The sequence below is a fragment of the Micromonospora tarapacensis genome (assembly GCF_019697375.1).
Lineage (GTDB): Bacteria > Actinomycetota > Actinomycetes > Mycobacteriales > Micromonosporaceae > Micromonospora > Micromonospora tarapacensis.
Window position 1 is genome coordinate 3,299,842 of record NZ_JAHCDI010000004.1, and the last position, 56,280, is coordinate 3,356,121.

Annotated in this window: 49 protein-coding genes, 5 tRNA genes and 6 pseudogenes (2 of these 60 cut by a window edge); 31 read left to right on the forward strand and 29 right to left on the reverse strand. The window is 72.3% G+C overall.

Annotation, left to right across the window (positions count from 1 at the left end; genetic code table 11):
- The 3 genes and pseudogenes from KIF24_RS20750 to KIF24_RS20760 all read left to right on the forward strand — a co-directional run.
- Positions 1-762, forward strand: a pseudogene (locus KIF24_RS20750) (helix-turn-helix domain-containing protein) (it extends 137 nt beyond the left edge of the window).
- A gap of 74 nt (positions 763-836) precedes the next feature.
- On the forward strand, positions 837-1,292 hold the full coding sequence (locus KIF24_RS20755; RefSeq protein WP_221085461.1) for an RrF2 family transcriptional regulator: 456 nt from the start codon (positions 837-839) through the stop codon (positions 1,290-1,292).
- A 123-nt stretch (positions 1,293-1,415) separates the two neighbouring features.
- Entirely contained in the window at positions 1,416-1,592 is a 177-nt protein-coding gene (locus tag KIF24_RS20760; protein ID WP_221085462.1) for a DUF4236 domain-containing protein, read from the forward strand.
- Positions 1,593-1,678: 86 nt separating this feature from the next.
- Here the strand turns inward: KIF24_RS20760 and KIF24_RS20765 are convergent, their stop codons facing one another.
- Together KIF24_RS20765 and KIF24_RS20770 are read right to left on the reverse strand one after the other, a co-directional pair.
- Positions 1,679-2,542 carry a hypothetical protein gene (locus KIF24_RS20765; RefSeq protein ID WP_221085463.1) on the reverse strand — a complete coding sequence of 288 codons (864 nt, stop codon included), beginning with the start codon at positions 2,540-2,542 and terminating at the stop codon, positions 1,679-1,681.
- Positions 2,543-2,636: 94 nt separating this feature from the next.
- Complete coding sequence (locus tag KIF24_RS20770) at positions 2,637-3,158, reverse strand: VOC family protein (RefSeq protein ID WP_221085464.1); 522 nt, start codon at positions 3,156-3,158, stop codon at positions 2,637-2,639.
- A 46-nt stretch (positions 3,159-3,204) separates the two neighbouring features.
- On the opposite strand from KIF24_RS20770, the gene KIF24_RS20775 reads away from it, so the two are divergent.
- From KIF24_RS20775 to KIF24_RS20785, 3 genes and pseudogenes are all read left to right on the forward strand, one after another.
- Positions 3,205-3,669, forward strand: a complete 465-nt coding sequence (locus KIF24_RS20775) for a MarR family winged helix-turn-helix transcriptional regulator (RefSeq protein WP_221085465.1) — start codon at positions 3,205-3,207, stop codon at positions 3,667-3,669.
- Positions 3,670-3,737: 68 nt separating this feature from the next.
- Positions 3,738-5,395 (forward strand): annotated as a pseudogene (locus tag KIF24_RS34115) (tetratricopeptide repeat protein).
- A 218-nt stretch (positions 5,396-5,613) separates the two neighbouring features.
- Positions 5,614-7,884 (forward strand): HelD family protein, encoded by a 2,271-nt coding sequence (locus KIF24_RS20785; RefSeq protein ID WP_230416725.1) that lies wholly within the window; start codon positions 5,614-5,616, stop codon positions 7,882-7,884.
- Between the two features lie 20 nt (positions 7,885-7,904).
- Here KIF24_RS20785 and KIF24_RS20790 read toward each other — a convergent pair whose 3' ends face one another.
- A complete protein-coding gene (locus KIF24_RS20790) occupies positions 7,905-8,306 on the reverse strand; it encodes a hypothetical protein (protein WP_221085467.1) in 402 nt (133 codons plus the stop codon).
- Between the two features lie 174 nt (positions 8,307-8,480).
- Here KIF24_RS20790 and KIF24_RS20795 point away from each other — a divergent pair, with 174 nt between their 5' ends.
- On the forward strand, positions 8,481-10,523 hold the full coding sequence (locus tag KIF24_RS20795; RefSeq protein WP_221085468.1) for a glycerophosphodiester phosphodiesterase family protein: 2,043 nt from the start codon (positions 8,481-8,483) through the stop codon (positions 10,521-10,523).
- A gap of 130 nt (positions 10,524-10,653) precedes the next feature.
- The gene (locus KIF24_RS20800) at positions 10,654-11,031 is read left to right on the forward strand and encodes a hypothetical protein (RefSeq protein ID WP_221085469.1); all 378 of its coding nucleotides are present in this window, start codon (positions 10,654-10,656) and stop codon (positions 11,029-11,031) included.
- A 68-nt stretch (positions 11,032-11,099) separates the two neighbouring features.
- Here the strand turns inward: KIF24_RS20800 and KIF24_RS20805 are convergent, their stop codons facing one another.
- From KIF24_RS20805 to KIF24_RS20815, 3 genes are all read right to left on the reverse strand, one after another.
- Positions 11,100-12,119, reverse strand: coding sequence for a sporulation protein (locus KIF24_RS20805; protein WP_221085470.1), 1,020 nt, complete (start codon positions 12,117-12,119; stop codon positions 11,100-11,102).
- A 147-nt stretch (positions 12,120-12,266) separates the two neighbouring features.
- A complete protein-coding gene (locus KIF24_RS20810) occupies positions 12,267-12,476 on the reverse strand; it encodes a DUF397 domain-containing protein (protein WP_221085471.1) in 210 nt (69 codons plus the stop codon).
- Complete coding sequence (locus tag KIF24_RS20815; RefSeq protein ID WP_221085472.1) at positions 12,476-13,336, reverse strand: helix-turn-helix domain-containing protein; 861 nt, start codon at positions 13,334-13,336, stop codon at positions 12,476-12,478. The genes KIF24_RS20810 and KIF24_RS20815 overlap by 1 nt, the downstream gene beginning before the upstream one ends.
- A 344-nt stretch (positions 13,337-13,680) precedes the next feature.
- On the opposite strand from KIF24_RS20815, the gene KIF24_RS20820 reads away from it, so the two are divergent.
- The 4 genes from KIF24_RS20820 to KIF24_RS20835 all read left to right on the forward strand — a co-directional run bounded on the left by KIF24_RS20820 (position 13,681) and on the right by KIF24_RS20835 (position 16,025).
- Positions 13,681-13,935 carry a DivIVA domain-containing protein gene (locus KIF24_RS20820; RefSeq protein WP_221085473.1) on the forward strand — a complete coding sequence of 85 codons (255 nt, stop codon included), beginning with the start codon at positions 13,681-13,683 and terminating at the stop codon, positions 13,933-13,935.
- A 104-nt stretch (positions 13,936-14,039) separates the two neighbouring features.
- Complete coding sequence (locus KIF24_RS20825) at positions 14,040-14,285, forward strand: hypothetical protein (RefSeq protein WP_221087466.1); 246 nt, start codon at positions 14,040-14,042, stop codon at positions 14,283-14,285.
- A 109-nt stretch (positions 14,286-14,394) separates the two neighbouring features.
- The gene (locus tag KIF24_RS20830) at positions 14,395-14,787 is read left to right on the forward strand and encodes a YciI family protein (RefSeq protein WP_230416729.1); all 393 of its coding nucleotides are present in this window, start codon (positions 14,395-14,397) and stop codon (positions 14,785-14,787) included.
- Positions 14,784-16,025 carry an RNA polymerase sigma factor gene (locus KIF24_RS20835; RefSeq protein WP_331461224.1) on the forward strand — a complete coding sequence of 414 codons (1,242 nt, stop codon included), beginning with the start codon at positions 14,784-14,786 and terminating at the stop codon, positions 16,023-16,025. Before KIF24_RS20830 ends, KIF24_RS20835 begins: the two co-directional genes overlap by 4 nt.
- A 322-nt stretch (positions 16,026-16,347) precedes the next feature.
- On the opposite strand, the gene KIF24_RS20840 is transcribed toward KIF24_RS20835, so the two are convergent.
- Complete coding sequence (locus KIF24_RS20840; RefSeq protein WP_221085475.1) at positions 16,348-17,706, reverse strand: cellulase family glycosylhydrolase; 1,359 nt, start codon at positions 17,704-17,706, stop codon at positions 16,348-16,350.
- A 359-nt stretch (positions 17,707-18,065) separates the two neighbouring features.
- Between KIF24_RS20840 and KIF24_RS20845 the strand changes: the two genes are divergently transcribed.
- A complete protein-coding gene (locus KIF24_RS20845; protein WP_221085476.1) occupies positions 18,066-19,028 on the forward strand; it encodes a TIGR03557 family F420-dependent LLM class oxidoreductase in 963 nt (320 codons plus the stop codon).
- 12 nt (positions 19,029-19,040) lie between these two features.
- Here the strand turns inward: KIF24_RS20845 and KIF24_RS33285 are convergent, their stop codons facing one another.
- The 4 genes from KIF24_RS33285 to KIF24_RS20860 form a co-directional block, all read right to left on the reverse strand.
- Positions 19,041-19,268: a hypothetical protein gene (locus KIF24_RS33285; RefSeq protein WP_230415801.1), complete on the reverse strand. Its 228-nt coding sequence runs from the start codon at positions 19,266-19,268 to the stop codon at positions 19,041-19,043.
- A gap of 20 nt (positions 19,269-19,288) precedes the next feature.
- Positions 19,289-19,729 carry a phosphatase PAP2 family protein gene (locus KIF24_RS33290; protein ID WP_331461225.1) on the reverse strand — a complete coding sequence of 147 codons (441 nt, stop codon included), beginning with the start codon at positions 19,727-19,729 and terminating at the stop codon, positions 19,289-19,291.
- Positions 19,720-20,778, reverse strand: a complete 1,059-nt coding sequence (locus KIF24_RS33295; protein WP_331461226.1) for a phosphatase PAP2 family protein — start codon at positions 20,776-20,778, stop codon at positions 19,720-19,722. Before KIF24_RS33295 ends, KIF24_RS33290 begins: the two co-directional genes overlap by 10 nt.
- Before the next feature lie 80 nt (positions 20,779-20,858).
- Entirely contained in the window at positions 20,859-21,896 is a 1,038-nt protein-coding gene (locus KIF24_RS20860) for a diacylglycerol/lipid kinase family protein (RefSeq protein WP_331461227.1), read from the reverse strand.
- A 231-nt stretch (positions 21,897-22,127) separates the two neighbouring features.
- Here KIF24_RS20860 and KIF24_RS20865 point away from each other — a divergent pair.
- The 3 genes and pseudogenes from KIF24_RS20865 to KIF24_RS20875 all read left to right on the forward strand — a co-directional run bounded on the left by KIF24_RS20865 (position 22,128) and on the right by KIF24_RS20875 (position 26,357).
- Positions 22,128-22,957: pseudogene (locus tag KIF24_RS20865) on the forward strand (universal stress protein).
- A gap of 117 nt (positions 22,958-23,074) precedes the next feature.
- On the forward strand, positions 23,075-25,468 hold the full coding sequence (locus KIF24_RS20870) for a phosphoketolase family protein (RefSeq protein ID WP_221085477.1): 2,394 nt from the start codon (positions 23,075-23,077) through the stop codon (positions 25,466-25,468).
- Between the two features lie 13 nt (positions 25,469-25,481).
- Positions 25,482-26,357 carry a universal stress protein gene (locus tag KIF24_RS20875; RefSeq protein WP_221085478.1) on the forward strand — a complete coding sequence of 292 codons (876 nt, stop codon included), beginning with the start codon at positions 25,482-25,484 and terminating at the stop codon, positions 26,355-26,357.
- Between the two features lie 75 nt (positions 26,358-26,432).
- On the opposite strand, the pseudogene KIF24_RS20880 reads toward KIF24_RS20875, so the two are convergent.
- Positions 26,433-26,962, reverse strand: a pseudogene (locus tag KIF24_RS20880) (P-type ATPase); the annotation flags it as partial.
- Between KIF24_RS20880 and KIF24_RS20885 the strand changes: the two are divergent.
- Both KIF24_RS20885 and KIF24_RS20890 read left to right on the forward strand, forming a co-directional pair.
- Positions 26,927-27,961 (forward strand): Acg family FMN-binding oxidoreductase, encoded by a 1,035-nt coding sequence (locus KIF24_RS20885; RefSeq protein ID WP_407939941.1) that lies wholly within the window; start codon positions 26,927-26,929, stop codon positions 27,959-27,961. The pseudogene KIF24_RS20880 and the gene KIF24_RS20885 overlap by 36 nt on opposite strands.
- Before the next feature lie 151 nt (positions 27,962-28,112).
- The gene (locus tag KIF24_RS20890; RefSeq protein WP_407940007.1) at positions 28,113-29,741 is read left to right on the forward strand and encodes a sensor histidine kinase; all 1,629 of its coding nucleotides are present in this window, start codon (positions 28,113-28,115) and stop codon (positions 29,739-29,741) included.
- 36 nt (positions 29,742-29,777) lie between these two features.
- Here the strand turns inward: KIF24_RS20890 and KIF24_RS20895 are convergent, their stop codons facing one another.
- On the reverse strand, positions 29,778-30,416 hold the full coding sequence (locus KIF24_RS20895; RefSeq protein WP_221085480.1) for a response regulator: 639 nt from the start codon (positions 30,414-30,416) through the stop codon (positions 29,778-29,780).
- Between the two features lie 267 nt (positions 30,417-30,683).
- Here KIF24_RS20895 and KIF24_RS20900 point away from each other — a divergent pair, with 267 nt between their 5' ends.
- A complete protein-coding gene (locus KIF24_RS20900; protein WP_221085481.1) occupies positions 30,684-31,658 on the forward strand; it encodes an Acg family FMN-binding oxidoreductase in 975 nt (324 codons plus the stop codon).
- Between the two features lie 108 nt (positions 31,659-31,766).
- Here KIF24_RS20900 and KIF24_RS20905 read toward each other — a convergent pair.
- The 4 genes and pseudogenes from KIF24_RS20905 to KIF24_RS20920 all read right to left on the reverse strand — a co-directional run.
- Positions 31,767-31,916, reverse strand: a pseudogene (locus tag KIF24_RS20905) (reductase); the annotation flags it as partial.
- A gap of 277 nt (positions 31,917-32,193) precedes the next feature.
- On the reverse strand, positions 32,194-33,210 hold the full coding sequence (locus KIF24_RS20910) for a LacI family DNA-binding transcriptional regulator (protein WP_221085482.1): 1,017 nt from the start codon (positions 33,208-33,210) through the stop codon (positions 32,194-32,196).
- Between the two features lie 145 nt (positions 33,211-33,355).
- On the reverse strand, positions 33,356-34,375 hold the full coding sequence (locus KIF24_RS20915; RefSeq protein WP_221085483.1) for a LacI family DNA-binding transcriptional regulator: 1,020 nt from the start codon (positions 34,373-34,375) through the stop codon (positions 33,356-33,358).
- A gap of 159 nt (positions 34,376-34,534) precedes the next feature.
- Positions 34,535-35,827, reverse strand: a complete 1,293-nt coding sequence (locus tag KIF24_RS20920) for an extracellular solute-binding protein (protein ID WP_221085484.1) — start codon at positions 35,825-35,827, stop codon at positions 34,535-34,537.
- A 258-nt stretch (positions 35,828-36,085) separates the two neighbouring features.
- Here KIF24_RS20920 and KIF24_RS20925 point away from each other — a divergent pair, with 258 nt between their 5' ends.
- From KIF24_RS20925 to KIF24_RS20935, 3 genes are all read left to right on the forward strand, one after another.
- A complete protein-coding gene (locus tag KIF24_RS20925; protein ID WP_221085485.1) occupies positions 36,086-37,708 on the forward strand; it encodes a glycoside hydrolase family 43 protein in 1,623 nt (540 codons plus the stop codon).
- 467 nt (positions 37,709-38,175) lie between these two features.
- Positions 38,176-39,369: an endo-1,4-beta-xylanase gene (locus tag KIF24_RS20930; protein WP_221085486.1), complete on the forward strand. Its 1,194-nt coding sequence runs from the start codon at positions 38,176-38,178 to the stop codon at positions 39,367-39,369.
- Between the two features lie 44 nt (positions 39,370-39,413).
- Positions 39,414-40,217, forward strand: a complete 804-nt coding sequence (locus tag KIF24_RS20935) for a polysaccharide deacetylase family protein (RefSeq protein ID WP_331461228.1) — start codon at positions 39,414-39,416, stop codon at positions 40,215-40,217.
- Between the two features lie 82 nt (positions 40,218-40,299).
- Here the strand turns inward: KIF24_RS20935 and KIF24_RS20940 are convergent, their stop codons facing one another.
- Positions 40,300-41,223: an SDR family NAD(P)-dependent oxidoreductase gene (locus tag KIF24_RS20940; RefSeq protein WP_331461229.1), complete on the reverse strand. Its 924-nt coding sequence runs from the start codon at positions 41,221-41,223 to the stop codon at positions 40,300-40,302.
- Between the two features lie 189 nt (positions 41,224-41,412).
- Here KIF24_RS20940 and KIF24_RS20945 point away from each other — a divergent pair, with 189 nt between their 5' ends.
- Positions 41,413-42,060, forward strand: coding sequence for a TetR/AcrR family transcriptional regulator (locus KIF24_RS20945; protein WP_221085487.1), 648 nt, complete (start codon positions 41,413-41,415; stop codon positions 42,058-42,060).
- A gap of 141 nt (positions 42,061-42,201) precedes the next feature.
- On the opposite strand, the gene KIF24_RS20950 is transcribed toward KIF24_RS20945, so the two are convergent.
- Positions 42,202-42,273 (reverse strand) — tRNA-Val (locus KIF24_RS20950).
- 33 nt (positions 42,274-42,306) lie between these two features.
- A tRNA-Gly gene (locus KIF24_RS20955) sits at positions 42,307-42,379 on the reverse strand.
- Positions 42,380-42,529: 150 nt separating this feature from the next.
- On the opposite strand from KIF24_RS20955, the gene KIF24_RS20960 reads away from it, so the two are divergent.
- Positions 42,530-42,772, forward strand: a complete 243-nt coding sequence (locus KIF24_RS20960) for a DUF6458 family protein (RefSeq protein ID WP_221085488.1) — start codon at positions 42,530-42,532, stop codon at positions 42,770-42,772.
- Between the two features lie 71 nt (positions 42,773-42,843).
- On the opposite strand, the gene KIF24_RS20965 is transcribed toward KIF24_RS20960, so the two are convergent.
- Together KIF24_RS20965 and KIF24_RS20970 are read right to left on the reverse strand one after the other, a co-directional pair.
- Positions 42,844-44,061 carry an FAD-dependent monooxygenase gene (locus tag KIF24_RS20965; protein WP_221085489.1) on the reverse strand — a complete coding sequence of 406 codons (1,218 nt, stop codon included), beginning with the start codon at positions 44,059-44,061 and terminating at the stop codon, positions 42,844-42,846.
- Positions 44,058-44,654 carry a PadR family transcriptional regulator gene (locus KIF24_RS20970; protein WP_221085490.1) on the reverse strand — a complete coding sequence of 199 codons (597 nt, stop codon included), beginning with the start codon at positions 44,652-44,654 and terminating at the stop codon, positions 44,058-44,060. The genes KIF24_RS20965 and KIF24_RS20970 overlap by 4 nt, the downstream gene beginning before the upstream one ends.
- 215 nt (positions 44,655-44,869) lie before the next feature.
- Between KIF24_RS20970 and KIF24_RS20975 the strand changes: the two genes are divergently transcribed.
- Positions 44,870-45,202 carry a nuclear transport factor 2 family protein gene (locus KIF24_RS20975; protein ID WP_221085491.1) on the forward strand — a complete coding sequence of 111 codons (333 nt, stop codon included), beginning with the start codon at positions 44,870-44,872 and terminating at the stop codon, positions 45,200-45,202.
- 67 nt (positions 45,203-45,269) lie between these two features.
- On the opposite strand, the gene KIF24_RS20980 is transcribed toward KIF24_RS20975, so the two are convergent.
- The 3 genes from KIF24_RS20980 to KIF24_RS20990 all read right to left on the reverse strand — a co-directional run bounded on the left by KIF24_RS20980 (position 45,270) and on the right by KIF24_RS20990 (position 45,531).
- Positions 45,270-45,341 (reverse strand) — tRNA-Val (locus KIF24_RS20980).
- A 12-nt stretch (positions 45,342-45,353) separates the two neighbouring features.
- Positions 45,354-45,424 (reverse strand) — tRNA-Cys (locus KIF24_RS20985).
- Between the two features lie 34 nt (positions 45,425-45,458).
- Positions 45,459-45,531 (reverse strand) — tRNA-Gly (locus KIF24_RS20990).
- Between the two features lie 291 nt (positions 45,532-45,822).
- Between KIF24_RS20990 and KIF24_RS20995 the strand changes: the two genes are divergently transcribed.
- Positions 45,823-46,425: a TetR/AcrR family transcriptional regulator gene (locus tag KIF24_RS20995; RefSeq protein WP_221085492.1), complete on the forward strand. Its 603-nt coding sequence runs from the start codon at positions 45,823-45,825 to the stop codon at positions 46,423-46,425.
- A gap of 59 nt (positions 46,426-46,484) precedes the next feature.
- Positions 46,485-47,060, forward strand: a complete 576-nt coding sequence (locus KIF24_RS21000) for a TIGR03086 family metal-binding protein (RefSeq protein ID WP_221085493.1) — start codon at positions 46,485-46,487, stop codon at positions 47,058-47,060.
- A 42-nt stretch (positions 47,061-47,102) separates the two neighbouring features.
- Here KIF24_RS21000 and KIF24_RS21005 read toward each other — a convergent pair whose 3' ends face one another.
- Entirely contained in the window at positions 47,103-48,017 is a 915-nt protein-coding gene (locus KIF24_RS21005) for a hypothetical protein (protein WP_331461230.1), read from the reverse strand.
- Positions 48,018-48,193: 176 nt separating this feature from the next.
- Between KIF24_RS21005 and KIF24_RS21010 the strand changes: the two genes are divergently transcribed.
- Both KIF24_RS21010 and KIF24_RS21015 read left to right on the forward strand, forming a co-directional pair.
- Positions 48,194-48,862, forward strand: coding sequence for a class I SAM-dependent methyltransferase (locus KIF24_RS21010; RefSeq protein WP_221085494.1), 669 nt, complete (start codon positions 48,194-48,196; stop codon positions 48,860-48,862).
- 9 nt (positions 48,863-48,871) lie between these two features.
- Complete coding sequence (locus KIF24_RS21015; protein ID WP_221085495.1) at positions 48,872-50,065, forward strand: cytochrome P450; 1,194 nt, start codon at positions 48,872-48,874, stop codon at positions 50,063-50,065.
- Between the two features lie 27 nt (positions 50,066-50,092).
- Here the strand turns inward: KIF24_RS21015 and bioD are convergent, their stop codons facing one another.
- Together bioD and KIF24_RS21025 are read right to left on the reverse strand one after the other, a co-directional pair.
- The gene (bioD, locus tag KIF24_RS21020; RefSeq protein ID WP_221085496.1) at positions 50,093-50,830 is read right to left on the reverse strand and encodes a dethiobiotin synthase; all 738 of its coding nucleotides are present in this window, start codon (positions 50,828-50,830) and stop codon (positions 50,093-50,095) included.
- Positions 50,818-51,953, reverse strand: a pseudogene (locus KIF24_RS21025) (8-amino-7-oxononanoate synthase). The gene bioD and the pseudogene KIF24_RS21025 overlap by 13 nt, the downstream one beginning before the upstream one ends.
- 178 nt (positions 51,954-52,131) lie before the next feature.
- On the opposite strand from KIF24_RS21025, the gene bioB reads away from it, so the two are divergent.
- Together bioB and bsaP are read left to right on the forward strand one after the other, a co-directional pair.
- Positions 52,132-53,127: a biotin synthase BioB gene (bioB, locus tag KIF24_RS21030; protein WP_221085497.1), complete on the forward strand. Its 996-nt coding sequence runs from the start codon at positions 52,132-52,134 to the stop codon at positions 53,125-53,127.
- Positions 53,124-53,324: a biotin synthase auxiliary protein BsaP gene (bsaP, locus tag KIF24_RS33300; protein ID WP_331461231.1), complete on the forward strand. Its 201-nt coding sequence runs from the start codon at positions 53,124-53,126 to the stop codon at positions 53,322-53,324. Before bioB ends, bsaP begins: the two co-directional genes overlap by 4 nt.
- A gap of 314 nt (positions 53,325-53,638) precedes the next feature.
- Here the strand turns inward: bsaP and KIF24_RS21035 are convergent, their stop codons facing one another.
- A protein-coding gene (locus KIF24_RS21035; RefSeq protein WP_221085498.1) for a glycoside hydrolase family 9 protein crosses the window boundary here: on the reverse strand, positions 53,639-56,280 show its 3' portion. The gene runs 25 nt beyond the window's last position; only the last 2,642 of its 2,667 coding nucleotides appear in the window; the start codon falls outside the window, past its right edge — the gene reads right to left on this strand; the stop codon is at positions 53,639-53,641.

Genomic DNA, 56,280 nt, shown 5'->3' on the forward strand with positions numbered 1-56,280 from the left:
CGTGTTGACGACGAGCGGTCACGGTTTCGCCGAGGTGGATTTCCGGACCCTGCCCTGCCGGCCCGGCACGCTGCTGCGGGTGCGCCCCGGGCAGGTGCTGCGCTGCGCGCTGCCGCAGCTGGACGCGACGGTGGTCCGCTGGCACCCGGAGGCGTTGCACGGGCTCGACGTCGACGCCGACGACGTGCCGGCCTGGGTTCAGCTCGCCGGCGAGGACGAGGACGCGGTCATCAACGAGGTGAGCCAGCTGACCGTGGACGCCGGCCGGCACCGGGACACCCCGGCGGCCCATAGCCTGCTGCGCCATCAGCTCACCGTGCTGCTGCTGCGGCTGAGCATGCTGACGTCCGGGACCGGGCGGGCGGCGCGCCCGGAGGAGGAGACCTTCCGGCGGCTGTGCCGGGAGGTGGAGCGGGGCTACCAACACACCCGCCGGGTCGAGGACTATGCCGACCGGTTGGGCTGCTCGGTGCGTACCCTCACCCGGGCCTGCCTGGCGGTCACCGGGCGCAGCGCCAAGCAGGTGGTGGACGAGCGCGTCGCGCTCCAGGCCTGCCGGTTGCTGGCCGCCACCGACGAGCCGATCGCCCGGATCGGCCGGCTGCTCGGTTTCACCGAGCCGACCAACTTCGGCCGGTTCGTCACCCGCGAGGTCGGGCTCAGTCCGGGGCGTTCCGGGCCGCCCGCGAGCAGCCCGCACCGGCGCCGGTGGTGCGTCCCCGCCCGCCCGTCGACGTGCGCACCGACGCGCACCGGGGCTGACGGGGCCCGATTGAGAGGCATGCTTCCCCCGTTGGGGGACGCCCGGGCCGGCGCACGTTGGGCATGATGGCAGGGTGCAGATCTCCGCGCGTGGCGACTACGCCGTACGGGCGACGCTGAGCCTCGCCGCCGCATACCCGTCGCTGCTGTCCACCCAGGCCATCGCCGCGGAGCAGGACATGCCGCGCAAGTTTCTCGAGGCGGTCCTGGCCGATCTGCGCCGGGCCGGCATCGTCCGGGCGCAGCGGGGCGCGGAGGGTGGCTACGCGCTGGCCAGGCCGCCCGGCGCGGTGACCATCGGGGCGGTGCTGCGGGCGGTCGATGGGCCGCTGGCCGGTGTGCGCGGCATGCGTCCGGAAGAGACGACCTACGAAGGGGTGGCCCAGCACCTGCCCGAGTTCTGGGTCGCGGTCCGCGCCGCGCTGCGGCGGGTGGTCGACGAGGTGAGCCTGGCGGACCTGGTCCGCGGCCGGCTGCCGGCCCACGTACGACGGTTGACCGCGCTGCCCGACGCCTGGGAGCCGCGCTGACGCCCACCGTCGGGCGGGCCTGCCGCCGGGTCCGGGAATCCACTGCGGACGGGCCTGGTTTGCCGGATCGTCGGGCTGGGCATCTTCGAGCCCGCAGGGGGACACGACGAAGGGAGGCCCGTGATGGGCCTGAGGATGCGCAAGCGCAAGAAGTTCGGTCCGCTGAGCCTGAATTTCACGCAGAACGGCTTCTCGTCCTGGAGCATCAAGATCGGTCGTTGGTCCTGGAACTCCCGGGCCAAGGCGCACCGGGTCGACCTGCCCGGCCCCCTGCACTGGACGCAGGACAAGTCCAGCTGACGCACCAGATCTTGGTACGGAACCGCCCCCGGAAGGGCCGTTCCGTACCAAGATCTGGTGCGGAGACAGGTCGGTGTCGTTGGTGGTCAGGCGGTTGACCGGGCGGGAGTGACAAGCACGTCGCCGCCGAGCCGCCCGCGCTCCGGCTCCCGGGTCACCGCGCCCGCGTCGAGCAGCGCGGTCAGCGCCCGCACCGCGTCCACGGCCCGGTACGCGGTGTCGGTCACCGCGTACCGGCGCAGCTCGGTGACCGTGCGCGGGCCGCGCCGCGCCAGCTCGTCGAGCAGGGCGCGGCCCAGCGGCGCCGGGTCCACCTCCTGAGTGGGCGACAGCGGTGCGCCCTGCGGGTCACGGCACCGCTGCCCGGTCGCCCAGAGGCTTTCCTTCATCGACTCCAGGCTGCGGTCCGAACCGGTGCCGAAGCCGATCCGCCGGCCGGCGTCGACCAGCTCGACGTCGGTCACCAGCGGGAACCCGGCATCAGCCAGGGCCAACCGCAGCGGTGTGCCCGCAGCGGCGACCACCAGCGCCTCGGCGGGCCGCCCGGTCGCCGCGGCGGTCAGCGCCACCGGGTCCACCGGGTCGGCGGCCTCCAGGTAGGACAGCACCGGTGCGCCCGCGGCGCCGGCCGCCCGCAGCGCCACCGGCAGCCGGCCGGGCGGGCCGGGCATCAGGTGCACCGCCACGTCGGCCGGTAGCCGCGCCTCGGCGGCACCGAGCCGGGACGGCAGCTCCTCGGTGCCGTCGGCGAGCACCAGGACGGTGAGCCGGCACCCGCGTAGCCGCGTGGCGTGCTCGCCGGCCAGCCGCAAAGTCTCCTCGGCGAGGTGGGCGTCGGCGCCGTCGTAGCCGAGGACGACGGTGGCCCGCCGGGCGCGGCGCAGCGCGTCGGGCACCCAGCTGTCCAGGTGGCGGAGGAACAGGTCGTGGCCCACGGCGTCGATCGGCATGCTGCCGTTCTACCGCACCGGACGCCCGCACCGGTGCGGTACCACCGGTGGCGCCGGGGACCGCTGGCGGCGCGAGGGCGGGCGCCGTGCCGGCTCAGGCCGGCACCGAGATCCCGACCCCGCCGCGGGTGTCGGCGCCGTAGCGGCGGATCTCGGCGGCCAGGTCCAGCCGGCCGATCCTGGTCCGGGCGGCGAGCGCGGCGTCGTCCAGCCGGTCGGCCGGCACCAGCCAGACCACCTCGAATTCGAGCCCGTCCGGGTCCTGGCCGTAGAGGCTCTTGGTGGTGCCGTGGTCGGACGTGCCGACCAGGGCGCCCGCCGCCGTGAGCCGCCGGGCGGTGACGGCCAGCTCGTCGAGGGTGTCAACCTCCCAGGCGAGGTGGTAGAGGCCGACCGTGGACCGGCCGGCGGTGGACCGGCCGGCGCGCTCGCCGATGGCGAACAGGCCGAGGTCGTGGTCGTTGGTGGAGCCGGGTGCCTGGAGGAAGGCGGCTCCCTGGAACCCGTCCGGGGTCATCGGCACCCGGCGGAAGCCCAGCACGTCGCGGTAGAACGCGACGCTGCGTTCGAGGTCGCCGACGTAGAGGACGGCGTGGTTGAGGCGATGGATTCCCATGCCACCGAGGCTAGCCCAGTTTAGTTGAGCGTTCAACAAATCCGCTATGCTGGCGGTCATGACCCGCTGGCTGGACCCGAACGAACAACGCACCTGGCGGTCGTTCCTGGCCGCCTCCCGGGCGTTGATGGACACGCTCGACCGTGAGCTGCAACGCGACGCCGGCATGCCGCACGCCTACTACGAGATCCTGGTCCGACTCTCCGAGGCGCCCGCACGGCGGCTGCGGATGAGCGAGCTGGCCGACGCGAGCGGCTCCTCGCGCAGCCGGCTCTCCCATGCCGTGGCCCGGCTGGAGGCCGCCGGCTGGGTCCGCCGCGAGGACTGCCCGACCGACCGGCGCGGCCAGATCGCGCTGCTCACCGACGAGGGCTTCGCCGCGCTGGCCGCCGCCGCACCCGGCCACGTCGAGGGGGTACGCCGGCACCTGTTCGACGCGCTGCGCCCGGCTCAGGTCGACCAGTTGCGCCGGATCAGCGAGGCGCTGACCGAACGCCTGAGCAGACCTTGACCGGATCCTGACCGAACCACTCCGGCGCGGGTCTTGTACTTAACGTCGTCGAATGAGCACGATGGGGCGTGCCCTCCGGCTTCGGTGAACTGACTGATCAGGCGCACGACCTGGTCTCCGCCGGCGACCTCGCCGGCGCCCAACGGCTGCTCGCCGACGCGTTGACCGGCGCCGACCCGCGCCCCGCCAACGCGACGCCCGAGCTGGCCGAGGCGGCCAGCCTCCACGCGCGGGTGCTGGTCGCACTCGGCGAGCCGCACTCGGCGCGAGGGTGGGCAGCCTATGCGTACGCCGCCACCGGCCGGCTGCACGGCCGCTCCGACCCGCGTACGGTGGCCGCCGCGGCCACGCTGGCGGCGGTGCTGCACCGGGTGGGCAGTTGGTCCCGGGCCGCCCGGCTGTACCAGGAAGTGATCATCGAGCTGACCGCGTCGGACGGGCCGGAGTCGCTGCGGGTGCTCGCCGCCCACGCCGACCTGGCCACCGTGGAGTATGCCCGGGGCCAGTGCCAGGTCGCCCGCGACCGTCTCCAGGACGCCTGGGAGCTGCACCGCGAGGTCTACGGCGACGGGCACCCGAGCGGGATCAAGATGCTGGCCCGGCTCGGGTCGATGCAGCGCGACTGCGGGCAGTTCGCCGAGGCACACGACAACCTGGCCCTGGCCCGCGAGCTGGCCCGCCAGCACCTCGCCCCCGACGACCCGCTGACCACGCAGGTGGCGACGCTGGCCCGGGCCGCGGCCAACCCGGAACATGTCTGCGCCGACACCGCCCCGGTCAGTGCCGAGGACCCGGTGGTGCCGGCCGCCCGCATCCCACCACCCGGCGACGACGCGCCCGCCCCCGACGACCCGTTCGCAGACCCCGGCACACCACCGGCCCGGCCCGAGGCGCACGACGCCGACCAGGATCGACCGGCGACCCGGCACGCCCACGGCCAGGAGCATCCCGCCGAGGGCTACCACCCGAGCCAGGGATACCGACCCGGGGCCCAGCCACCGGCCGGTGCGGCACCGGCGGTGCCCACGCCACGGCAGCCGGCGGACGGCCCGGCCGGGCCACCGGAGGACTGGTGGAGCGGCCCCCCGGCCGACCCGGATCCCTACCCCGACGACCAGACCACCGGCGCGGCCGTGCCACCCACCGTGGTCGGGCTGACCGGGCCGCCGCAGGCATCCGGGGTGTACCGGCTGCGCCGGACCGCCGAGCCGGAGCGTCCGGGGCCACCGTCGCGGCTGCTGCCGGTGCCGGTGCACCGCCCCGGCGCCCCGCCGCCGGCCCGGCCGAACCGGCTCGTGCCGATCGTCGCGGCGGGAGTCGTCGTGGTGCTGCTCGGCGCCGCCGCGATCATCGCCGGGGTGTCCCGCGTCGACGGCGGCGGCGATCCGGAGCCGCCGGCCGCGAGCGGCGCCGCGACCGCGACCGCCCCGGCCGCACAGACGCCACCCGTCTCCCCGGCGCCCCGCCCACCGGGCTGTCGCTGCGCGACAACCGGGACAGCGTGGCGTTGCGGTGGACGTACCCGGCCGGGGCGGAGGGGCCCGTGATCGTCTCGGGTGGCCGGACCGGGCAGCCGCAGAACGCCTTCGCCGACCTGCCGGCTGGCACCGACAGCTTCATCGTCTACGGTCTGGACCGCAGCCTCGACTACTGCTTCACGGTGGCGGTGGCGTGGTCCACCGACACCGTCGCCCGCTCCGGCGAGGTCTGCACCGAACGTCGCTGACCGTGACGGCCGGGGTGCCGGCGGCGCTGCGCCGGGGGCGATCCCGCCTGGCTCCGCCGTGCGCCGCACGGTATCTTTAGCAGTTCAGGCACAAAAAAGAACGGCCTTTCGAGGCCGTTCTGACTTCGAATTCTAACCAATCGGGAGACGGATTGTCAAGGCACTCCAGCGGGTCGCCGTCCGACGACGAGATCGGTCGCGAGCAGGAGTACGTCTCGATGCTCTACCAGCGCCTGGACGGCCTGCGGGAGCAGGCGTCGAAGCGGCTGACCGAGCAGTTGCTGGCGACCGGCGGCACGTTGCAGGCCCGTTCCCAGCGCGACGGCACGGTGCGGATGTACGCCGACCAGGTCGAGCAGTTCTCGGCGGTGGAGAACGGCCTCTGCTTCGGCCGGTTGGACACCGACGGAGGGGACCGCCACTACATCGGCCGGATCGGCATCTTCGACACGGACGGTGACTACGAGCCGCTGCTGATGGACTGGCGCGCCCCGGCCGCCCGGGCCTTCTACCTCGCCACGGCCGCCAATCCGCAGGGCATCCGGCGGCGCCGGCACCTGCGTACCCGGCAACGCAAGGTGGTCGGCGTCAACGACGAGGTGCTCGACCTGGCCACCGCCTCCCCCAGCGGCCACGAGGAGTTGACCGGCGAGGCGTCACTGCTCGCCGCGCTCGACGCGGGACGCACCGGGCGGATGCGCGACATCGTCGAGACCATCCAGGTCGAACAGGACCGGATCATCCGCGCCGACCTGCCCGGCGTGCTGGTGGTGCAGGGCGGTCCGGGCACCGGCAAGACCGCGGTGGCGCTGCACCGCGCCGCGTACCTGCTCTACACCCACCGGCGGGAACTCTCGACCCGGGGCGTGCTGCTGGTCGGCCCGAACGTCACGTTCCTGCGGTACATCTCGCAGGTGCTGCCCGCGCTGGCCGAGACCGGGGTGCTGCTGCGTACCCAGGGCGACCTCTTTCCCGGGGTCAGCGCCCGCCGCGCGGAGCCCGCCACCACCGCCGCCCTGAAGGGACGGTCGGTGATGGTCGAGGTGCTGGCCAACGCCGTACGCGACCGGCAGCGCACGCCCGACGAGCCGCTGGAGATCGGACTGCCGCAACGGGAGACCCTCGTCCTCGACCCGGAGACCGTCGCCGCGGCGCGCGACCGGGCCCGGCGCAGCGGCCGGCCGCACAACCTGGCCCGTGCCGTCTTCGACGTGGAACTCGTCCACGCGCTCGGCAACCAGATCGCCGAGCGGATCGGCGCCGACCCGCTCGGCGGGGAGAACCTGCTCGACGAGGCGGATCTCGCCGAGATCCGCCGCGAACTGCGCGAGGAGCCGCAGGTGCGGGCCACTCTGGACGAACTGTGGCCGGTGCTGACCCCGCAACGTCTGCTCGCCGACCTGTACGCCTCGGCCGACCGGATCACCGCCGCCGCGCCGATGCTCACCGTCGAGGAGCGGGCCGCCCTGCACCGCGGACCGGGCGGCTGGACGCCGGCGGACGTGCCGCTGCTGGACGAGGCGGCGGAACTGCTCGGCGAGGACGACCGCGCCGCCGCCGCCCGCCGGGACCGGATCCGCGCCCTGCAACGCGAGTACGCCGAGGGGGTACTGGAGATCGCCCGTGGTTCCCGGTCGATCGACGTCGAGGACGAGGCCGACGGCGGCGAGATCCTCGGGGTGACCGACCTGCTCGACGCCGACCGGCTGTTGGAGCGGCACGAGGAGGCGGATCGGCTGACCACCGCGCAGCGCGCGGCGGCCGACCGGAGCTGGGCGTTCGGCCACGTCATCGTCGACGAGGCGCAGGAGCTGTCGCCGATGGCCTGGCGGTTGCTGATGCGGCGCTGCCCGAGCCGGTCGATGACCATCGTGGGCGACGTGGCACAGACCGGCGCGCTGGCCGGCACCCCGTCGTGGGCCGAGGCGCTGGCGCCGTACGTGGCGGATCGGTGGCGGCTGACCGAGCTGACCGTCAGCTACCGCACCCCCGCCGAGATCATGGAGGTCGCCGCCGGCGTGCTGGCCGAGATCGACCCGGCACTGCGCCCACCGCGCGCCGTACGCTCCGGCGGCTTTCCGCCCCAGGAGCGCGCGGTGCCGGCGCGGCGACTGGCGGCCGACCTGGTCGAGATCGCCGCGGCGGAGGCGGGCGCACTTGCCGACGGGCGGCTCGGCGTGATCGTCCCCGCCGGCCGGGTCGACGACCTCGGTACCGCGCTGACCTCGGCCCTGCCCGAGGCGGCGGTCGGCGAGCAGCCGGATCTGGGGAGCCGGGTCGTGGTGCTCACCGTCGCCGAGGCGAAGGGCCTGGAGTTCGACTCGGTCATCGTGGTCGACCCCGAGCGGATCGTCGCCGAATCCCCCCGGGGCCGCAGCGACCTCTACGTCGCCCTGACCCGAGCCACCCAACGCCTGACGACCCTCACCCCCGCTCGTGTTGATCAAGAAGTTTTGGACACCTCGGTCCGACCCGACCAAGCTTCTTGATCAACTGGGCTGGCGGGGAGTCAGTCGAAGTTGCCGACCTGGGTGGCAGGGGTGGAGTTGTCGCTGGTGCTGCCGCCCGCCGGGGTGCTCAGGCCGCCGGTGGTGGCGTCACCGGTGGTGGTTGGGGCCACCTTGCCGGGGTGCCGCTCCGGCTGCCGGGCCACCCGGCGGGCGCTGGCCGGCCCGGCCGTGCCGCCGGTCGTGGTGATCGCGCCCTGCCCGCGGGTCGGTCCGCCGTCGCGTAGCACGTTCGGGTCGATCGGCACGTCGGCCGGATCGTCCGGGTCCTCCCGCTGGAGCACACTCTCCACATCGGTGGGCGGCACCGTCACCTCGTCCACGGCACCCTTTCCGTAGCCGCCACCGGCGATCCGCTCCTCGGCCCGGCGGGCGGCGTCCTGTCGCATGTCGTCCTCATGCACGATCCATCACCTCGCAGAAACGTCGGTTCGGACCGGGTGCCCGACCTTCGGCAGGGCAAACCCGCACCGCCGGTTCACCGGCCCGCCGCCCGACGCTCGCCTGCCCGCCGCCCCGACTGCCCATGCTGTGCTGCGAACTCGGCGGGAGAGCCCCGCGGGGAGGGAGAGGACAGGGTGCGCATCGTACGCCGTACCGCCGTCGCGGCTCTGGCCGTGACGATCGTGACGTCAATGCTGGCGGCCCCCGCCGCGGCGAAACCGCGACCGGACCGGGATTTCGACCTCCAGGCCCACCGGGGCGGCCTGGGGCTACGGGTGGAGAGCACCCTCGCGTCGTTCGGCAACGCCCTTCAACTCGGAGTGCGGACCCTCGAACTGGACGTGCAGATCACCGAGGACCGCCAGGCCGTGGTCACCCACGACCGGCGGGTCAGCGCCGCGAAGTGCGTCGACACCGCCGCGGCCACACCGGACGACCCGGAGTTCCCCTATGTCGGCAAATACGTCAACACGCTGACCCTGGCCCAGGTGCGCACCCTCGACTGCGGCTCGAAGACGCTACCGGACCGGCCCGGACAGCTCGCCGTCCCGGGTGCCCGGATGCCGCTGCTGCGTGAGGTCTTCGCCCTGGTCAAGCGGTACCGGGCGGAAGACGTGACGCTCAACATCGAGACCAAGGTGGAGGCCGGCGCGCCGAGCGAGACCGCCCCGCGCGAGCAGTTCGTGCAGGTCACCGCGGCGGAGATCCGGGCTGCCGGGCTGCTGAGGCAGGCCACCATCCAGAGCTTCGACTGGGGTGCGTTGAGGCGGATGCGCCAGGTCGAGCCGCGCCTGCCGTTGGTGGCCCTGACCAACTACGACTTCCTCCAGGTCGGGCAGCCCGGCGCGTCACCGTGGCTGGGCGGCCTGGACATCGACGACTTCGGCGGCGACCCGATCGCCGCGATCCGCAGCTTCGGCGCCGCCGCGTTCTCGCCGGTGCACGGCTTTCCGCAGCACGGCACGGTCACCGATGCCGACTACCGTCCGTACGTGACGAAGCAGCTGGTCAGGCACGCCCACCGCAACGGGATCAAGGTGGTTCCGTGGACGGTGAACGACGTGCCGACCATGGCGAAGCTGATCGACGACGGCGTGGACGGCATCATCACCGACTACCCCGACCGGCTACGCGGGCTGCTCGCCCAGCGCGGCTACCAGCTTCCCAGGCGGTACGCCGCGCCGTTCGACATCCAGGCGCACCGCGGTGGCCGGGCCACCCGGCCCGAGAACACCCTGCCCGCGTTCGCGAACGCGCTGGCCAACAGCGCGATCTCCACGCTGGAACTGGACACCGGCGTGACCGAGGACGGCAAGCTGGTGGTGATCCACGACCGCACCGTCAGCGGGTCACACTGCGTCGACACCGCCCCGGTCCGGCCCCGTGACCGGGAGTTCCCGTACGTGGGCAAGCTGGTGCACCAGCTGAGCCTCGCGCAGCTCAAGACGCTCGACTGCGGCACGCTGACGGCGCCCGACATGCCGGCGCAGGTGCCCGTGCCGGGTGCCCGCATCCCCACCCTCGACGAGGTCTTCGCCCTGGTGAGGGCGAGCGGTCGCACGGACGTCCGGTTCAACATCGAGACGAAGATCAGCCCGCTGGTCGACGACACCGAGCCCTACCGCAGCTTCACCCGGAAGCTGGTCACCGCGATCCAGCGGGCCGGCCTCACCGACCGCGCCACCATCCAGTCCTTCGACTGGCGGACCATCATCCACGCCCGCCAACTGGACCGTCGGATCGAGACGGTCGCCCTGGTCTGGCAGTACGGCCCGGCGGAGTGCGGCAGCCTCGCCGACGAGTGCTCCCTACAGGCGGTGTACGGCGACCGGTCGGTGCGCAGCCCGTGGACGGCCGGACTGGACTGGTGGAAGCGACAGGACCTGGGCCGGCTGACCCGCGCGGCCGGCGCGTCGACCGTCTCGGCCAACTGGCAGGTGCACGACCCGGCGCAGGGCACCGTCGCCGACCCGGACTGGTACCTGCGGCAGAACCCGGCGTACTTCCACGGACCGGACGTGCACACCCTGCGGTCCCGGTACGGGTTGAAGGTGATCCCGTACACCGTCAACGACGCCACGGTGATGCAGCGGGTCATCGACCTGGGTGTCGACGGCATCATCACCGACGACCCGGACCTGCTGGTGGGCGTGGCCATCCGCAACGGCCTGCGGTGAAGTGTTACTGCCGGCCACCCGCGGGTAGACCCCTGGTGCCCCCGCCGAGAACGCGAACCGTGCCGTGGCCGACACGCGGTAGCGGGGCGAGGGTCGCAGGTTACGACTCATCACATCCCGAGGAGGACAGATGAGCACGCAGGCTGCTTCCACCAGGCCGATGAACCGGCCCGCGCAGGACGTGCAGAATCGTGCGGCCATGCAGGACGCACCGACCCATCCGATGCCGATGATGCAGGACGGGCACCGGGAGCCGATGCCGTCACCGGGTACGGAGACCAAGCAGTCGTTCCTGACGACGGAGTTCTGGATCTACGCGGCTGCCGTCACCCTCGTGGTGATCTCCGCCTTCTGGCGAGGGACGACCGCGAACGGGCTGAACCTGAACAGCCCCAGCCAGGCGTGGTTCTTCATCACCCTGCTGACCATCGGTTACCTGGGTAGCCGTGGTCTGGCCAAGGCCGGTAGCCAGCGGCGTTCCGCCGGCGAGCGGCGCGGGCGGAGCTGACCTCCGCGCGTACGCACGATGGCCCTCCGGGATCTGTCCCGGAGGGCCATCGCGGTGTCTGCCGCGGCCTAGAACTCCTCGAAGCCGCCGAAGTCCTCGCCGCCGCCGAAGTCACCGGCCGCCTCGGCGACGTCCTCCTCGGCGCCCTCGAACGCGTTTCCGAGCATGTGGCCGGCGAGCATCCCACCGGCGGCGCCGACCGCCGCACCGGCGACGACACCGCCCATGCCGACCCCGCCGCGCTGCCGCGGGTGGCCGAACTTGTTCGGTGCGCCGTAGCCGCCCGGCCCGAACGCCTGGGCGCGCAGGCTGCCGAACCGGCCGATCGTCTCCTGCAACCAACCGTCGACCACCTGGACCCAGTCCGACCGCTCGGCGTCGGCGTGGCCCACCTGGTAACGGCCGAAGGCATCGTGTCCGGGGGCGAGGAAACCGCCGCGCCGGTCGCACTCCAGCACCACATCCACGCCGTGGGGGTTGGTGACGAAGGTCAGTTCGAGTTCGTTGACGGTCTGCGCGTACTGCGGCGAGGCGAAGAACTCGATCTCCTGGTAGAACGGCAACGTCTGCTGTAGGCCGTGGATGCGACCCCGCTCCAGGTCGGCCGACTTGAAGCGGAAACCGAGCTGGAGGAACGCCTCCAGGATCCGCTCGTGCACCGGCAGCGGGTGCACGTTGACCTGGTCGAGGTCGCTCTTGTCCACCGCGCGGGCGATCGCCAGCTCGGTGCGCAGCCCCATCGTCATGCCGTGCAGCCGCTGGCCGTAGACATCGGTGATCGGGGTCTCCCACGGCACCGGCAGCTGGAACGGGATGGACAGCTGCTGCTTCGGGGCGAGCTGGAGCGGGCCGCTGACCTGCTGGCGGTGGAACTCCATGATGCCGGCGTACTCGCTGTCGCCGCCCTCGATCTCGACCCGGGTGACCAGCCCGACGACGATCTGCTCGATGTTCGCCGGGGCCTCCCCGCCGATCAGGTTGACCTGACCGTCGAGGGCCAGCCCGGGCCGGGTGTTCGGGTTGGTCAGGACGGTGTCCACGCTGGGACCGCCCACGCCCAGGGCGCTCAGCATCTTCTTGAAGACCATCGGTACTCCTGCGGGGTCTGGTGCCCGGACTCCACGGAGGACCGGACGCTGACGGCGGAACGATATCGGCTGGGGCTGTGAGGTCGCTGGGAGAACGGGCTGCTCAGCACCGGGAGCCGAGGTGCCCGCCGGGCCTGAGGGCGCAGGTCAGTTGAAGGACCGGCCCTTCACGCCCCGCAGAAACGCCGACCAGACCTCGGCCGGGTAGACGATCGTGCCAGCATCCCGGGCCTTGCTGTGCCGAACAGCCACCCGCCCGGAGCCGTCGAGAACAGGTCCGGCCTCCACGCAACTTCCACCGTTGCTGTCGCTGTACGTACTGATATGCCAGGCGATCGGCAACACCGGCTTGTCCATCACAACTCCTTCGCGTATCTGGCGATCAACTCCGCCGACTCGGCCGGGCTGAGCGCCGCCTTGCCCAACTGACGGTACGCGCCGACGAAGCGCTCAGCCTTCGGCGACTCCATGTAAAGCCGACCGCCGAGGGACTCGACATAGGCCACCGCAGGGTACGGTTCGGGCAGGTGGAATATCCAGAAGGTGCCATCGAGTCCCTGATGAAGGGCAACCGAACTTGACATGACCCTAATCGACACATTTCTGCGTCGTTGCAGGTCTACCAGGTGTTCGAGTTGGCCACGAAACACATCGTTGCCACCCACCTTGCGACGTAGCACCGACTCGTCCAACACCGCGTCGATCTTGACTGGCGCCGGTCGGGCAAGGACTTCCTGACGCGTCATCCGCAGTTCCACCCAGCGCTCAACGGTCGCCTCCGGCGTGCCCGGCTCCGATGCGTTTCGGATGACCGACGCGGCATAGTCACGCGTCTGGAGCAGGCCCGGCACAAGGGTCAGATGAAAGCAGCACACCCTTTCCGCGCGGCTCTCCAGCCACGGGTATTCGATGAAGGACGAGTCGACCACGTCGCCGTAGTCCTCGTCCCAGCGGTCGGTCCGCCAGACCTCCTCGGCCAGCGCCAGCAGGCGGGCTCGCTCGGCCGCGTCATGGAAGCCGTACAGGTCGAGCAGGGCGACCACGTCACCCTTGCGAATAGGCCAGTCGGCCCGCTCGTAGCGGCCCAGCGCCGACATATCACGTTGCAGGTGTTCGGCGACGAGCCTCAACGTCATTCCGCGCTCCTCGCGCAGCGCCCGCAGTCGCTGACCCAGCCATTGCGCGCGAAGTGTTCGGATGAACGGCTTGTGCGGCATGATCCAACCCTCGCAGGAGTTCATGAGACCCGAACAGGAACCATTGCTCCAGTTCGAGCCCGCTGGAAACGTGGCTTTCGGGTGAGGGTGATCGCCGACCCCCGGGGACGCCCGGTGCAAGCACGGCAACCGCGGCTGGGCCAACAGCCGAGAAGGTGACGAGAGACGGCCTCGCGGGTGGCAGCCGCATACCGGCTCTTGTCGGGTCTCAACTAGAGCGTCGGGATGTGCGAATCCCGGCTCCGAACCGACTTGACGAATACCTATCACGGGCGGGCCCGCCTTCGCGACCCCGACGTGCCGAAGAGGCATCACCCAACCACATGCGACGAAGGAGGAACTTGATGAATCGAGGCACCGTCTACCGCAGCGCACCGCCGCGGTTGCACCCGCGTCACGTCCGTGACCGGCAGTTCTCCGTCGTCGGCTTCGGCCGGCGCGGGTTGGATCCGCAGGAGGTACGGCACTTCCTGCGGCGTGTCGCACTCGAACTGGCCACCCTGCACGAGGACGTCGCCCGGCTGAACGACGAGAACAGCCGGATCAAGCGAGCGCTGCGCGACTGGCAGAGTACGCAGGCCCGAGAGCGCCTGTCATGAGTACGCCGTCCGGCCACCAGCGCGCCACCCGGCAGGTCTTCGCGTCACTTCCCCGCGCCGTCGTCGACGCCTTCGCCGGCCGGGACCACGCCCCGCCCCGGCACGTGATCCACCTACCGGTGGCCGTCGCCGAGCTTGCGGCGGCGCTCGACCTGGCGGGCAGCCTCGCCCGGTGGCTGGCGTCGACGTTCCCGCAGGTCGAGGTCGCCGGCACCAGCGTGTCGACCGAGGATGCCCAGCAGGTGCGGCACTGGGTCTTCTGCGACCGGATCACCCCGGAGCGGCGGCGCTGCCTGCTGCGGTGCGACCACCACGGCGAGTGCCTGCCGCCGGCGGAGCCCGGCGGCTGACCGGAGAAATTTCTCGGCCAGGATGTCGAGCACGGGCTCGGTGGCTTCGACCTGCTGGTGCAAGCACCGACAATGGGTGCGCAGCCGTGAGGAGACAGCCGTGAAGTACATGCTGCTGATGCAGTTCAGCGCCGCCGGGACCGACTTCCCGTCGATCCACACCTGGACGCCGGAGGAGATCCGCGCCCACATCGGTTTCATGGGCGAGGTGAACGCGAAGCTGGTCGCCGACGGCGAGTGGGTCGACGGGCAGGGGCTCGCCGGGCCGGCGCAGGCGAAGATCGTACGCGCCGGTGCCGGTGGTGCCCCGGTGGTGACCGAGGGGCCGTTCGCCGAGACGAAGGAGTTCCTGGCCGGATACTGGATCGTCGACACCGACACTCCCGAACGGGCGGTGGAGATCGCCGCCTGGGTCTCCACCGCTCCCGGCCCGGGTGGCGAGCCGCTCAACATGCCGATCGAGGTGCACCCGGTGATGTCCGCACCGGCACAGGACGGGTGACCCGAGACGCCCTGACCGAGGACCTGCTGCGCGAGCTGGCGCCGCAGGTCCTCGGCGTGCTCGCCCGCCGGTTCGGCGACTTCGCCACCGCCGAGGACGCGGTGCAGGAGGCCTTGCTGGCCGCGGCGACCCAGTGGCCGCGTGACGGCCGGCCGGGCAACCCGCGCGGCTGGTTGATCCAGGTCGCGTACCGGCGGATGGTCGAACTGGTCCGCGGTGAGCAGGCCCGCCGGGCCCGGGAGGATCTGGCCGCCCGGCGCGAGCCGGCGGATCGGCGCAGCGTACCGGCGGCCGAGGCGCAGCTGGACGCTGACCGCGACGACACCCTGGTGTTGCTGTTGCTCTGCTGCCACCCGGCGCTCTCCTCCGCCTCGGCGATCGCGCTCACCCTGCGTGCCGTCGGCGGCCTCGGCACCGCCGAGATCGCCCGGGCGTTCCTGGTGCCGGAACCCACCATGGCGCAGCGGATCAGCCGCGCGAAGCAGCGCATCCGGGATTCCGGTACACCGTTTCGGATGCCCGCCGCGGCCGATCTGACGGCCCGGTTGGCTTCGGTGCTGCACGTGCTCTACCTGGTCTTCACCGAGGGACACGTGGCCAGCTCCGGCGACCGGCTGCACCGGCTCGACCTGGCGCACGAGGCGATCCGGTTGACCCGGGCGCTGCACGCCCGGCTGCCCGACGACAGTGAGGTGACGGGGTTGTTGGCGCTGATGCTGCTCACCGAGGCCCGCAGCGCGGCCCGTACCGGCCCGTCCGGCGAACTGGTTCCGCTGGCCGAGCAGGACCGCGGCCGGTGGGACGCGGCGGCGATCGCCGAGGGCGTCGCGCTGGTCACCCGGGCGCTGCCGCGCGGCCCGGTCGGTCCCTACCAGGTGCAGGCGGCCATCGCCGCGCTGCACGACGAGGCACCGAGCGCCGAGGCGACCGACTGGCCGCAGATCCTCGCGCTCTACGAGGTGCTGGAGGGCCTGTCGGGCAGCCCGGTGGTCGCCCTCAACCGGGCGGTGGCCAGCGCGATGGTGCACGGGGCGGCGGCCGGCCTTGCCGCGCTCGCGGCGCTGGACGACGAAGCCCGGCTGGCGGACCACCACCGCCTGCACGCCGCCCGCGCCCACCTCTACGAGATGGCCGGCGACCCCGACCGCGCGGTCAGCCACTACCGCTCCGCCGCCGCCCTGACCGCCAGTCTCCCCGAACAGCGCTACCTCCTCATGCGCGCCGCCCGCCTCAGCTGAGCCGCACAATCCGTGCCGGGCGGTTCGTCGAGTGCGCGCCCGGGGGCGCCCCGCCAGGCGCACTCAGTCGAGGTGATGGGTTCCCCCTCGCGCCCTTTGCTCTGCCTCAACGGACGCAACGGTTTGCCGCCCAACCCGGGGTGTCGGTGGACCCGGTGCGTGGGTTGAAGCAGAGCAAAGGGCACACCGGGACACCACCTGGGACCGGCGACACGCGCGGACCGGGGACACGCGCGGACCGGGGACACGCGGCAGGAGGCCGGGTGTGACGTGGTGGTGGCCGGGTCCGTCGGAGACCCGGCCACCGGTGGAACAACTGCGGTCAGCTGGCGGTGCAGGTCACTGCGGGAGACAAGTTGGTGCCGTTCCAGCTGCCGAGGAAGCCGAAGCTGGTGCTGGCTCCGGCGCCGAGCCGGCCGTTGTAGTCGACGTTGCGGGCCGTCACGGCAGACCCGCTGCTGGTGACCGTGACGTTCCACGACTGGGTCACCGACTGGCCGTTGGCGAAGGTCCAGCGCACCGTCCAGCCGGTGATGGCGCTGGCCCCGGCGGTCACCCGGACCTCACCCTGGAAGCCACCCTGCCACTGGTTGGCGATCGAGTATGTCGCCGTGCAGCCGGCGCCCGGCTGCGGCGTCGACGGCGGCGGGGTGGACGGCGGCGGGCTCGACGGGGGTGGCGTGGTCGGCGAGGTGCCGTCGTACACGCTGGCCTCCCGCGCCGTCTGCCGGATGCCGTTGGTGCCGTTGAACAACCGCTGACCCCAGTTGGTCAGCTGGTTCGGGTTGAAGTTGGTGGCCATGTCGAGGTACTCCACGCCACCGCTGTTGCCGCTCCACGACCAGCCCAGCCAGCCGATGCCGTTGGCCTGGGTGTAGGAGAGGATGGCGTCCTCGTCGGGGTCGCCGTCGGAGTGGTTGTGCCCGAACTCGCCGACCACGATGGGCAGTTGCCGGCTGCGGAAGCGACCCAGGTAGTCGCTGATCTCGGCGGCGGTGTCGAAGACGCCGTACATGTGGACGGAGAAGACCGTGTTGCGGGCCGGGTCGGCGTTGAAGACCGTCGGGGCGTTGTCGCGCATGGTGAAGGACCAGTCCTGGCCCCAGTTCGGGGCGTCCACCATGATGGTGTGCCCGAGACCGCCGTCGCGCAGCCGGCGGATCGCGTTGCCGGTGTCGGTGGCCCAGGCCGAGTAGTTCTGGTTGCCGTACGGCTCGTTGCCGATGTTGACGATCACGTACCGTTCCTGGCCGTTCAGCGCGCTGGCGATGCTGAGCCAGTAGTCGACGGCCCGGGCCAGGGTGATGGCGCCGCTCTGCTCGCCGTAGCCGGTGGTGTCGTGCACCTCCAGCACGCAGATCAGCCGGTTGGCCGTGCAGAGCTGGATCACGTTGGACACGTCGTCGGCGCTGTTGCGGGTCCACCGGTCGCCGCTGGAGAGCACGACCCGGACGGAGTTGGCGCCGAGGGCCTTGACGTCGGCGAAGGAGCGGGTCTGGCTCGGGTACCAGGTGTGTGCGTGGTTGACACCGCGCATGATGAACTCGTTGCCGTTGGCGTCGTAGAGCTTGCCGCCGCTGACCGTGAAGCCGGTGGCGGCGTGCGCCGACGGCCCGAAGGCGAACACGGCGGCGACGGTCGCCAGCAGGACGGCGCCGACGCCCGCGAACAGTCTTTTCATGGCATTCCTCGCAGGAGATGTCTCCCCCGGTGCCCTGGTGTGGGGGTGCGGTGAGTGGCAGGAGTGGCGGCTGCAGCCCGACAGCCGCTGCCCGGGGCCCGGCGAGGCAGGCATCAGCGTATGCGGATGGCGCGATGAAAGCAACCGGTTCAGTAGACCGGCCCCGCCGTGACGACCCAGGGAAACAGAGCCGTCACGGGGGGCGGACATCCCCACCACAGGATGGGCACCAGGTCGGCGCCTGAACCGGTTCAGCCAACCGTGGGCAGGGGGTGTTCGACCCGTCGAGCACGGGGTCAGGGTTGACCGAACCGGACCGGGGTATCCGGAACGGTCCGCCGGTCCGGAAGGAGACATCGATGGTCAGCATCGGCTACACCCTGATGTGCGAACAGGCAGGCCCCAAGGAGCTCGTCGACCACGCGGTGCGGGCCGAGGCGGCCGGCTTCGACCAGCTCGTCATGTCCGACCACTACTACCCCTGGCTGGAGTCACAGGGCCACTCACCGTACGCCTGGTCGGTGCTGGGCGCGGTCGCGCACGCCACCTCCCGCGCGGCGCTGATGTCGTTCGTGACCTGCCCGATCCGCCGCTACCACCCGGCGGTGGTGGCGCAGAAGGCCGCCACCATCGGGGTCCTCTCCGGCGGCCGGTTCACTCTCGGCCTCGGTGCCGGTGAGAACCTCAACGAGCACGTGGTCGGCGGCTGGCCGCACGTGCAGCAGCGCCACGAGATGTTCGAGGAGGCGTTGCAGATCATCCGGCCGCTGCTGAACGGGGAGACGCTGACCTTCTCCGGCAACCACTACGACGTGCCGGACGCGTACGTGTGGGACCGGCCCGACCCGCCGGTGCCGATGGCGGTGGCCGCCTCCGGCCGGCAGTCGGCCACCCTCGCCGCCGAGTACGCCGACGGGATGATCTCCACCGAGCCGGAACCGCACCTCGTCGAGATGTACGAGCAGGCCGGTGGTCGCGGGCGGCCACGGTACGGGCAGGTGGCCATCTGCTACGGCCCGGACGAGGCCGAGTGCCGCAAGATCGCTCACGACCAGTTCCGCTGGTTCGGGCTGGGCTGGAAGGTCAACTCGGCGCTGCCCGACACCGACGCGTTCGCCGCGGCCACCCAGACCGTCCGCGAGGAGGACGTGGCGCAGGGAATCTCGTGCGGGCCGGACGTGGACCAGCACGTCGCCGCGTTCAAGGAGTTCGTCGACGCCGGCTTCACCGATGTGGCGCTGGTGCAGATCGGCGGCGACAGCCAACCGATGTTCCTGGACTGGGCGCAGGAGCAACTGCTGCCCCGGCTGCGCGAGCTCTGAGCGGGCGGGGGATCAGCCCGCAGAGGCGGGTGGGGACAGGTCGACCAGGCCGGTGGCGAGCAGCCGGGCCACCGCCCGGGTGGCCGCCCAACCGGCCTCGACCAGACGGCGGGTCCCCGAGTACGGATGCAGGTGGGTGGCGAGCACGTCCGGGCGCTGCTCGGCGACGACCCGGGCCAGCCGGTCGCGCCGGTCGGGACCACCCCGGTCCTGCCCGCCGGTGCGGATGTTCCAGGTCATCACCCGCAGCACGGCTCGGCTCAGCCCGGTCGGCCGGCGCGGGCCAGCTCGTCGTCGAGCGTGTCCACGTCCTCCGACTCGATGGCGGGCTGGTTGCCCTGCCGGACGTCCTCGTTGGGACGGACCACCCAGTAGAGCAGCCCGATCCAGGCCGCCGCGAGCATGACCGCGCCCATGAAGTCGGTCGGGTGGTGCATGCCCCGGTACATCCGGGAGACCGCCACCCCGACCGGCAGGACCACCGCCGCCGCCACGAAGAGCCACCGCCACCAGCGGTCGCTGCGGGGCAGCACGATGACGGCGATGGCGAGCCACAGGCAGAGGGTGGCCGCGATGTGCCCGGAGGGGAACGAGGACGTCGGCATCGGGCCGTCCAGGTTCTCCGCCGGCGGACGCGGCCGGTCCACCGCCGCCGCGGAGGCCAGGAACAGGGTCAGTTCACCGAACATGGTCAGCGCCACGAACAGCACGGTCGCCAGCGCCGCCAGATCGCCAGCACCAGCGGGCAGAAGACCAGCGAGACGAACATGATCGTGTGGGTGTCGCCGGCCTTGCTCCACCACCAGCTGACGTCGTCGAGCAGCGGGGTGCCGTGCCGCGCGAACCAGCTCGGCACGGTCTCGTCGAGCCGGGCGAGGAACGTGCCGTCGGCGTAGTAGCTGACGAACATGCCGAAGCCGTAGAGGGCACCGAAGACCAGCACCCAGCCAACGATGATCTCGGCGATGCCGGCCCGGGCGTGCGGCAACAACCTGCGCTCGTCCGGCGCGGGCGCCACCTCGTGCGCGGCCTCCGGTTCCAGCCCCTGCGTGAACGACGTCGCCGGCCGGCCCCGCTCCAGCCGCCACAGCCGGAAGGCGTACGCGGTGACACCGAGCCAGGCCGCGCCGAGCAGCCAGGCGCCGACCACGTCGGAGAGGAAGTGCACGCCGAGCGCGACCCGGGTGAACCCGATCAGGAAGACGACGGTGCCGACACCGATCATCGCCGCACGGCGCCAGCGGGCCGCCATCGCCGGCAGGAACACCAGCAGCAGCGCGCCGTAGGCGACCATCGACCCGAGGGCGTGCCCGCTGGGGAAACTCTGCCCGGCGTACCCGCCGATCGGCACGGCCACCTCGGGACGCAACCGGTCGACCAGGGTCTTGAGCGACGGATCGAGGATCAGCGCCCCGGCACCGGTGACGATCAGGAAGACCGCGAGCCGACCCTGCCGGCGGATCAGCAGCCCGACCACGGCGACGGCGACCAGCCAGATGATTACCGCACGCCCACCGAGGTCGGTGACGGCGTTGAGCACGGTCACCAGCGGGCCGATCGGCGACACCTGGTCGTTGAGCCAGCGCGCCACGCCGTGGTCCACGTCGTACAGCGGCGACCACCGGACGCGCACCAACACCAGCAGCAACCCGAAACCGACCCCGGCACCGAGTACGAGCGCCAGGCCGGCGATCGTACGTTCGGTGAAGTGCCCGGGGGGTCGTCGGAGTACGTCCCTGACCGCGCCCACGGCAGCCTCCTTCGCCTCTGGCGAGGCGCTGTACCCGATGCGCCGCTGCCGTACACCCGGGAGCCCGCCGGTGCGACGGCCTAGAGTGCGGTCGTCTCGCCGGTGTCGAGCAGGCCGGCGCGCTGCGTGTCCGGCTCACCGGACCGCTCCTGGACGAGGCGCTCGCCCCGTTCGGCGGCGGTTGCCGCGTCGTCGGCCAGGTCGGGCGCTCGTTCCGGCCTCGGTACGCACAGCCACAGCGCCCGCCGGCGGATCTGCACCCGCAGGGTGCGGCCGGGTTCGATCAGGTCGCCGTCCAGCTCACGCGGTTGTGCCCGGTTGCTGTTTATCTCCACCCGGCGGGCGCGGTACACCTCCATGCGCGGAACCCGGTCCCGCCGGCGCAGCACCGCCCAGCCGAGGGAGAGCCAGTGCCGCAGCGTCCTCGGGGTGAGCACGGCGACGTCGAGGTAGCCGTCGTCGGGCTCGGCCTCGGTGAGCAGGGTCACCCCGCCCTGGAGCCGGCCGACGTTGGCGACCAGCACCGAACGGGCCCGACGGCACAGTGGCGGCTGGTCGTCCAGCCGGATACACACCTTCATCGGTCGGTCCCGCAGGTGTCGCGCGGCGCCCACCACGTACGCCGGCCAGCCGATCCGCCGCTTGGTCGTCTCGTTGGTGGCGGCCAGCATCTGGGCGTCGAAGCCCATGCCGGCCATCACCGCGAAGTGCTGTCCGTCCGCCTCGCCCACGTCGAGCAGCCGCCGCCCGCGTTCCAGGGCCACCGCCAGCCCCCCGGCCAGGTCGTCGGAGAGTCCCAGGTTCGCCGCGAGCAGGTTGCCGGTGCCCTGCGGGAGTACGGCGAGCGCCGCCTCGGTGCCGACCAGGGCGCTGACGCAGGCCATCACGGTCCCGTCGCCGCCGCAGGCGAAGACCACGTCGACCCCGGCGGCGAGGGCCCGCTCGGTCTGCCCCCGGCCGGGATCGTCCGCGGTGGTCTCGAACCAGAGCGGCTCGGGCCAGCCCGCCGCGGCGAGCGCGTCGCCCACGGTACGGCGAAACGCGTCGGGATCGGTCACCTTGACCGGGTTGACCACCACCGCACTGCGCAGCGGCCCTTCGTGCCGTCCAGCTTTCACGGCGTCAGTGTGCAGCACGGTGCGGGGTTGGGCGACTCGGCGCGGGTGGGTCGCGTCAGGCTGCGGTCCGCAGGGCGGCCTCGACCCGCCGGCGCGCGTCGGCCAGGTCGACGCCGGCCTCGGTGAGCACCAGCCTCGCGCCGCCGGAGACGGCGATCCCGCCCCGGCGCCGTACCGCCGCGACTAGCCTCAGACGCAGGCCGGGCGCGACAGCTGCGGGGGTGATGTCGGATGGCCGCAGCCAGCGACGCGTCGGTGCTCGTCGGCGTCGGTCCGCAGGACGCCCTGCCGGTGGCCCGGCTCGCCGCCCGGGTGGCCGCCGCCCACGGACGCGGGCTGCATCTGCTGCATGCGTTCAACTGGGCCGCGCTCGACGCGCCGGCCGTCTCCGACTCCCGAGCCGAGGCCGAGCGGCTGATCGCGGCGGCCACGGCGGCGGTCCACCAGAGCCAGCCGGGCGTCACGGTCACCAACGAGATCGCCGAGGGCCCGGCGGTGGCGAACCTGGTCCGCAAGTCCGACGCCGCCTTCCTGGTGGTCGTCGGCGACGGCGGAATGGCCCACTGCGACCGCTGCATCCCGGCGGACAGCCCCGCCGTGCAGGTGGCCGCCCGCGCCGAATGCCCGGTGTTGGTCGCCCGGCGGGCACCCCGTTGGCCGGCCCGGTGCTGGTCGGCGTGGACGGCTCGGCCTCCGCCGAGGTCGCGCTGGGCTGGGCGTTCGCCTGCGCCGCCCGGCACTCTTCGCGGCTGCTGGCGGTGTGGGTGGTCAACTCCGACGCGGCGATCGACGAGGCCACCGAGCGGCTCGGCGAGCTGGTCTCCCGCTACCGCGCCGGCCATCCGGACACGGACGTGGAGTGCCACGTCATCCGGGGCGAGCCCGGTGACGTGCTGGTCGACCAGTCCCGCACGGCGCAGCTGGTGGTGGTCGCCGCCCGGGGCGACGAGCCGTTGCGCGGCATGCTCGGCGCGGTCAGCCAGGCGCTGCTCTACCACTCCCCGTCCCCGGTGATCGTGGTCCGCGGCGTGTCCGGACCGCCGTCTCGCAACAGGCCGTGACACCCGGGACGGCGGGACCAACGGCCCTGATCCACGCCCGCCGATCCAGGGAAGCTGATACCGGAAACCGCGTGCTGCGGATGCAGGATCCACCGACCCGCGAGAGGCTCAAGCAGTATGGACACCGCCGTAGACCTGCAGAGCACCCTGACCGATGACGAACTGCGCCGGCTGGACGCATACTGGCGGGCGGCGAACTACCTCACCGTCGGGCAGATCTACCTGCTGGACAACCCCCTGTTGCGCGAACCACTCGCCCCGGAGCACGTCAAGCCCCGGCTACTGGGGCACTGGGGCACCTCGCCCGGGTTGAACCTCCTCTACGCCCACCTCAATCGGGTCATCGTCGCCCGCGACCTGTCCGCCATCTACATCACCGGCCCGGGCCACGGCGGCCCGGCGCTCGTGGCGAACACCTGGCTGGAGGGCACCTGGAGCGAGCGGTATCCCGACACCGGCCGCGACGAGTCCGGCATGGCCCGACTGTTCCGCCAGTTCTCCTTCCCCGGCGGCATCCCGAGCCATGTCGCGGCGGAGGTGCCGGGCTCGATCCACGAGGGCGGCGAGCTGGGGTACGCGCTCAGCCACGCCTACGGCGCCGCCTTCGACAACCCCGACCTGCTCGTCGCCTGCGTCATCGGCGACGGGGAGGCGGAGACCGGTCCACTGGCCGGCAGCTGGCTGTCCAACGTCTTCCTCAACCCCGCCCGCGACGGCGCGGTGCTGCCCATCCTGCACCTCAACGGCTACAAGATCGCCAACCCGACCGTGCTGGACCGGATCCCCGAGTCCGACCTGCTCGACCTGATGCGCGGCAACGGCTACCAGCCGTACGTGGTGGCCGGCGACGAACCCGCCGCGGTTCACGAGGCGCTCGCCGCCACCCTCGACCGGGCGCTGGACGAGATCGCCGCGATCCAGCGCCGCGCCCGTTCCGGTGCCACCGTCGAGCGCCCCCGCTGGCCGATGATCGTCCTGCGTACGCCGAAGGGCTGGACCGGGCCGAGCCGGGTCGACGGCAAGCAGGTCGAGGGGACCTACCACGCCCACCAGGTGCCGCTGTCCGGGGTTCGCGACAACCCGGAGCACCTGGCCGAGCTGGAGCGCTGGTTGCGCAGCTACCGGCCGGAGGAGCTGTTCGACGCCACCGGCGCCCCGGCCGCCGAACTTGCCGCGCTGCCCCCGGTCGGCGACCGGCGGATGAGCGCCAACCCGGCGGCCAACGGCGGGCTGCTGCTGCGTGACCTGGCCCTGCCCGACTTCCGCGACTACGCCGTCGACGTGCCCCGCCCCGGCGCGACGATCACCAGCGCCACCGGCGAACTCGGCAAGTGGATACGCGACGTCATCGCCGCCAATCCGCAGACCTTCCGTCTCTTCGGCCCGGACGAGGTCGCCTCCAACCGGCTCCAGGCGGCCTTCGAGGTCACCGACCGGGCCTGGATGGCCGGCACCGTCCCCGGCGACGACCACCTCTCCCCCGACGGGCGGGTGATGGAGGTCCTCTCCGAGCACCTGTGCCAGGGCTGGCTGGAGGGCTATCTGCTCACCGGCCGGCACGGCCTCTTCACCAGCTACGAGGCGTTCATCCACATCGTCGACTCGATGGTCAACCAGCACGCCAAGTGGCTGAAGGTGACCCGTGGCATTCCCTGGCGGCTGCCGGTGGCCTCGCTGAACTACCTGCTCTCCAGTCACGTCTGGCGGCAGGACCACAACGGCTTCTCGCACCAGGACCCCGGCTTCATCGACCATGTGATGAACAAGAAGGCCGAGGTCGTCCGGGTCTACCTGCCGCCGGACGCGAACACCCTGCTCTCCACCCTGGACCACTGCCTGCGCAGCCGGCACTACATCAACGTGGTGGTGGCCGGCAAGCAGGCCGCACCGAACTGGCTGAGCATGGGCGAGGCCGTCGCGCACTGCCGGCGCGGGGTGGGCATCTGGGACTGGGCCAGCACCGACGACGGCAGCGAACCGGACGTCGTGCTCGCCTGCGCCGGTGACGTGCCGACGCTGGAGACCCTCGCCGCGGCGGACCTGCTGCGCCAGCACCTGCCCGAGCTGAAGGTACGGGTGATCAACGTGGTCGACCTGATGCGGCTGCAACCGGCGACCGAACACCCGCACGGCCTGCCGGACTCCGAGTTCGACACGCTCTTCACCCGCGACAAGCCGATCATCTTCGCCTACCACGGCTACCCGTGGTTGATCCACCGGCTCACCTACCGACGCACCAACCACGACAACCTGCACGTACGTGGGTACAAGGAGGAGGGCACCACGACCACGCCGTTCGACATGGTGATGCTCAACGAGCTGGACCGCTTCCACCTGGTGATCGACGTGATCGACCGGGTGCCCGGGCTCGCCGCCCGCGCGGCCCACCTGCGGCAGGAGATGACCGACGCCCGCCAGGCGGCCCGCGACCACACCCGCCGGTACGGCGAGGACGACCCCCGGGTGGCCGAGTGGCGCTGGGTCCGCGAGACCGACCAGACCAACCCCTGAGAGGAGTACCGCCATGAGCGAGGCGGAGATCCTGGTGGCCTACGACGGATCACCGGACGCGGCGGCGGCCCTGGAGTGGGCGCTGGAGCAGGCCCGACGGGACGGCCGGCCGGTCCGGCTGGCGTACGTCTTCGAATGGCTGACCGTGGCGGGCTGGGTCGGGCCCGGTGTGACGCCGGGGGCGTGGCCCGACGAGCAGGCCCGCCGCCAGGTCGAGGAGCTGGTCGGCAAGGCGGCGGCGGACGCCGCCGCCGCGCACCCGGAGCTGAGCGTGCGCGGCGAGGTGCTCGACGGCCCACCCGCCCTGGTGCTGGAGGAGAGTTCGGCCGAGACCGGCCTGCTGGTGCTGGGCAGCCGCGGGCACGGCGGCTTCGCCGGCCTGCTCGCCGGCTCGACGGCCGTCACCGTCACCGCGCACGCGCACTGCCCGGTCGTGGTGGTCCGTGGCGGTTCGTCCGGGGGCGCCCGGGCCGGGCACATCGCGGTCGGTGTGGACGGCTCGGAGCAGTCCCTGCTGGCCCTCGGCTTCGCCTTCGAGCAGGCGGCCCTGCGCCGGGTACCGCTGCACGTGGCGCGCGCCTGGCAGCCCCGGCGCGAGCAGTGGAGCCTCACCGGCGAGCAGGCCCGCGACGCGGCGAACGCCGCGCACGCCGCCGAACTGGACGAGCCGCTGCGGCGCTGGCGAGCCGCCTTCCCCGACGTCGAGGTGACCGTCGAGACGGCGGCCACCGCACCCGCCGGCCTGCTGATCGACGCCAGCCGCAACGCACAGCTAATCGTCGTCGGCACCCGGGGGCGTGGCGGGCTGCGCGGGATGGTGCTCGGCTCGGTCAGTCAACAGCTGATCCAGCACGCGCACTGCCCGGTGGCGGTGATCCGGGAACGCTGACCGGTGTCAGTCCGGCCGGGAGCCGCGGGGCCCGCCGCCGAGCGCCCGCAGCGCGTTGAGGATGACCAGCACGTCGATCCCGGCGTACGTGCTGCGCTCGGCGTTCTCGGTCGCCCGCAGCCCGAACCCGGCGCCGGCGTTCACCACGCCGCTGGCCCCCGCTCCCCCGCGGCCCGTTCGACGAGCCGGGACTCGCCGGTGACGACCGACTCGTCCAGCGTCGCCGGTGACTCGGTGACACCGTCGACCGCGACGACGTCACCCGGGCCGACCAGCAGCCGGTCCCCGACCGCCACCCGGTCCACCGGCACCACCTCGACGCCGTCGGCGGCACGGCGCCGCGCCGTGCGCGGTGCCCGCGCCAGCAGGGCCCGCAGGTCCCGGGTCGCCCGGACCGCGATCACGTCCACGCCGAACCGCCGCCGCCACAGCTCACGCAGCACCGAGGCGGCGGCCGGCAGCAGCGCGGCCAGTGCCCGCCCGGGGCGGGACCTGCGGGTGGTGCGCCCGGCCGGATGATGGCGCACGATGGACCGGACCGGCCCACGGTCGTACCGAGGTGCGGCACCATGGGCAGAGACGGAAAGGTCGTGACGATGAGCCACCAGACGCCGACTACGCACCGCCCGCTGACCACCGCCCTCGCGGAGGCCGCCGCGATGGCCGGTCACGCGCCGTCGGTGCACAACAGCCAGCCGTGGCGCTGGCGGGTGCTCCCCGACGCGCTGGAGCTACGGGTGGTTCGCGACGAACAGCTCGCCGCCACCGACCCGGAGGGCGAGCTGGTCACGCTCAGCTGCGGTGCGGCGCTGCACCACGCCCGGCTGGCGCTGGCCGCCGAGGGTTGGTCGGCGACCGTCCAACGGATGCCCGACCCGGCCGACCCCGACCTGCTCGCCCGGCTGACCGACGCGCGGCCCACCGGCGCCGACCCGGACGCGATGCGCATGGTGCAGTGCATGCAGGTGCGGCACACCGACCGTCGACCGGTCGCCGACGAACCGGTCGCCGACGACACGCTGAGCGCCGTCGCATCGGCCGTCGGCCGGGAGGGCGCCCGGCTGGAGATCCTCGACCGCGACCAGGTGCTGCAGTTGGCGGCCTCCGCCTCGCACGCCGCCACGGTCGAGGCGGAGGATTCGCGGCTGCGCGAGGAGTTGGACTACTGGACCAGCCGCGCCGGCGGGGCGGGGCTGACCCCGGAGGTGCTGCCGGAGCAGGCCGCGCAGACCACCGTGCCGGGCCGGGACTTCGGTCGTCCCGGCACCCTGCCGGTCGGGCCGGGGCACGACCAGGCGGCGTCCTACGGGCTGCTCTACGGCGATCAGGACGAGCCGGTCGACTGGCTGCGCGCCGGTGAGGCACTGTCGGCCGGCTGGCTGACCGCCACCCGGCTGGGCGTCTCCGTGGTGCCGCTGAGCGGAGCGGTGGAGGTGCCGGCCACCCGGCAGACCCTGCGCCAGGTGCTGGCCGGGCTCGGGCATCCGTACCTCGTGCTGCGCCTCGGTGTCGCGGACCCGGCCCACGCCGGCCCGCCGCACACCCCGCGGCTGTCCCGCGAGCAGGTGGTGGACACGTCCGCGGTGGCCGGCGGCGCCGGCTGACGGATCCCCGGCGGCGCTGGGCGTTCCGGTGCCGCCGGCCGCCGGATAGCATCGCCCGGTGAGCGTCGGCGCACCGAACCCCCGGTACGAGCCGCCATCGCTCGGGCTGAGCCCGCTGTCCCGGGTCCGCCTGGACGAGCTGCTGCAGGAGATGCTGGACCGCGTCGGCGAGGTGGTGACCAGCCGGGAACGGCTGCGGGCGCTGCTCGACGCGGTCGTCGGCATCGGCACCGACCTGGATCTGCGCAGCACCCTGCAACGGATCGTGCAGTCGGCCTGCGACCTGGCCGGCGCCCGCTACGGGGCACTCGGCGTGATCGGCCCGGACCGGCTGCTGCACGACTTCATCACCCACGGCATCTCCCCCGACCTGCACGCACAGATCGGTGACCTGCCGCACGGCCGGGGCGTGCTCGGCCTGCTGATCGACGACCCGAAGCCGCTGCGGATGCCGGACATCACCCAGCACCCGCGGTCCTACGGGTTCCCGCCGAACCACCCGCCGATGCACACCTTCCTCGGCGTGCCGGTGCGCATCCGTGACCAGGTCTTCGGCAACCTCTACCTGGCCGAGAAGCAGGGCGGCGCGCAGTTTACCGAGGACGACGAGGAGATCGTCGTGGCGCTCGCGGCGGCGGCCGGCGTGGCGATCGAGAACGCCCGGCTGTACGCGCTGGCCTACCGGCGGGAACGCTGGCTCGCCGCCACCGCCGAAATCACCTCGCTGCTGCTCGGCGAGGTGCGCCGCACCGACGCGCTGACTCTGGTGGCGCGCCGCGCCCGGGAGGTCGCCGAGGCCGAGCTGGCCCTGGTGCTCCTCTACGACGAGGAGGCGGAGCACTTCACGGTGGAGGTCATCGACGGCGCCGGCGCCCAGGGCCGTGCGCTGGTCGGCACGGTGCTGCCGGCCGCGGACACCAGCTTCGCCGGGCCGGTCGCCCAGGGCCGGCACGACTCGGTGGACGACCTGGCCCACGCCGCACCCTGGCCGGCGATGCTGCACACCGGCCCGGCGGTGATCTCGCCGCTCGCCACCGCGGACACGCTGCACGGCGTGCTGGTGATCGCGCACTCCGCGGACCACGGCGGCGCCACCGACGACGACGTGACCCTGCTGGGCAGCTTCGCCGGGCAGGCCGCGTTGGCCATGGAACGTGCCCGCGGCCAGGAGGAGCGGGAGCAGCTGGTGGTCCTGGAGGACCGCGAGCGGATCGCCCGGGACCTGCACGACGTGGTGATCCAGCGGCTGTTCGCCACCGGCCTGCAACTACAGAGCGCGGTGCCGCTGACCGCGCGGCCGGAGGTCGCCAAGCGGATCAACACCGCGGTCGACGACCTGGACACCACCATCAAGGACATCCGGCGCACCATCTTCGAGTTGCGGACACCGATGAGCGCGGCGCTGCGCACCGAGATCCGTGAGGCGGTGGAGGCGGCGGCGGAGGCACTGGGCTTCCGGCCGAGGCTGGAGCTGACCGGGCCGATCGACAGCGCCGTGCCGGACGCGGTCCGCCCCGACCTCACCGCCGTGCTCCGCGAGGCGCTGTCCAACGCGGTACGCCACGCCGCGGCGTCCCGGCTGTCGGTGGCGGTACGCGTCGACGCCGCCCGGGTCACCGTCGCCGTCACCGACGACGGGGTGGGGTGCGACCCGGCCGCCGCCCGGGGCGGGCTGGTGAACCTGCGTGAGCGCGCCGAGCGTCACGGCGGCGGCTTCGAGATCCGTCCCGCCGAGCCGCACGGCACCGAACTGCACTGGAGCGTCCCGCTGCGCGACTGACCGCCCCGCGCGCCGCCCCGCCGGACGGCACGGAGGTCAGTGGGTCTTGCCGAGCAGGCGGGTGGCCAGCACGGCCGCCTGGGTGCGCCGCTCCAGGCCGAGCTTGGCCAGCACGCTGGAGACGTAGTTCTTGACCGTCTTCTCGGCCAGGAACATCTTGCCGGCGATCTCCCGGTTGGTCAGCCCTTCGGCGACGTACTCCAGGATCCGCCGTTCCTGCTCGGTGAGCGTCTGCAGCTCGCGGGGCTGCTCCACGCCGCTGCGGATGCGCTCCAGCACCCGGGTGGTGATCGCCGGGTCCAGCAGCGACTGGCCGGCCGCGACCCGGCGGACCGCGTCGACGAGGTCGGTGCCGCGGATCTGCTTGAGCACATATCCCGAGGCACCGGCCATGATCGCCGCGAACAGCGCCTCGTCGTCCTCGTACGAGGTGAGGATCAGCCCCTTGATCGAGGAGTCCACGGCCCGCACGTCCCGACACACGTCGATGCCGTTGCCGTCGGGCAGCCGGGCGTCGAGGATCGCGACGTCGGGCCGCAGTGCCGGAATCCGGCGGGCCGCCTCCTGGGCGGAGCCGGACTCACCGACCACCTCGATGTCGCCGCTGGCGTGCAGCAGGTCGGCCAGACCACGACGAACGACCTCATGGTCGTCAAGCAGAAACACCCGGATCATTCCCCCTTTCTACCCCTCCCACCCACCCCCGCCCGGGCCAAAGGTCCCAACCCCGCCGCCACTCGCCCCGCCCGACCCCACCCTGCCGTTGATCATGAAGTTGGCGGGTGTCCTGGAGATCGAAGCCCTCGCCAACTTCATGATCAACATGGCGGGCGGGTGGGGGCCTGGGGGCGGGGGCCTGGGGGTCGGGACGTGTGGCCCTGCTCGGGTGGGGGCGGCGCGGGCACCGTTGGGATGTACCGGTGAGCGCGAGGGGGCACGATCATGGAAAACGGCTACACCGTCGAACGGCTGCGGGCCGCCGCGACCGACGCGATCCGTGCGCCGTCCCTGCACAACGTCCAGCCGTGGCGGTTCCGGCTGCGCGGCGGTGGGATCGAGGTGCTCGTCGACCCGGCCCGGCGACTGCCCGCCACCGACCCGAGCGGCTGGGGTGCCCGGATCGCCGGCGGGGCGGCGCTGTTCAACCTCCGCCTGGCCCTGGCGGCGGCGGGTGCCCCGGCGACGGTGCGGCTGCGCCCGTACCCGTCGGAGCCGGACGTGCTGGCCCGGCTGCTGCCGGACGTGCCGCGCCGCCCGACCCCCACCGAGCAGGGCCTCTACACGGCCCTCCCCCGCCGGTTCACCAACCGCGCCCCGTTCTGGCCGGACCCGGTCCCCGCCGACGCCCGCTGGCAGCTCGGCGAGGCGGCCCGCGCCGAGCACTGCTGGCTGGAGCTGCTGATCGGGGTGAGTGCGGTCAACGCGTTCGCCGAGATCGCGCACAGCGCGCACCGGGTTCTCGAACGCGATCCCGCCTACCGGGCGGAGCGGGAGGCGTGGGTGCGCGCCGAGCCCGCACCCGACGGGATCCCCGCCGCCGCCGGCGGCCCGCAGGCCGAGCCGCAGGACCTGCTCCCGTCGCGCGGCTTCGGCGGCGTGCGGCGGGCGCCCGGCCGAGACTTCGAGCCGGAGCCGCTGGTCGCGGTGCTCGGTTCGACCGGCAACACCGCCGTCGACCAGGTCGTCGCCGGCCAGGCGTTGCAGCGGGTGCTGCTGACCGCCACCGGGGCCGGGCTGTCGGCGTCGATGATCTCCCAGCCGATCGAGGTGCCGTCGGCTCGGGAGCAGCTGCGGATGTCACTGGGACGGTTCGGCACCCCGCAGATGGTGCTGCGGGTCGGGTACGGCCAGCCCGGCCGGTCCACCCCCCGCCGGCCGGTCGACGAGGTGCTGGACCTGCCGGTGCACCTGGCGTAGGCGGCCGAGCGGCCCGCTTGACGGCTCCGGCAGGTGGGCCGGCGGAGCGGGGCAACCGTTGCCGGTCAGGCGGGCGTCGCCGGGACTGTCCGGGCCGAGCGCTCGGGGGTCGTCCGTCACCCACCAGCCGCCGTGCGCCCACCGGAGGCGCCCCGTGCCGCCCCGGTTGAACACCGACACGGACCAGCCGCGACGGATCGCCTCGACGACCGTCGCCCCACCCACGAATCCCGTTCCGCCCAGCACGAGAAGCCTCATGCCGTCCAGCGTGCCCCTCGTCGGGGGCGCCGGGGCGGCCCGTTCACCCTCAGCAGATCTGCCGAGGTCAGGCAGCCACCGGCCGCGCCGGTGGACGGGCATCGTGGAATGGGCATCGTGCCCGGCGGACGCGCCGAACGGGCCCGCCGGGCACGGCCGGGCGGCGCCGCGGGCACGGCGGGCGCCACCAGCCAGCTCCTTGATCGAAGACTGACGATAATATCGTCGGCTCGCCGAGCGCGGGCGTCAACAACTTCCGGAAATTATCGATCGGTCCTCAAGCGACGGGGGCGGCGCTGTCGCGGATCACCAGCTCGGTCGCCAGCTCCAGCCGAGGGCTCTCCACCTTCTCGCCCCTGGCCAGCCGCAACACCGTCCGCGCCGCCAACATCCCCATCTCGGCCAACGGCTGTCGCACCGTGGTCAACGGCGGCGAACACCACCGCACCTCCGGCAGATCGTCGAAGCCGACCACACTGATGTCGTCCGGCACCCGCAACCCCCGCTGACGCACCGCCTCGTAGACACCCAGCGCCATCTGGTCACTCGAAGCGAAGATCGCCGTCGGCGGATCCGTCAACCCCAGCAACCGCCCACCACCGGCAAAACCGGCCTCGTGGTAGAAGTTGCCCGGACACACGAGATCCTCGTCGAAGGGCAGCCCGGCGGCCTCCAGGGCGGCCCGGTAGCCGTCCATCCGGGCCCGGCTGCACATCAACTGCGGCGGCCCGGCGATGAACCCGATCCGCCGATGCCCCAGACCGATCAGATACTCCGTCGCCCGCAGGCCGCCGGCCCAGTTGGTGGCGCCGATCGTCGGTGCGTCCTGCGTCGGCAGACCGTCCGCGTCGACGATCACCACGGGGATGTTCAACCGGCGCAGTTCGGCCTGCAACGGCGGCTCCACCATCGAGGTCACGAAGATGACCCCCTCGGTGCCGCGTCGGCGCATGCCGTCGAGCCACTGCTGGGCCGACGAGGTCTGACGGTGGATGGCGGAGACCACCGTGCCGACGCCGGAGGCGTGCGCCACGTCCTCCATACCCCGGATGATCTCCACCGCCCACGGGCTGTCCAGATCGTTGAACACCAGATCCACCAGCCCCGAACTCGCCCGCATGCTCGGCGGCCGACGCCGATAACCATGCCGCGTCAGCAACTCCTCCACCCGCTCACGGGTCTGCGGCGCCACATCCGAACGACCATTGATCACCCGCGACACCGTCGGCACCGACACCCCGGCGAGATCCGCAATCGCCGAAATTGTGACCTTGCGGGGATCTCTGGTAACCACGACACTCTCCACCCAACGGCCCGGCGACAGCCCGCACGACAACCAGGGGCGGCCGGGGCGGGCTACCGACTGCCGCCCCACACCCTAGTGCCGGAAATTTCACCCGACTATCGGTAGTTGACCCAGTTCACACCAGCACCGTCGGTCAGCCCCGCGGCGCCGCCGCGCTGTCGCGGATCACCAGCTCGGTCGCCAGCTCCAGCCGAGGGCTCTCCACCTTCTCGCCCCTGGCCAGCCGCAACACCGTCCGCGCCGCCAACATCCCCATCTCGGCCAACGGCTGTCGCACCGTGGTCAACGGCGGCGAACACCACCGCACCTCCGGCAGATCGTCGAAGCCGACCACACTGATGTCGTCCGGCACCCGCAACCCCCGCTGACGCACCGCCTCGTAGACACCCAGCGCCATCTGGTCACTCGAAGCGAAGATCGCCGTCGGCGGATCCGTCAACCCCAGCAACCGCCCACCACCGGCAAAACCGGCCTCGTGGTAGAAGTTGCCCGCCTGGATCAACCGGTCGTCCACCGGGACGCCGGCCGTCTCCAGGGCGGCCCGGTAGCCGTCCATCCGGGCCCGGCTGCACATCAACTGCGGCGGCCCGGCGATGAACCCGATCCGCCGATGCCCCAGACCGATCAGATACTCCGTCGCCCGCAGACTGCCGGCCCAGTTGGTGGCGCCGATCGTCGGCGCGTCCTGGGCCGGTACGCCGGCCGGATCCACGATGACCGCGGGAATGTTGAGCCGGCGCAGTTCGGCCTGCTGCGGCGCCTCGAGGGTGGAGGTCACGAAGATGACGCCCTCGGTGGACCGGGTCCGGATGTTGTCGAGCCACTGTTTGGCCGACGAGGTGCGGCGGTGGATGGCGGAGACCACCGTGCCGACGCCGGTGGCGTGCGCCACGTCCTCCACGCCCCGGATGATCTCCACCGCCCACGGGCTGTCCAGATCGTTGAACACCAGATCCACCAGCCCCGAACTCGCCCGCATGCTCGGCGGCCGACGCCGATAACCATGCCGCGTCAGCAACTCCTCCACCCGCTCACGGGTCTGCGGCGCCACATCCGAACGACCATTGATCACCCGCGACACCGTCGGCACCGACACCCCGGCCAAGCGCGCGATCGCCGCGATGGTCACCGTCCGGTTGTCGTTGACAGCCATCCGCCCTCCCTCTCCTCGCTCATCCCCTGACGCGGCCGGTCGAGCCGGCGACGGGCTGACGTTCGGCGACGGTGTGACACCCGGGCACCGCGTGCGCCTCGCCCCGGACGGTGCGGTCGGCGTACCGACCCTGGGGCGCCCGGGTCCGGCCCGCGGACGTCACTGCCGCTTCGCCACCTTGGTGATGTCCTTGACGATCTGCTCCGGTCGCTTGGTGCCGGCGATCAACTGGGCCGAGCTGTCGTTGATCTGCTGGCCCACCGCCGGCGGGAACGCCTGGTCGAGGTAGAGCTGGAAGCCGGTCGCGACGCCGAGGTTGGCGGCCACGACCTGGTTGTTCACGTCTCTGATCCCGCCGGTGGCGGCCTGGTTGGTGGGCAGCACCGCGCCGGTCTGGGCGGCCTTGCGCTGGTTTCTCGCCTGCACCAGGGTGCGCAGGAAGTCCACCGTGGCGGACGGCGCGTCGCGGCCGACCGCGAAGCCGTTGCCGCCGCCGAACGCGTCCGTCGCCAGGCCCTTGCCGCCCTCCACGGCCGGGAAGGGAAAGAAGGCGAGCCGGTCGCCGATGCCCCGCTCGCTGGTCGACGACGACGCCTGCACCGACGGCGCCCACTGCCCCATCAGCTCCATGGCGGCGCCCTCGTTGCCCATCGTCGCGGCCTGCCCGTCTTCGGACCCGTACTCGGCGCGCAGGAACCCCTTCTGGAAGGGCTGCATGTCGACAAGTTCCTTGAGCCGCCGGCCGGCGGCGACGAAGACCGGGGTGTCGAAGTTCTTGTCCTCGGCCGCGCGCTGCAACGCCTCGAGGCCGCCGATGCGCATCGCCAGGTACGCCCAGTAGTAGTGCCCGGGCCACTTGTCCTTGCCGGCGAGCGCGATCGGGACGATGCCGGCCGCCTTGAGCTTGCTGACGGCCGTCAGCAGTTGCGCCCAGGTGGCTGGCGGCGTCTCGATGCCGGCCTTGGCGAAGTGGTCCCGGTTGTACCAGATACCGACCATGCCGATGTCGAACGGAATCCCGTAGATCCTGCCGTCCACCGTGTACGGCTGCACCGCGGCGGGCAGCAGTTGCCCGATCCACTCCCCGACGTCGTCGGTGATGTCCTTGACCAGGCCGGCCTCGGCCTGCTGCCGCAGCGCGCCGCCACCCCACGACTGGAACAGGTCCGGCGGCGACTTCGCCTCGAGGGTGGTCTCCAGCTTCTTCTTGAACGCCTCGACCTCCAGCGGCTGGACATCGACCTTGACGTGGGTGTGTGCGCCCTCGTACTGCTGCGCCATGTCCCCCCAGAGCCCCAGCATCGGCTCGGCGTCCTGGACATGCCACCAGTTGATCGTCTGCGGATCGCCTGTGGCGGCGGTCTCGCCATCCCCACACGCGCCGAGCAGGAGTGCGCCGGTGCCCGCACCGGCCAGACCCAGCAGCGAGCGGCGGGAGATGTGCGCTGTCATGGTTCGTCCCTTCTAGAACGAGTGAGGTTACGGAGTGTCGCCGAACCCGGCGGAAAGCTGCGCAATAGGCCCTGGAAGTTCCAGTTCAGTACCGGTATTTTCAGTGTGATGGCGGGCACGTTACGACGCGTTTGCCTCGACGGTCAAGGGGTGCGGCCGCGAGCCCACTTCGGCCGATACCGCGAGCGCAATCCTGGGCCTTCCGGACCGCACATTTTTCCGGAAATAGACCGGGATCGGGATCTGAAGGAGCCGAGAATGTCGACCGAGATCGCAGACGTGGCCACCACCCGGTCGATCAGCAACCCGGTGCTCACCGGCTTCCACCCGGATCCGTCGATCCTGCGGGTCGATGACGACTACTACCTCGCGACCTCGACCTTCGAGTGGTATCCGGGGGTGCGGGTGCACCATTCGAAGGACCTGGTGCACTGGCGCGCGCTGGGCGGCATCGTCAGTGGGCGCCGCCTGCTCGACCTGCGTGGTTGCGGCGACTCCAACGGAGTCTGGGCGCCCGACCTCACCTATCACGACGGGTCGTTCCACCTCGTCTACAGCGACGTGGCCAGTTTTGCCAGCGGCTACTGGGACGCACAGAACTTCCTCACCACCGCGCCGGCGATCACCGGCCCCTGGTCCGACCCGGTACGGCTGCACTCGCACGGCTTCGACGCCGCGCTGTTCCACGACGACGACGGCACCAGCTGGCTGCTGGCGATGAGCGCCGACTGGCGTCCGGGCCGGGACCGCTTCGGCGGCATCGAGATCCAGCAGTACGATCCGGCCGGCCGGCAGCTGGTCGGCGAGTCCCGGATCATCTTCACCGGCACCCCGGTCGGCCTGACCGAGGGGCCGCACCTCTACCGCCACGACGGCTGGTACTGGCTGGTGACCGCCGAGGGCGGCACCAGCTGGGAGCACCAGGTCACGGTCGCCCGGTCCCGGAACCTGTTCGGCCCGTACGAGGTCGACCCGGCCGGGCCGCTGCTCACCTCTGTCGGCCGGCCCGACCTCACCCTGCAGAAGGCTGGCCACGGCAGCCTGGTCCGCACCCAGCACGGCGACTGGTATCTCGCCCACCTGGTGGGCCGCCCCTACACCCCGTTGGGCAACTGCGTCCTCGGCCGGGAGACCGCGTTGCAGAGGGTCGACTGGTCGCCGGGCGGCTGGCCCAGCATCCCCGGCGGCGTACCGGCCGACGAGATCGCCGCGCCCGGCCTGCCGGACCACCCGTGGCCCGACGAGCCGGCCACCGACGACTTCGACGCCCCGGAGCTGGCCAGTTGGTGGTCGACCCTGCGCCGGCCGGCCACCGACGACTGGATCGACCTACGCTCCCGTCCCTCGCACCTGCGCGTCCACGGTGGCCAGTCACCGGTCGGCAGGCAGACGCCGAGCCTGGTGGCACGGCGGGTCGGTGCGGCACGGTGCTCGCTGGAGACCGCCGTCGAGTTCGACCCGGGCAACTACCGGCACCTGGCCGGGGTCACCGGCTACTACAACACCCAGAACTGGCACCACCTCTACCTGACCCGCGCCGACGACGGGCGTGCCGTGCTGGAGCTGCTCAGCTGCGACAGCGGCCGACGCACCGCGTACCCGCAACTCAGCGTCGACACCGGTGGTGCCCGCCGGGTCGGCCTGCGGGTGACCTTCGACGGCCCGGTGCTGCGGTTCGCCTACGACCTGGGCGCCGGCTGGCAGCAGGTGCCCGTCGAGTTGGACGCCACCATCCTGTCCGACGAGCACGCGGCCCAGATCATCGACGGCGAACCAGCGGCCTGGGGCTTCACCGGCGCCTTCCTCGGTCTCTGGGTGCAGGATCTCGGCGGCGACGGCCGCTACGCCGACTTCGCCCACGCCACCTATCTCGAACCCTGATCCCACCGGCTGGACCGGCACGCCCGACTCCCGTCGCACCGATCGGCGGCTTCGAGCCCGCCCTGCCGGGCGCCGTAGGCTCGGCCCGGCTCGGCTGCCCCGGGGCCGCCAGCCCTGCCCGGACCGCCGGCCGCCAGCAGGCCACAGGCTGGCCGGCGCGGTCTGAATTCGGCCGACGAGGTAACGCCCGGCTGGATCGGATCCGGAAGTTTCCGGTCCCCACTGTGCACGGTGCCAGCAGTGCACACGGCGGGTTTCCGGAAGTATTCGTGGTTGACTGCGGCCATCGATGGCCCTAACGTTTCGGCCAAGTTACCGATCGCTATCCGGAACATATCGGCGTCCGCTTGCCCGATCCCGAACGCCCGGCCCCGGCGCCGACCCACCACGTCCAAACCGCTCGGCACCTGACCCGAACCCTGCACTTCATGATCGACATTGGTCGATTGATATGGAAAGGAAGGCAGATGAAGTTGAGACGGTGGATGTCCGTCGGCGCGGTCGCCGTGGCGACCGTGGCGGCATTGAACACGGTGCCGGCCACCGCCGGCAAGCCGTACGACCCGACCGCGAAGACGCTGGGCGCGCTCGGCCTGCGCCATGGCCTCCAGATCGGCACCGCGGTCAGCATGGACGCCCTCAACGATGCCGACGACCCGCAGTACCGCAAGATCGCCGCGACCGAGTTCTCCTCGGTCACCGCCGAGAACGTGATGAAGTGGGAGAGCCTCGAACCCACCCGCGGCACCTACAACTGGGGCCCCGCCGACCAGCTGGTCGAGTTCGCCAAGCGCAACCGGCAGAGCGTGCGCGGCCACGTCCTGGTGTGGCACAACCAGCTGCCCGAGTGGCTCACCAGCGGCGTCGCCGACGGCTCCATCAGCAAGCAGGAACTGCGGGAGCTGCTGCGCAAGCACATCACCACCGTGGTCAAGCGCTACAAGGGCAAGGTCTGGCAGTGGGACGTGGTCAACGAGGCGGTCAGCGACCCCTGGGACACCCCGCCCACCCTGCACTACAAGGGCTTCTGGGCCGAGAACCTCGGGCCCGGCTACCTCGCCGACGCGTTCCGCTGGGCCCGCGCCGCCGACCCGAGGGCGCTGCTGTTCTACAACGACTACAACATCGAGGCGTTCGGCTCCGGCGACCCGGCCGACGACAAGACCCAGTTCGTCTACGACATGGTCAAGCGGCTGCGCGCCCAGGGCGTACCGATCGACGGCGTCGGCGCTCAGGGTCACCTCGGCACCCAGTACGGCAACTTCAACACCTTCCAGGTGACCGAGGCGCTGAAGAAGTTCACCTCGCTCGGGCTCGCCACCGCGTTCACCGAGGTCGACGTCCGTAGTCAGCTGACCGAGGGCGTCCAGGCCGGCAACTCCGAGGAGATCAACCCCAGGTTGCAGGCGTCGGCGGCCAACTTCAGCGTGCTGATGAAGGCCTGCCTCGCGGTGCGCAGCTGCCTGTCGTACACCGTCTGGGGCTTCAGCGACAACCACTCCTGGGTGCCCGGCTGGTTCGAAGACCCGCCGGAGGGCCTGGCCACCATCTACGACGAGAACTACCAGCCCAAGCTCGCGTACCACGAGATCAAGTCCGACCTGATCTTCGCCGGTCCGCCGTACGTCCTGCCACGTATCGCGCCCAGGCCCCGCCGCTGACGCCCCGTCGCGGAGGGTACTAGACCAACCACCACCACCGGGCCGTGTGGGGCGTCGCCCGCCCACACGGCCCACCCCGCCGCCGGTCCCGCGACCGGCGGCCGGACCGGTATCGGCGCCGGCCCGGCGACCCGCCACCCAACCCACCGGAAGGTCCGACCGATGTCGTCAACCACGCACCCCCTGCGCCTCCCGCGTCTCGCCGCGCTCGGGCCCGGCGCCGGCCCCCACCGGTACGCCCCGTCGAGACGATCGGCACCGACCGCGTCGTCTGCCTCACCTTCGACGACGGGCCGCACCCGACGCACACCACGCGCCTGCTCGACGTGCTGGCGGCCCACCAGGTCCGAGCGGTCTTCTTCCTCCAGGGCAACCACGCCATCGAACACCCCGAGGTGGTACGCCGGATCGCCGCGGCCGGTCACGCGCTGGGCAACCACGGGATGCGGCACGACGACATGGGCACCTGGACCGCCGGCCGGGTCGCCTCGGACCTGCTGGAGACCAACGCGGTCATCCGGCACGCGGTGCCGCACGCCCGCATCCCCTACTTCCGGGCACCGTACGGCGCCTGGGGTCAGACCCCCACCGTGGCGACCGCACTCGGGATGCGGCCGATGGGGTGGCGGCTCGCGGTGACCGACTGGGAGCCGCCCGGCACCGAGGAACTTCAGCGGCGGATCACCGACGGCGTCGCGCCGGGCGCGGTGGTGCTGCTGCACGACGGCGGCGGGGACCGAAGTCAAACCGTCGACGCCGTCGCCCGGGCGATCCCGGCGTTGCGGGCCACCGGCTGGCGTTTCACCCTGCCCGACAGCCCCCGAGTCGCCGCCGGCGTCCACGGCTGAGCGGCCACCGACGCCACCGCCTACCAGTCGGTGGCACGCTGGACGACCTCACATCGAAAGGATCGCGTGGGCGGTCAGGATGTCAGGATGTGATTGAGAGGCCCAGGTCCTCTACCGTTTCCCAGAGCTGTCGTTCACGATCGGGGTCGTAGGACTCCTTGGACGAGGAGACTTCCCGGGTGCGGTCGATGTAGGAGCCGGAAGGTGCCGGGATACGCCCGAGCGCGACGTCGGCGAGGTGTCGGCCGGCGTCCTTCTGGCTCGATGCCATCGGGGTCAGCGTCATCAGCGGCATGATCCGTCGCCCCACGAACCGGACGGCTGCGCCTGCTTCGCGGCTCAGGCCGGTGCCGGGCACGAACCCGGGGTTGTAGGCGACGATGTCGACGCCCGGTGGCAGACGCCGTGCGTACTCGTGGATGAGGTATATCGCGGCGAGCTTGCTGGTGGAGTATGCGGTCCCGCCCGCTGTGACGGTGTTCGGCTTCGGGAACGCGCGGATGCGGGCCAGGCTGGCCGGGTCTTGCCAGGACGGCCCGGGCATCATTCCCGCGTTGTGGCGAAAGTCGCCGAAGTGAGCGTCGCTGACGGTGAGCACGATCCGGGACGGCGCCTTGAATCGGTCCTGCAGAAGGCGGAGCAGGACGTGATTGGCGAGGACGTTGACGGCGAATGTCGCCTCGAACCCGTCCGGGCTCTCCGTTACGTTGTTCGTGTAGAGCAGGCCGGCGTTGCCGACGAATCCACGCAGCGGCGGCAGATCTCCCGCGTCGAGCCGTTGGATCAGCTCGTCGGCCGCCGCACGGACGCTGCCCAGTGACGACAGGTCCGTCGGGATTGATGTCACGACGCGTCCGCCTCGGCCGAGATGAGCGGCGAGCTCGGTGCCGGCGGCACCACGGGCCAGGAGCACGAGGTGCGCCTCAGGATCACCGTCGAGGATGCGCTCGACGGCGACACGGCCGAACCCCCGAGTCGCGCCGGTCATGACAATGGTGTGGGTCACGGAATTCTCCCTCGTTGAAGACTTGTGGACGTGCCCGGCGCGCCGAAGCCCGACGAGCTGCCGGTGACGAGGGCGGTCCTGTCATGCCCACCCCTTAACTATGTAACGTAAATTTACTACGTATAGCTACGGTAGCGTTCCTTTGCTCGATCGTCAACGGTGCCCCTTTTACGAGATAAAGTAAGCCGCATGTCACCCCGACCCTCCGCCTCCGAACGACTCGACCGCGACGAGGTCCTGTCCACCGCCCTCGCCATCGCCGACGCCGACGGACTCGACGCCGTCACGCTGCGCCGGGTCGCCGCCGCCTGGAACGTCACACCCATGGCGCTGTACTGGCACTTCAAGGACAAGGACGCCCTGCTCGACGCGCTGGTCGAACGGATCCTCGGCGAGGTGGACCTGACCGCCGGCGGCACGGCCGACCTGCGTACCGTGATGACGGCCCTGCTGCGGGTCCTGCGCGCGCACCCCGCCCTCGCCGAGATCACGCCGATCCGCCTCATGCGCACCGACGCCGGCATCGATCTGGCCGAGCGGGTCATCGCCCTGCTGCGCGGCGAGGGGCACTCACCGGTGGCCGCCGCCCAGCTAAGCATCTTCCTGCTCAACGCGCTGATCGGGTTGGTGATCCGCCAGCCGGGTGACCCCGCCGCCGCCGACCCGGCCCTGCGGGAGTCCCTGCTCACCGCCAAGCGCGCGCGACTGAAGTCACTCTCCCCGCAGGACTACCCCCACCTGACCGAAACCGCCGACTTCTTCCTCGGCCTGCCCGACGAGCAGGAGTACTACGAGCGAGGTCTGACCATGCTCATCGACGGGGTACGTCTCACCTGATCAGCCGAGCACAGGGGACACTGCGAAGTTGCCGCAAGGACCGTGCCCACTGGACGCGCCCAGGCCTTCAGGCGGCGGCTCGGGCGTGGTCGCGTACTCCGGCGAAGCCGCCCTTGAGCAGAACGGTCTATGTCTTTCGGGTGGGCGATACTGGGTTTGAACCAGTGACCTCTTCCGTGTCAAGGAAGCGCGCTCCCACTGCGCCAATCGCCCGCGACGATCGCCCCCACAGGTACGGCGATCTCGAGCGGACGACGGGATTCGAACCCGCGACCCTCACCTTGGCAAGGTGATGCGCTACCAGCTGCGCTACGTCCGCCTGCCCCGGCTGGCGGGGACGGGGGCTACTCTACCCGACGACAAGATCGCCCGGGCGGCGGCCCCGACGCTGCCGTGATTGCGCCGCTCACCGCCGGGGTACAGACGTCCCTCGACAGCACACCGCATCCCCTGGACAAAGGAGGCTGTCATGGGTATCGGCACCAGTATCTTCCTGCTGGCGCTCGGCGCCATCCTCACCTTCGCGGTCAACGCCAGCATCGGCGGGCTCGACCTGGACGTGGTCGGCTGGATCCTGATGGCCGCCGGCGTACTCGGCCTGATCTTGACGACGCTCGTGTGGGGACGCCGCCGCCAGGCGGTCTCCGGCCCGGAGGAGCCGGTGGAGTACCGCCGGGTCGAGGAACGCCGGGACGCCGGGACGCCGCTGTAACCAGCGTGTGGCGGTCGACTGGGACCACGGTGGCGGTCACCGTCCGGTGACCGCCACCGCCGTCTGCCGGCTCAGGACGGCCGGCCAGCCAGCTCCGTGGCGACCGGGGTGTCCCAGTCGATCCGGTACCGCTGCTCCGGGCCGAGCGTCCGTTCCGGATCGAGGAACGTACGCAACGCCAGCGGCATCATGATCCGCATCATCCGCTTCGCGACCGGCCCGGCCGTCTTGGTGGAGGTGGTCTGCCGGCCGCGCCGGATGACCTTCTCCACCCGCACCCGGCGCAGCCGCTCGTAGGCGGCGAACGCGGCCGGCACGTCGGGGCAGTCCCGCAGGCACCGGGACAGTTGCACCGCGCTCTCCACGGCCAGCGACGCGCCCTGGCCGGAGCTGGGCGACGGCGCGTGCACCGCGTCACCGACCAGGACCATCCGCCCGGCGTGCCAGCGCGGCACGGAGGGCATGCTCTCGATGGACCCCACGGCGACCAGGTCCTCGGGCTCGGTGTGGGCCAGCACCTGCCGGGCCGGCACGTCGTCGGCGAACACCGTACGCAGCCGGCGAAGCCACTGCTGCCTCGGGACCTGGTTCGCCCGCGCGTAGCTGACCGGCTGCCGGTCCGGCACGTTGGCGAACCAGGCGGTCCGGCCGTCGGGCTGCACCCAGTAGCCGAAGAACGCCCGGGAGCCGAAGACGAAGTACATCGCCTCCGGGTCGGCGTCGGGCACCGCGTACCGGGCGGCGCCGCCGAGGTTGAGCAGCGGCAGCACCTGCGGAGCGGGCGCCTGCGGGTCGATGAGCGTGCGTACCCGGGACCGGATGCCGTCCGCGCCGATCAGGACGTCGGCGGTGGCGGTGGAGCCGTCGGCGAACCGGGCGAGCACGCCGTCAGGGCTCTGCTCGGCGTCGACCAACCGCTTGTCGTACCCAATCCGCACGCCCTGCGCCTGCGCCCGCTCGCGCAGCACCCGAGCCAGGTCGTCGCGCCAGAGCCCGAGCGTCACCGGCTCGACGGCGACGTGCGGGAACGCTCCGATCCGGCTGCCCCGGCCGTCGGTGACGACCGTGCGCCGCATCGGTAGGCCGACGCCCCGGACGGCCTGCTCGGCGTCGACGCAGCGCAACGCGGCCAGCCCGTTGGGCGCCACGGTCAGGGTGACGCCTCCATCGGCAGCCGGCGGGTACGCCTCGTGGACCGTGGCCTCGATTCCCGCGCGGCGCAGCGCCATCGCGGTCACCGGACCGGCGATCCCTCCGCCGATCACCAGCGCCGTTCGGACAGCTGTCATGTGCGACCCCCCATGGTCTCCTGCCAGGACTGTGCGTAGTCCGGCTGCTTGAGTGATTCGACGAGTTCGGCGACGAACCGGCGCTCCGCCTCCAGCAACGCGAGCGCGTACTGCTCCTCGACCAGGAAGATCCACGCGACGCCGTCGGCACGGGCGTCGTCCATGGTCGTTCGGGTCTCCTCGATCCGGCCGGCCAGCGCCGCGCTGCGGCGCCGGAGCACCTCGACGGCCTCGTCGGGCGGGAGCAGGCTGAGCAGCGACAGGGCGACGGCGAAGTGCGGATGCTCCTCGCGTGGCTGGGCCAGCAGGGAGCGCAGCCAGTCGTGCACCTCGTGCCGGCCCTCGTCGGTGATCGCGTAGACGGTGCGTTCCGGGCGGGCGCTGTCCCGGACCGTCTCCTGCGCGGCGACGAAGCCGGCCCGGGTGAGCTGCTCGATGACCATGTAGAGCGAGCTGCGGGTGTAGCGGATGTGCCGGTCCTTGCCGGTCTGCTTCAGCCGCCGGCCCAGCTCGTAGGGGTGCATCGGCTCCCACAGCAGCCAGGCCAGCACGGCCAGGGCGAGCGGGTTGGGCACCCTCCGACGACGCTCCACGACGACTCCCTTTAGTCAGGATCGACTATGCGGGATCGACTATACGGGTGTCAAGGCCGAGGGCCGACCCGGGGACACGGGTCCGAGGGCCTGGCCGGGGCCAGCGGCACCATCAGCCGGGAGTCTCCCCGGGCGCGGGCACGATGATGAAAGGATCAGCAGCGTCCACCACTCACCAGCGTGCCCGACCGTCCGGACTCACGAGGAGGTCCCCGATGCCGGAGGCCACGAGCACACCCGAGATCATCCGTCGGTACTTCGAGTTGGCGTCCCAACCGGACGCTGAGCCGTACTTCGCGCTCTTCGCCGACGACGCCGTCGTCGAGGACGAGGACAGGACGCACGTCGGCCTCGACGCGATCCGGGCCTGGCGTGCCGATGTGCCGCTGGTGACGTACGAGATCACCGACGTCGAGCAGACCGGAGTCGGTACGGTCGTGACGGCCACCATCAGCGGCGACTTCCCCGGCAGCCCGGTGGCCGGCCTGCGATTCCGCTTCGAGGACTACGACGACCGGCACATCCGCCGGCTCCGCATCGCGCCCTGATCGTGGAAACAGCGCGAAGGCCCGGCTCGTCGAGCCGGGCCTTCGCGCTACCAGATCCATCTTGCGGTGGGCGATACTGGGTTTGAACCAGTGACCTCTTCCGTGTCAAGGAAGCGCGCTCCCACTGCGCCAATCGCCCTTGCTATTACCGAGGTGGGGACGGGATTTGAACCCGCGTACACGGCTTTGCAGGCCGTTGCCTCGCCTCTCGGCCACCCCACCGAGGTTGCCCCCGTCACGCGTGGCGGCAGCTCCGAGCGGACGACGGGATTCGAACCCGCGACCCTCACCTTGGCAAGGTGATGCGCTACCAGCTGCGCTACGTCCGCACGCCCCCGATGAACCGGGTGACGGATGAGAACTCTAGCCGAGCGGTCGAACGGTTGCCAAATCGGGTTCCCATCCCGGCGCGCCCGAAATCACCCCCAGTCAGCTTCCTAGGGGGGTGGGCTACCGCCTCGGGTGGCGCCGGTCCCGGGCCGATGAAAAAGCGCCGGTGAGCAGCGCAGCGGGGTGGAACTTGGCCGCCGAGCAACTGTCCGTCTTCCGACTGTCGCAAGCCGGATCAACCGGGCCTTGGTAACCGGCCGTGTCCGTTTCGATGGGCTACGGTGACGGGCGTGACGAGACGTGCGGCCGAGATCCGCCTGGATGCCCTGCTGCGCACCGCATGTGACGTGATCGTGCAGCGCGGGTTGGCCAACACCCGCACCGCGGACGTGGCGCAGGCCGCCGGCGTGAGCCAGGCGCTGGTCTTCTACCACTTCGCCACCAAGGAACGGCTGCTCGCGCAGGCCTTCGCGTACGCCGTCGAGCAGGATCTGGCCCGGCTCGACGCGGTCACCCGCTCCAGCGCCCCGCCACTGACCAAGCTCCGACGGATCCTGCGGCTCTACACTCCCGCCGGGCGCCCCACCTCCTGGTCCATGTGGATCGACGGATGGGCCGAGTCGCTGCGTACCCCCGAACTGGAGAAGGTCTCCCGCAAGCTGGACCTGCGCTGGCGGCAGGACCTCGCCACGGTGATCTCCGACGGCGTCCGCGAGGGCGTCTTCGAGTGCGCCGACCCGGCCGGCGCGGCCTGGCGGATCAGCGCCGTGATGGATGGGCTGGCCGTGCAGCTCGCGGTGCACGACCGGGTGATCTCCCGCCGGCAGTTCGCCGACTGGGTGCGCCTGGTGACCGCGCGCGAGCTGGGCCTCGACCCCGCCCAACTGGACTAGGGCCGGCGGCGTTGCCGGAACCGGTCGCCGCCCACGCCGGTGCCGGGAACAATGGCGGCATGGACCTGACGGAGACATACCGGCGCAGTCTGGCCGAGTTCACCGACCGGGTGGAACAGGTCCGCCCCGGACAGTGGTCGGCACCCACCCCCTGCCCCGGCTGGGACGTCCGCAGACTGGTCAACCACGTGGTCAGCGAGGAACGCTGGAGCGTGCCCCTGCTCGCCGGGCGCACCATCGAGCAGGTCGGCGACCGGTACGACGGCGACCAGCTCGGCACCGACCCGATCGAGGCCGCCCGCGCGGCCGCGGCGCAGGCCGAGCTGGCCGCCACCCATCCCGGCGCCCTCGATCGGACCGTGCACCTCTCGGCCGGCGAGACGCCCGCCAAGGAATACCTGCACCAACTGCTGGCCGAACACCTCGTGCACGGCTGGGACCTGTCCGTGGCGATCGGCGTCGACCCCACGATGGACGCCGACGCGGTCACCGAGGCCGCCCGCTGGTTCGCCCGCCACGTCGGCGACTACCGGCGCGGCGGCCTGGTCGAACCCGAGGTCGGTGTGGCCACCGGGGCCGGCGAGCAGGACCGGCTCATCGCCGTCTTCGGTCGCGACCCCGACTGGGCGCCGTAGCCACTGACGAGCCGGGCCGGGCCCGCCGGGGCCTGGGTCACCTCAGGTAGCCGCCGTCGCGGGGTACCGTCCGCCACCGGCTCCGCGGGCCGGGCCGCCGCGGCCGTTCCCATCGACCGGCGGCGGGAACGGCGCCGGCGGCGTCGACCGGCGGCTCGGGCTCCGGGTCAGGTGCCGCAGCCGCAGCAACAGACCGGCACCGAGGAACAGCAGCAGGCCACCGAGCAGGAAGGCCGCCTCGGTCAGGCCGAGCCCCCCGTTGCGCGACACCCGGCTGCCGGACGCGCCCGTGGCCGGCGGATCGGCCGCACCACCGGCATACCCCGCGTCGTCGGCGAGGTCGCTCTCCTCATCCGTCGGATCGACCGTCGGCACCTCGACCGGTTCCTCGGTCGGGTCCACCGTCGGCACCTCCGAAGGGGTCGGTGCCGCCGTCGTGGGTCGGGCCGCCGCGCCCCGGGCCGCCACCTCGCGGGTCGCCGTCTGGCGGGACAACAGCCGCAGGTTCCGGTCGTACGCCTCGACCGCGAGGCTGACCCGGCCCTGGCCGGCATCCTCGTCGAACGCGATCCGGTACTGGGCGGTCACCGTGCGTCCCGGGCAGAGGGTGCCCGGATCCAGCTGGCGGTCGGTCAGCCGCACCACGTCACCTTCGGTCCGGGCCCGGACCGGGAACGAACCGGTCTCCTCGATCCGATCCACCCGCACCTGGTCCAGCCGCAGACCCTGCACACCCAGCACCATCGACCAGCGGACCTTGATGCAGCCGCCCTGGTCGGAGCGGGACACCACGGCGGACACCGTCTCCACCCGCCCGCCGGCGGTGAACTGGCCCGGCAGTCCGCTGAGTTCGGTGGCGAACGCCGCGTGCGCGGGTGCCGCCATGGCGAGGTCCACCCCGGTGAGACACGCCAGCGTCACCCCGATCCGTAGCGTGTTGCGCCACAGCCTCTTCACGATCCCGCCTCCCGTTGGTCGCCTCCATTGGCAACGCTAGGAGCGGTCAGGACCAGCCGGTAGACGGGCGTGTTCGCACGGACCGGCAAGCAAGATGCCCGTTTTCACGCACGGTATTGAACCGGTCACGGCCCACCCGCGACACGCCACTGCGGGTCACGGTGGACAATCGGCCGGTGTCCGCGCTCTCCACCGCCTTCGTCCGGTTGCACGCCCGCCTCGCGCCCGTCGCCTTCGTACCCGAGGTGCGGCTGCACCAGGCGGACGAACCGATCGGGTTGTGGGAGCTGACCGAGGGCGAGTTCCGCAGCGACCGGCCGCCCCCGTTCTGGGCCTTCGCCTGGGCCGGCGGGCAGGCCCTGGCCCGTCACGTCACCGACCATCCGCAGTTGGTCGCCGGCCGCCGGGTGCTCGACCTGGCCGCCGGCTCCGGGCTGGTGGCCATCGCCGCCGCCCGGGCCGGCGCGAGCGCCGTCCGCGCGGTGGAGGTCGACGAGCTCGCCGTCGCGGCGGTCGCACTCAACGCCGAGGCCAACGGGGTACGCGTCGACGCCGAACTCGGCGACATCCTCGACGGCGACGCGGGCGACGCCCAGGTCGTCCTCGCCGGCGACGTGTTCTACAGCGCGGCGATGGCCAACCGGGTGCTGCGGTTCCTGCTACGCGCCGCCCGCTCCGGGGCGTCGGTGCTGGTCGGCGACCCCGGGCGGGCATTCCTGCCGCGGGACCGGTTCGACGAACTCGCCCGCTACGACGTGCCGGTCAGCGAGGCGTTGGAGAGCGTCCGGGTGAAGCGCACCACGGTGTGGCGGCTGCGCGCGGGGCGGCCGAAGCCACCCGGCTAGCGTGACGCCGTGCTGTTCCGCAGCTGGGAGCAGGCCCCGCAGGCAACCGAGGGCGCCGGGGCCGGCAGCGGCGTGCTCCGGTGGCCCGGCGTGGCCCGCGTCGCCGACCACGTGGGCGTCGAGCACCTGCTGGTGACCCGGCACGCGCTGGTGCGGCGGGTGCTCACCGACCCGGCGACGTTCCGGCCGGACAACGCCCTGGACGCGGTCACCCCGATGCCGGTGGCCGCGCTGCGGGTGCTCGCCGCCCACCGGTTCCGGCTGCCGCCGACGCTGGCCAACAACGGCGGCGCCGGCCACCCCGGGATCCGGGCGCTGGTCGCCGAGGCCCTGCACCCGACGCGGGTGGCCGCCCAGCGGGACTGGCTGGCCGGGCTGGTCCGGCAACGGGTCGCCGGGCTGACCGCCACGCTGGACGCGGGCGACCCGGTGGACCTGCACGCCCACCTCGCCGCCGACCTGCCGCTGCTGGTCCTGGCCCGGCTGGTCGAACTGCCCGACGCTCCCGTGGCGGCGGTCAAGGACTTCGCCCACGCGGCGCTGGAGCTGTTCTGGGCTCCCCTGGACACCGACCGGCAGCAGACCCTCGCCACCGAGGTGGGCCGGTTCCACCGGGTGCTGCGGGAGTTCGCGGCCGGCGGCGGCGGGCTGGCCGGGTCGCTGCGGGCCGCCGGGCACCCGCCGGACGTGGTGGTCGGCGCGCTGTTCTTCCTGCTGGTCGCCGGGCAGGAGACCACGTCGCAGTTCCTCACCCTGCTGATGCACCGGCTGGTCGGCGAGCCGGCGGTGCTCGCCGGGCTGCGCGACGGGTCGGTCTCCGTCGGCGACGTGGTCGAGGAGGGGCTGCGGCTGGAGCCACCCGTCGTCACCTGGCGGCGGGTCGCCGCCGTCGACACCACGCTGGGCGGGACGCCGGTGGCGGCGGGCACCAGTGTGGTGCTGTGGCTGGCCCGAGCCGGCCGGGATCCGGCGGTGGTGGAATCGCCGGACGAGTTCCGGCCGGGGCAGCCCGGCTCGCGCCGGCACCTCGCCTTCGGGGCTGGCGCGCACCGCTGCGTCGGCGACCAACTCGCCCGGATGGAGGCGGCCACGGTGGTGGCGGAGACCGCTCCGCTGCTGGCCGGGGTGCACGTGGTGCGCCCGCCACGTTGCCCGGACAACCTCACCTTCCGGATGCCCGACGCCTTCGTCGTCCGCCGCTGACATCGCCCGCCCAGCCGGCCCGGAAGGTCAGCTGATCTCGTCGGCCCAGGAGCGCCAGTCGTCCAGCACGCCGTACAGCGCCGGGGTCAGCCAGCCCGGCGCGGACCGCCGGAACACCCCCGGGTCCATCGCACCGGCACCGTCCGGCAGCACGCCGAGCAGGTTCGGCAGCAGGTCGCTGAGATTGGCCCAGTGCACCAGCTCGGGTTCGGCCGGCCAGGCGCCGATCACCACGCCGGCCGGCACGGCCCGCCGGTCCAGGGCCTCCAGGGTGAGCGCGGTGTGGTTGAGGGTGCCGAGCCCGGCACGCGCCACCACCACCGCGGGCGCGCCCAGCGACACGGCCAGGTCGGCCACCGTCCACGCCTCACCCGACGGCCGCAGCCCCATCGGTACGAGCAGCCCGCCGGCCCCCTCGACCAGCACCAGGTCGTGCTTGTCGGCCTCCTCGCGGACGGCGTCGACGGCGGTGTACAGCTCCAACGGCGGTAGTTCGGCGACCCGGGCGGCGGCCAGCGGGGCGAGCGGGTCGGGAAAGCTGGACAGCGTACGCCCGGTCATCGGGGCGGCCAGCCGGATGACCGTCTCGACGTCGCCGGGCGCGCCGGTGGCCGTACCCGTCTGGCCCGGTTTGACCACCGCGACCCGCAACCCCGCCGCCTGCGCGGCGGCGGCTATCGCCGCGGTCACCACGGTCTTGCCGACCTCGGTGTCGGTCCCGGTGACCAGCACCGGTCCCCGCCACTGATCCGTCATGGGGCACATTCCACGATGACCTCCAGGGCCCGTTCGAACTCGGCCCTCGGCACCCCGGCACTGATGGTCAGCCTCAGCCGGGACCGGCTGTCCGGGGTGGAGGGCGGGCGGAAGCAGCCCACCGCCACCGCCCGGTCCCGGCAGGCGGCGGCCCAGGCGGTCGCCGCCTCGGGACCGGGGCGGTGACCGAGACGACGGCGGCGTCGGGGGCGGGGACGTCGAGGCCGGCGGCGCGCAGCCGGCGCACCGCGACGGCCGCCCGCTCGGTCAGGTCGGCCCGCAGGTCGTCACCGCGGCGGGCCAGTTCCACGGCGGCGTGCACCCCGGCGGCCACCGCGGGCGGCAGGGCCGTGTCGTAGATGAACGTCCGCCCGGTCTCCACCAGGTGCCGGACGAACTCGGCCGGACCCGCCACCACTCCACCCGCGCCGCCGAGCGCCTTGGACAGGGTGGCGGTGACCACCACGTCCGGCTCGCCGGCCAGCCCGGCGGCGGCCACCGCGCCGGCCCCGGCCGGGCCGGTTACCCCGAGCGCGTGGGCGTCGTCGACCAGCAGCAGCGCGCCGTGCCGGCGGGCGATCGTGTGCAGCCGCACCAGCGGCGCCAGGTCACCGTCGACGGAGAAGATCGACTCGGTGACCACGACCGCCGGGCGGCCCGGCGCGGCGGCCAGCGCCGCCGCGACCGCGTCGACGTCGGCGTGCGGGGTAACCACGGTCTCCGCGCCGGAGATGCGGCAGCCGTCGATCAGCGAGGCGTGGTTGTGCGCGTCGGAGACCAGCAGCGTGCGGGGGCGCACCAAGGCCCGGACCGCACCGACGTTGGCCAGGTACCCGGAGGAGAACACCAGCGCCCGGTCGGTGCCGAGCCACCCGGCGAGCGCGTCCTCCAACGCGTGGTGGGCGTCGGTGGAGCCACGGACCAGCCGCGATCCGGTGGCCCCCAGCCCGTACGCGGACAACGCCCCGGCCGCGGCGGCGACCACCTCGGGATGCCTGGCCAGGCCGAGGTAGTCGTTGCCGGCCAGGTCGACCACCTGGTCGGCGGCGGCGCGCGGATGCAGCCGGCGGGTCAGTCCCGCCTTCGCCCGCAGCTCGGCGCGGCGGTCGAGCGCCGCCAGCCAGTCCGCCACCGCCACGTCCCTTCCCCGCCGGTTCCCGCCCGTCAGGCGCTTCCGCCGGGCGAAGTTACCACCCGCCCGGCCTCCCCGGCGTGGCGCGGTGCGGCTCGCCGCGCCACCCCGACCCGGGTCCGGGCCCGCCGCCCGCGCTCGTTTCCCGCCCGGAAAGTGGCCTTGTAGGGTACGTGCCATGCCAGAGATCCTCGACCAGGCCCGGGACCAGGTGCTGCACAACGGCGTCGGTCTCGACGAGGCCGGTGTCCTCGCCGTGCTGAACCTGCCCGACGAGCATCTTCCCGCCGCCCTCCAACTCGCCCACGAGGTGCGGATGCGCTGGTGTGGCCCGGAGGTCGAGGTCGAGGGCATCGTCTCGCTGAAGACCGGCGGCTGCCCGGAGGACTGCCACTTCTGCTCACAGTCCGGCCTGTTCACCTCGCCGGTGCGGTCGGTCTGGCTGGACATCCCCTCGCTGGTCGAGGCGGCCAAGCAGACCGCCGCGACCGGGGCCACCGAGTTCTGCATCGTGGCGGCGGTGCGCGGTCCGGACGACCGGCTGATGAAGCAGCTACGCGAGGGCGTCGCCGCGATCAGGGCGGAGGTCGACATCCAGGTGGCCGCCTCGCTGGGCATGCTCACCCAGCAGCAGGTCGACGAGCTGGTGGCGATGGGCGTACACCGCTACAACCACAACCTGGAGACCTGCCGGTCACACTTCCCGAACGTGGTCACCACGCACTCGTGGGAGGAGCGCTGGGAGACCCTGCGGATGGTCCGGGAATCCGGCATGGAGGTCTGCTGCGGCGGCATCCTCGGCCTCGGCGAGACGCTGCGGCAGCGGGCGGAGTTCGCCGCGCAGCTGGCCGAACTGGACCCGCACGAGGTGCCGCTGAACTTCCTCAACCCCCGCCCCGGCACCCCGCTCGGCGACCAGCCGGTGGTCGAGGGCAAGGACGCGCTGCGGGCCATCGCCGCGTTCCGGCTGGCCATGCCGCGCACCATCCTGCGGTACGCGGGCGGCCGGGAGCTGACCCTGGGTGACCTCGGCACCCGGGACGGCCTGCTCGGTGGCATCAATGCCGTGATCGTCGGCAACTACCTCACCACGCTGGGTCGCCCGGCGACCGACGACCTCGACCTGCTGAACGAGCTGAAGATGCCGGTCAAGGCGCTCTCGGCGACCCTGTGAGGCCGGCCGTGGCAGGTCAGACCTGGTGCGACCGGTGCGGGGAAGCAGCGGCGTCCGGCGCACACGAGGAGTGTGCGGCGGCCCGGGCCCTGGAGCCACCCCGATACTGCGCCCGGTGCCGGCGTCGGATGAAGGTGCAGGTACTGCCGGTCGGCTGGTCGGCGAGCTGCGTCGAGCACGGCGAGCTTCGGAGTTGAGCGGCGGCTGCGCGGCAGGGCGGTGACCCTACGACCTGACGCCCGCCCCCGACACCACCACACTCCGCTCCCTTTGCTCTGCTTCAACCGACGCAACACTCACAGAACGTGTCGGCAATCGTCGCCTGCTCGGCCGCAGGCCGGCACGGAGTTCCTGTTCAAGCGCTGTTGCGTGGATTGAAGCAGAGCAAAGCGTGCGGGGTGGTTCAGGGGCGGGTGCCGCCCATGTCACGGAGGGTGAGACATCGCTCTCCGTGGTCAGCCTGCCGGGCGGCACCATAGCCACAGTTTGACCGGGTGAACCGGTCGTCGGGTCAGCCGATGGTGCAGGTGGAGCCGTTGAGCGTGAACGTGGTGGGCCTCGGGTTGCTGCCGGTGTGCGTACCGTTGAAGCCGATGCCGGCCGACGCGCCCGGCGCGAGGTTGCCGTTGTACGACAGGTTGGTGGCGGTCACCGCCGACCCGGTCTGGGCGTAGCTGGCCGACCAGCCCTGGCCGACCCGCTGTCCGGCGTTCGGGAAGCTGAACGCCAGCGTCCAGCCGTTGATCGCGGTGGTGCCGGTGTTGGTGATGGTGATGTTCGCGGTGAAGCCGGTGCTCCAGTCGGTGGTGCCGTAGGAGACCCGGCAGGGCGAGGTCGGCAGCGGCGCCGAGGTGGTCACCGTCACCCGTTCCGAGGGCGACGAGGCGTTGCCGGCCGCGTCGGTCGCGACCACGTAGAAGGAGTACGTGCTCTGGGGTTGCAGGTCGGTCGCCGCGTACGTGGTCCCGGTGACCGTGGCGACCAACACGTCACCCGAAGCCGGCCCCCGGTAGACCCGGTACCCGGTCACGCCCACGTTGTCGGTCGACGGGGCCCAGCTCAGCGTGGCACCGGTCGTGGTGATCGCCGAGACCGTCGGCGCACCCGGCGTGCTCGGCGCGACGGTGTCCGCCGGGCCGGACGCGGGCTCGGCACCCCACACCCGGGTGCCACCGACGTAGAGCGGCACGTTGCGGTTCGGCCCGGCGGTGGCCTGGTACGACGGGTCGTCGCTCGGATCCCACGTGCCGCCCTCGGGCACACCGACCTTGAACTGCACCTCCATCCGGTGCTGCGACTGGCCGGCGGGGGCGATGGTGTGCCCGGTGCAGTCGACCTCGACGTACCAGAGGTCGCCGCCGGCCGGGTGAGCGGTGCTCGGGGACGGGCAGCCCTGGGTGTAGCCGGGGGTCACCTGCGCCGCCGTGGTGCCGCTGGCCCGGAAGTAGTACCGGAACTTGGCGTCGGTCAGCGCCCGCGCCGGGAAGGCCGACTTGTTGTAGACGATGGCCTTGATCCCGGTGGCCCGCGGCTCGTTCTGCATCACCGTGGTCTCCACGGTCAACTCGTCGATGTCGGGCTGCTCGGGGACCGGGAAGTTCGCCAGCGGGGTGCCGCCGTACTCCTGGGTCAGCCGGGCCAGCGCGGAGGTGAAGCCGGCGTTGTAGTCGGTGGCCACCTCGTTCATCACGTAGTCCGACCGGCTGTCGGTGTACGCGTCGTTCGGCGACGACGGGCCGCCGACCAGCGCGCCGTAGAGGGTGTGCCGGGTCTCGGTGGGCACGGTCATGCTGTCCCACCAGGAGCCGTGTGCGGTGCGGTGGTGCGGGTTCTTGGGCGAGTTGGCGCCGAAGCCGATCACGTAACTGGAGTTGCGCGGGTTGTCGCCGAGCGCGTAGTTGATCTGCCGGACGGCGAAGTCGTGGTAGCGCGCCTTGCGGGTCGCGTCGGTGGTCTTGTCGCTGTAGACCAGCGCGGCGAACGCGGTGTTGGCGGCGTAACGCAGCGCACCCCAGGAGTCGAGCACCGCCATCCCGCCGGGCGAGTACCGGACCCGCTCGCCGCCCACCCCGACGGTCCAGAAGTCGAGCCAGCGGTTGGCGTCGTCGACGTACTTCTGCTCGCCGGTCAGGTTGGCCAGCAGCACGTACGCCCCGAACTGCTTGTTGTCCCAGGCGACGGTCCACTTGTAGGAGCGGGTGCTGGTCTGCGGCTCGGTGCCGAGCCGGTCGTACTCGCTCTCCGCCTTGGCCAGGTACGCGGCGTCGCCGGTGGCCCGGTACAACCAGATCGCGCCCCAGACAAGCTCGTCCTGGTAGCCGCTCCACGAGCGGTAGAAGCTGGTCGCATCGGTGATGCACTCGTGATAGCTCCTGCGCACCGTGTCGGCGAACGTGTAGAGCTGCCGCGCGTGGGTGAGCAACGTGTCGGCGTAGGCGGCGTCGGTGGGCCGGAAGACCATCGAGGACGCGGCCATCGCCGCCGCCGTCTCCCCCGCCAGGTCCGCGCCGCCACAGCTGGCGTCGATCTTGTACGCGGGCCGCGCCATCGGCATCACCTCGGCCGGCCCCCACCACTTGTGGTCGTCGTCGCCCTTGCCCACCTGGCCGTAGAGGACGTTCGGTGACGGGTGCGCCTTGACGAAGTAGTCGTTGACGAAGCGCAGATTGTTCAGCAGGTGGGTCAGCTGCCCGGAGGCGGCGTAGCCGGACCGGTACTCCACCGCACCCCAGGCGAGCATGGTGGTGCTGAACGCCATCGGGAAGCCGAACTTGACGTGGTCACCGGCGTCGTACCAGCCGCCGGTGAGGTCCACCCCGACGCCGTTGCCGTCGCTCAGGGCGGAGTCGTCGCGCCACGAGACGCGGTTCCAGTCCGGCAGTGTCCCGGACTGCTGGGCCTCGTAGAACAGCAGCGACTTCTGCAACGCCTCCGCGTAGTTGAAGGCGGGCGCGGCGGCTGCGGCAGTCGGTGCGGCTCCGTCGGTCGGTGCGGCGGCGGCACCGGCACCGGGTACGCCGATCGCGAGCGCCAGTCCGGCAGCCAGCGCCGTCGCGGCAGCCAACACCCGGCGCGGCCAGGGCTGGTCGGGCCGGTGTGGCGGCCGTGGCTGGTCGGGGCGCGGCCGAGGTCGGCGCTGGCTACCGTGGGCTG

Bases quoted from the DNA above. Each gene is read 5' to 3' on its own strand.
- KIF24_RS20805 (WP_221085470.1), bottom strand. From the start codon at position 12,119: ATGGTCTTCAAGAAGATGCTGAGCGCCCTGGGCGTGGGCGGTCCCAGC.
- KIF24_RS20915 (WP_221085483.1), bottom strand. From the start codon at position 34,375: ATGGCTGTCAACGACAACCGGACGGTGACCATCGCGGCGATCGCGCGC.
- KIF24_RS20810 (WP_221085471.1), bottom strand. From the start codon at position 12,476: ATGGACAAGCCGGTGTTGCCGATCGCCTGGCATATCAGTACGTACAGC.
- KIF24_RS20770 (WP_221085464.1), bottom strand. From the start codon at position 3,158: ATGGGAATCCATCGCCTCAACCACGCCGTCCTCTACGTCGGCGACCTC.
- KIF24_RS20765 (WP_221085463.1), bottom strand. From the start codon at position 2,542: ATGCCGATCGACGCCGTGGGCCACGACCTGTTCCTCCGCCACCTGGAC.
- KIF24_RS20775 (WP_221085465.1), top strand. From the start codon at position 3,205: ATGCTGGCGGTCATGACCCGCTGGCTGGACCCGAACGAACAACGCACC.
- KIF24_RS20760 (WP_221085462.1), top strand. From the start codon at position 1,416: ATGGGCCTGAGGATGCGCAAGCGCAAGAAGTTCGGTCCGCTGAGCCTG.
- KIF24_RS20920 (WP_221085484.1), bottom strand. From the start codon at position 35,827: ATGACAGCGCACATCTCCCGCCGCTCGCTGCTGGGTCTGGCCGGTGCG.
- KIF24_RS20975 (WP_221085491.1), top strand. From the start codon at position 44,870: ATGCCGGAGGCCACGAGCACACCCGAGATCATCCGTCGGTACTTCGAG.
- KIF24_RS20845 (WP_221085476.1), top strand. From the start codon at position 18,066: ATGGTCAGCATCGGCTACACCCTGATGTGCGAACAGGCAGGCCCCAAG.
- KIF24_RS20840 (WP_221085475.1), bottom strand. From the start codon at position 17,706: ATGAAAAGACTGTTCGCGGGCGTCGGCGCCGTCCTGCTGGCGACCGTC.
- KIF24_RS20800 (WP_221085469.1), top strand. From the start codon at position 10,654: ATGAGCACGCAGGCTGCTTCCACCAGGCCGATGAACCGGCCCGCGCAG.
- KIF24_RS20870 (WP_221085477.1), top strand. From the start codon at position 23,075: ATGGACACCGCCGTAGACCTGCAGAGCACCCTGACCGATGACGAACTG.
- KIF24_RS20815 (WP_221085472.1), bottom strand. From the start codon at position 13,336: ATGCCGCACAAGCCGTTCATCCGAACACTTCGCGCGCAATGGCTGGGT.
- KIF24_RS20945 (WP_221085487.1), top strand. From the start codon at position 41,413: ATGTCACCCCGACCCTCCGCCTCCGAACGACTCGACCGCGACGAGGTC.
- KIF24_RS20875 (WP_221085478.1), top strand. From the start codon at position 25,482: ATGAGCGAGGCGGAGATCCTGGTGGCCTACGACGGATCACCGGACGCG.
- KIF24_RS33285 (WP_230415801.1), bottom strand. From the start codon at position 19,268: ATGACCTGGAACATCCGCACCGGCGGGCAGGACCGGGGTGGTCCCGAC.
- KIF24_RS20830 (WP_230416729.1), top strand. From the start codon at position 14,395: ATGCTGCTGATGCAGTTCAGCGCCGCCGGGACCGACTTCCCGTCGATC.
- KIF24_RS20890 (WP_407940007.1), top strand. From the start codon at position 28,113: ATGCTGGACCGCGTCGGCGAGGTGGTGACCAGCCGGGAACGGCTGCGG.
- KIF24_RS20925 (WP_221085485.1), top strand. From the start codon at position 36,086: ATGTCGACCGAGATCGCAGACGTGGCCACCACCCGGTCGATCAGCAAC.
- KIF24_RS20785 (WP_230416725.1), top strand. From the start codon at position 5,614: ATGCTCTACCAGCGCCTGGACGGCCTGCGGGAGCAGGCGTCGAAGCGG.
- bioD (WP_221085496.1), bottom strand. From the start codon at position 50,830: ATGTGCCCCATGACGGATCAGTGGCGGGGACCGGTGCTGGTCACCGGG.
- KIF24_RS21000 (WP_221085493.1), top strand. From the start codon at position 46,485: ATGGACCTGACGGAGACATACCGGCGCAGTCTGGCCGAGTTCACCGAC.
- KIF24_RS20960 (WP_221085488.1), top strand. From the start codon at position 42,530: ATGGGTATCGGCACCAGTATCTTCCTGCTGGCGCTCGGCGCCATCCTC.
- KIF24_RS20895 (WP_221085480.1), bottom strand. From the start codon at position 30,416: ATGATCCGGGTGTTTCTGCTTGACGACCATGAGGTCGTTCGTCGTGGT.
- KIF24_RS20930 (WP_221085486.1), top strand. From the start codon at position 38,176: ATGAAGTTGAGACGGTGGATGTCCGTCGGCGCGGTCGCCGTGGCGACC.
- KIF24_RS20820 (WP_221085473.1), top strand. From the start codon at position 13,681: ATGAATCGAGGCACCGTCTACCGCAGCGCACCGCCGCGGTTGCACCCG.
- KIF24_RS20900 (WP_221085481.1), top strand. From the start codon at position 30,684: ATGGAAAACGGCTACACCGTCGAACGGCTGCGGGCCGCCGCGACCGAC.
- bioB (WP_221085497.1), top strand. From the start codon at position 52,132: ATGCCAGAGATCCTCGACCAGGCCCGGGACCAGGTGCTGCACAACGGC.
- KIF24_RS20965 (WP_221085489.1), bottom strand. From the start codon at position 44,061: ATGACAGCTGTCCGAACGGCGCTGGTGATCGGCGGAGGGATCGCCGGT.
- KIF24_RS20885 (WP_407939941.1), top strand. From the start codon at position 26,927: ATGGGCAGAGACGGAAAGGTCGTGACGATGAGCCACCAGACGCCGACT.